The 57671-nt window shown below is 51.3% G+C and carries 47 protein-coding genes, 3 tRNA genes and 3 rRNA genes (1 of these 53 running past the window's edge); 18 read left to right on the top strand and 35 right to left on the bottom strand.

The genetic code is table 11. The features are described from left to right. Together ribF and murJ are read right to left on the bottom strand one after the other, a co-directional pair. Window positions 1-344, bottom strand: the 5' portion of a protein-coding gene (gene ribF / locus A3193_RS18355) for a bifunctional riboflavin kinase/FAD synthetase (protein ID WP_069002798.1). It extends 592 nt beyond the left edge of the window; the window shows 344 of its 936 coding nt (coding positions 1-344); it begins with the start codon at window positions 342-344; its stop codon lies off the left edge, out of view. Window positions 345-553: 209 nt separating this feature from the next. Then, a complete protein-coding gene (gene murJ, locus A3193_RS18350; RefSeq protein ID WP_071933766.1) occupies window positions 554-2095 on the bottom strand; it encodes a murein biosynthesis integral membrane protein MurJ in 1542 nt (513 codons plus the stop codon). Window positions 2096-2253: 158 nt separating this feature from the next. On the opposite strand from murJ, the gene rpsT reads away from it, so the two are divergent. Beyond that, window positions 2254-2514: a 30S ribosomal protein S20 gene (gene rpsT / locus A3193_RS18345; RefSeq protein ID WP_069002795.1), complete on the top strand. Its 261-nt coding sequence runs from the start codon at window positions 2254-2256 to the stop codon at window positions 2512-2514. Between the two features lie 105 nt (window positions 2515-2619). Here the strand turns inward: rpsT and A3193_RS18340 are convergent, their stop codons facing one another. Both A3193_RS18340 and A3193_RS18335 read right to left on the bottom strand, forming a co-directional pair. Then, on the bottom strand, window positions 2620-3468 hold the full coding sequence (locus A3193_RS18340) for a CAP domain-containing protein (RefSeq protein WP_069015459.1): 849 nt from the start codon (window positions 3466-3468) through the stop codon (window positions 2620-2622). 247 nt (window positions 3469-3715) lie between these two features. Further along, window positions 3716-5047 carry a (Fe-S)-binding protein gene (locus A3193_RS18335; protein WP_069015458.1) on the bottom strand — a complete coding sequence of 444 codons (1332 nt, stop codon included), beginning with the start codon at window positions 5045-5047 and terminating at the stop codon, window positions 3716-3718. A 748-nt stretch (window positions 5048-5795) separates the two neighbouring features. Between A3193_RS18335 and A3193_RS18330 the strand changes: the two genes are divergently transcribed. Further along, complete coding sequence (locus A3193_RS18330) at window positions 5796-6713, top strand: substrate-binding periplasmic protein (protein WP_069015457.1); 918 nt, start codon at window positions 5796-5798, stop codon at window positions 6711-6713. Then, window positions 6683-8881 (top strand): putative bifunctional diguanylate cyclase/phosphodiesterase, encoded by a 2199-nt coding sequence (locus A3193_RS18325; protein ID WP_069015456.1) that lies wholly within the window; start codon window positions 6683-6685, stop codon window positions 8879-8881. The genes A3193_RS18330 and A3193_RS18325 overlap by 31 nt, the downstream gene beginning before the upstream one ends. A 210-nt stretch (window positions 8882-9091) precedes the next feature. Here A3193_RS18325 and A3193_RS18320 read toward each other — a convergent pair whose 3' ends face one another. The 11 genes from A3193_RS18320 to A3193_RS18270 form a co-directional block, all read right to left on the bottom strand. Continuing rightward, window positions 9092-10606 carry an alkaline phosphatase PhoX gene (locus tag A3193_RS18320; RefSeq protein ID WP_069002786.1) on the bottom strand — a complete coding sequence of 505 codons (1515 nt, stop codon included), beginning with the start codon at window positions 10604-10606 and terminating at the stop codon, window positions 9092-9094. A gap of 248 nt (window positions 10607-10854) precedes the next feature. Then, window positions 10855-11862, bottom strand: coding sequence for a lipocalin-like domain-containing protein (locus A3193_RS18315; protein WP_083218842.1), 1008 nt, complete (start codon window positions 11860-11862; stop codon window positions 10855-10857). Continuing rightward, window positions 11859-14135 (bottom strand): efflux RND transporter permease subunit, encoded by a 2277-nt coding sequence (locus tag A3193_RS18310; protein ID WP_162273755.1) that lies wholly within the window; start codon window positions 14133-14135, stop codon window positions 11859-11861. The genes A3193_RS18315 and A3193_RS18310 overlap by 4 nt, the downstream gene beginning before the upstream one ends. Before the next feature lie 11 nt (window positions 14136-14146). Then, on the bottom strand, window positions 14147-15058 hold the full coding sequence (locus A3193_RS18305; protein ID WP_069015453.1) for an alpha/beta hydrolase: 912 nt from the start codon (window positions 15056-15058) through the stop codon (window positions 14147-14149). Between the two features lie 2 nt (window positions 15059-15060). Beyond that, on the bottom strand, window positions 15061-15948 hold the full coding sequence (locus tag A3193_RS18300) for a DUF5995 family protein (protein ID WP_141694533.1): 888 nt from the start codon (window positions 15946-15948) through the stop codon (window positions 15061-15063). A 409-nt stretch (window positions 15949-16357) separates the two neighbouring features. Then, window positions 16358-17482, bottom strand: a complete 1125-nt coding sequence (gene proB, locus A3193_RS18295) for a glutamate 5-kinase (RefSeq protein ID WP_069002778.1) — start codon at window positions 17480-17482, stop codon at window positions 16358-16360. 75 nt (window positions 17483-17557) lie between these two features. Next, on the bottom strand, window positions 17558-18628 hold the full coding sequence (gene cgtA / locus A3193_RS18290; protein ID WP_069002777.1) for an Obg family GTPase CgtA: 1071 nt from the start codon (window positions 18626-18628) through the stop codon (window positions 17558-17560). A 63-nt stretch (window positions 18629-18691) separates the two neighbouring features. Next, window positions 18692-18949 carry a 50S ribosomal protein L27 gene (rpmA, locus tag A3193_RS18285; protein WP_069002776.1) on the bottom strand — a complete coding sequence of 86 codons (258 nt, stop codon included), beginning with the start codon at window positions 18947-18949 and terminating at the stop codon, window positions 18692-18694. A 10-nt stretch (window positions 18950-18959) separates the two neighbouring features. Further along, on the bottom strand, window positions 18960-19271 hold the full coding sequence (gene rplU, locus A3193_RS18280; RefSeq protein ID WP_068987474.1) for a 50S ribosomal protein L21: 312 nt from the start codon (window positions 19269-19271) through the stop codon (window positions 18960-18962). A gap of 327 nt (window positions 19272-19598) precedes the next feature. Further along, window positions 19599-21992 carry an EAL domain-containing protein gene (locus tag A3193_RS18275; protein ID WP_162272421.1) on the bottom strand — a complete coding sequence of 798 codons (2394 nt, stop codon included), beginning with the start codon at window positions 21990-21992 and terminating at the stop codon, window positions 19599-19601. An 80-nt stretch (window positions 21993-22072) separates the two neighbouring features. Then, entirely contained in the window at window positions 22073-23707 is a 1635-nt protein-coding gene (locus tag A3193_RS18270) for a FecR domain-containing protein (protein WP_069015451.1), read from the bottom strand. A gap of 659 nt (window positions 23708-24366) precedes the next feature. Between A3193_RS18270 and A3193_RS18265 the strand changes: the two genes are divergently transcribed. From A3193_RS18265 to dksA, 4 genes are all read left to right on the top strand, one after another. Then, window positions 24367-25407 carry a CobW family GTP-binding protein gene (locus tag A3193_RS18265; RefSeq protein WP_141694801.1) on the top strand — a complete coding sequence of 347 codons (1041 nt, stop codon included), beginning with the start codon at window positions 24367-24369 and terminating at the stop codon, window positions 25405-25407. Window positions 25408-25785: 378 nt separating this feature from the next. Further along, the gene (locus A3193_RS18260) at window positions 25786-26493 is read left to right on the top strand and encodes a GTP-binding protein (protein ID WP_083218841.1); all 708 of its coding nucleotides are present in this window, start codon (window positions 25786-25788) and stop codon (window positions 26491-26493) included. Between the two features lie 3 nt (window positions 26494-26496). After that, entirely contained in the window at window positions 26497-26733 is a 237-nt protein-coding gene (locus A3193_RS18255; RefSeq protein ID WP_069002772.1) for a hypothetical protein, read from the top strand. A gap of 87 nt (window positions 26734-26820) precedes the next feature. Then, window positions 26821-27285: an RNA polymerase-binding protein DksA gene (gene dksA / locus A3193_RS18250; protein WP_069002771.1), complete on the top strand. Its 465-nt coding sequence runs from the start codon at window positions 26821-26823 to the stop codon at window positions 27283-27285. Between the two features lie 113 nt (window positions 27286-27398). Here dksA and A3193_RS18245 read toward each other — a convergent pair. From A3193_RS18245 to tyrS, 12 genes are all read right to left on the bottom strand, one after another. Beyond that, window positions 27399-27474, bottom strand: a tRNA-Thr gene (locus A3193_RS18245). A 42-nt stretch (window positions 27475-27516) separates the two neighbouring features. Then, window positions 27517-28341, bottom strand: a complete 825-nt coding sequence (locus A3193_RS18240; protein WP_069015449.1) for a hypothetical protein — start codon at window positions 28339-28341, stop codon at window positions 27517-27519. 3 nt (window positions 28342-28344) lie between these two features. Continuing rightward, window positions 28345-29082 (bottom strand): type III pantothenate kinase, encoded by a 738-nt coding sequence (locus A3193_RS18235; protein ID WP_069002759.1) that lies wholly within the window; start codon window positions 29080-29082, stop codon window positions 28345-28347. Window positions 29083-29085: 3 nt separating this feature from the next. Beyond that, window positions 29086-30081, bottom strand: a complete 996-nt coding sequence (gene birA, locus A3193_RS18230; RefSeq protein WP_069015448.1) for a bifunctional biotin--[acetyl-CoA-carboxylase] ligase/biotin operon repressor BirA — start codon at window positions 30079-30081, stop codon at window positions 29086-29088. Next, a complete protein-coding gene (locus tag A3193_RS18225; RefSeq protein ID WP_069015447.1) occupies window positions 30074-31882 on the bottom strand; it encodes a M61 family metallopeptidase in 1809 nt (602 codons plus the stop codon). Before A3193_RS18225 ends, birA begins: the two co-directional genes overlap by 8 nt. Before the next feature lie 2 nt (window positions 31883-31884). After that, complete coding sequence (locus A3193_RS18220) at window positions 31885-32514, bottom strand: hypothetical protein (RefSeq protein ID WP_069002756.1); 630 nt, start codon at window positions 32512-32514, stop codon at window positions 31885-31887. 120 nt (window positions 32515-32634) lie between these two features. Beyond that, a 5S ribosomal RNA gene (gene rrf / locus A3193_RS18215) occupies window positions 32635-32750 on the bottom strand. Window positions 32751-32855: 105 nt separating this feature from the next. Then, a 23S ribosomal RNA gene (locus A3193_RS18210) occupies window positions 32856-35741 on the bottom strand. 214 nt (window positions 35742-35955) lie between these two features. Continuing rightward, window positions 35956-36031: transfer RNA gene (locus A3193_RS18205), tRNA-Ala, on the bottom strand. Between the two features lie 25 nt (window positions 36032-36056). After that, window positions 36057-36133: transfer RNA gene (locus A3193_RS18200), tRNA-Ile, on the bottom strand. A 107-nt stretch (window positions 36134-36240) separates the two neighbouring features. Beyond that, window positions 36241-37782: ribosomal RNA gene (locus A3193_RS18195) — 16S ribosomal RNA — on the bottom strand. The 16S, 23S and 5S rRNA genes sit together here with 2 tRNA genes alongside, the layout of an rRNA operon. 671 nt (window positions 37783-38453) lie before the next feature. Beyond that, window positions 38454-39653 (bottom strand): tyrosine--tRNA ligase, encoded by a 1200-nt coding sequence (gene tyrS, locus A3193_RS18190; RefSeq protein ID WP_069002755.1) that lies wholly within the window; start codon window positions 39651-39653, stop codon window positions 38454-38456. 185 nt (window positions 39654-39838) lie between these two features. Here tyrS and A3193_RS18185 point away from each other — a divergent pair, with 185 nt between their 5' ends. From A3193_RS18185 to A3193_RS18165, 5 genes are all read left to right on the top strand, one after another. Continuing rightward, window positions 39839-41305 (top strand): peptidoglycan DD-metalloendopeptidase family protein, encoded by a 1467-nt coding sequence (locus A3193_RS18185; protein ID WP_235615036.1) that lies wholly within the window; start codon window positions 39839-39841, stop codon window positions 41303-41305. Between the two features lie 407 nt (window positions 41306-41712). Further along, complete coding sequence (locus A3193_RS18180; protein ID WP_069015445.1) at window positions 41713-42345, top strand: succinate dehydrogenase/fumarate reductase transmembrane subunit; 633 nt, start codon at window positions 41713-41715, stop codon at window positions 42343-42345. Next, window positions 42342-44231, top strand: a complete 1890-nt coding sequence (sdhA, locus tag A3193_RS18175; RefSeq protein WP_069015444.1) for a succinate dehydrogenase (quinone) flavoprotein subunit — start codon at window positions 42342-42344, stop codon at window positions 44229-44231. The genes A3193_RS18180 and sdhA overlap by 4 nt, the downstream gene beginning before the upstream one ends. A gap of 10 nt (window positions 44232-44241) precedes the next feature. After that, a complete protein-coding gene (sdhB, locus tag A3193_RS18170; RefSeq protein ID WP_069002751.1) occupies window positions 44242-44994 on the top strand; it encodes a succinate dehydrogenase iron-sulfur subunit in 753 nt (250 codons plus the stop codon). 128 nt (window positions 44995-45122) lie between these two features. Continuing rightward, entirely contained in the window at window positions 45123-45794 is a 672-nt protein-coding gene (locus A3193_RS18165; protein ID WP_069002750.1) for a YiaD family glycine zipper/OmpA-like lipoprotein, read from the top strand. Window positions 45795-45845: 51 nt separating this feature from the next. On the opposite strand, the gene erpA is transcribed toward A3193_RS18165, so the two are convergent. The 4 genes from erpA to argC form a co-directional block, all read right to left on the bottom strand. Beyond that, on the bottom strand, window positions 45846-46196 hold the full coding sequence (gene erpA / locus A3193_RS18160) for an iron-sulfur cluster insertion protein ErpA (protein ID WP_068987460.1): 351 nt from the start codon (window positions 46194-46196) through the stop codon (window positions 45846-45848). A gap of 116 nt (window positions 46197-46312) precedes the next feature. Next, window positions 46313-46768: a bactofilin family protein gene (locus A3193_RS18155; protein WP_069002749.1), complete on the bottom strand. Its 456-nt coding sequence runs from the start codon at window positions 46766-46768 to the stop codon at window positions 46313-46315. 21 nt (window positions 46769-46789) lie between these two features. Next, the gene (locus A3193_RS18150; protein WP_083218096.1) at window positions 46790-47512 is read right to left on the bottom strand and encodes a DUF6776 family protein; all 723 of its coding nucleotides are present in this window, start codon (window positions 47510-47512) and stop codon (window positions 46790-46792) included. 3 nt (window positions 47513-47515) lie between these two features. Further along, window positions 47516-48547: an N-acetyl-gamma-glutamyl-phosphate reductase gene (argC, locus tag A3193_RS18145; RefSeq protein ID WP_069015443.1), complete on the bottom strand. Its 1032-nt coding sequence runs from the start codon at window positions 48545-48547 to the stop codon at window positions 47516-47518. 313 nt (window positions 48548-48860) lie between these two features. On the opposite strand from argC, the gene A3193_RS18140 reads away from it, so the two are divergent. Further along, entirely contained in the window at window positions 48861-49559 is a 699-nt protein-coding gene (locus A3193_RS18140; RefSeq protein ID WP_069002747.1) for a DUF4126 domain-containing protein, read from the top strand. A gap of 8 nt (window positions 49560-49567) precedes the next feature. On the opposite strand, the gene A3193_RS18135 is transcribed toward A3193_RS18140, so the two are convergent. The 4 genes from A3193_RS18135 to A3193_RS18125 all read right to left on the bottom strand — a co-directional run bounded on the left by A3193_RS18135 (window position 49568) and on the right by A3193_RS18125 (window position 52160). Beyond that, entirely contained in the window at window positions 49568-50767 is a 1200-nt protein-coding gene (locus tag A3193_RS18135; RefSeq protein ID WP_069002746.1) for a protoporphyrinogen/coproporphyrinogen oxidase, read from the bottom strand. Window positions 50768-50853: 86 nt separating this feature from the next. Then, window positions 50854-51000 (bottom strand): hypothetical protein, encoded by a 147-nt coding sequence (locus A3193_RS20610; RefSeq protein WP_155523020.1) that lies wholly within the window; start codon window positions 50998-51000, stop codon window positions 50854-50856. A gap of 204 nt (window positions 51001-51204) precedes the next feature. Continuing rightward, complete coding sequence (locus A3193_RS18130; protein WP_069002745.1) at window positions 51205-51573, bottom strand: HesB/IscA family protein; 369 nt, start codon at window positions 51571-51573, stop codon at window positions 51205-51207. Between the two features lie 110 nt (window positions 51574-51683). Continuing rightward, a complete protein-coding gene (locus tag A3193_RS18125; RefSeq protein ID WP_069002744.1) occupies window positions 51684-52160 on the bottom strand; it encodes a DUF5063 domain-containing protein in 477 nt (158 codons plus the stop codon). Window positions 52161-52492: 332 nt separating this feature from the next. On the opposite strand from A3193_RS18125, the gene thiD reads away from it, so the two are divergent. The 5 genes from thiD to A3193_RS18100 are packed head-to-tail and all read left to right on the top strand — an operon-like array spanning window position 52493 to window position 57467. Then, window positions 52493-53314 (top strand): bifunctional hydroxymethylpyrimidine kinase/phosphomethylpyrimidine kinase, encoded by an 822-nt coding sequence (thiD, locus tag A3193_RS18120; protein ID WP_069015531.1) that lies wholly within the window; start codon window positions 52493-52495, stop codon window positions 53312-53314. Then, window positions 53311-53967, top strand: coding sequence for a thiamine phosphate synthase (gene thiE, locus A3193_RS18115; protein ID WP_069015442.1), 657 nt, complete (start codon window positions 53311-53313; stop codon window positions 53965-53967). Before thiD ends, thiE begins: the two co-directional genes overlap by 4 nt. Then, window positions 53954-55240: a glutamate-1-semialdehyde 2,1-aminomutase gene (gene hemL, locus A3193_RS18110; RefSeq protein ID WP_069015441.1), complete on the top strand. Its 1287-nt coding sequence runs from the start codon at window positions 53954-53956 to the stop codon at window positions 55238-55240. The genes thiE and hemL overlap by 14 nt, the downstream gene beginning before the upstream one ends. Before the next feature lie 2 nt (window positions 55241-55242). Beyond that, window positions 55243-55446 (top strand): hypothetical protein, encoded by a 204-nt coding sequence (locus A3193_RS18105; protein ID WP_069015440.1) that lies wholly within the window; start codon window positions 55243-55245, stop codon window positions 55444-55446. 35 nt (window positions 55447-55481) lie between these two features. Beyond that, window positions 55482-57467: a bifunctional DedA family/phosphatase PAP2 family protein gene (locus tag A3193_RS18100; RefSeq protein ID WP_069015439.1), complete on the top strand. Its 1986-nt coding sequence runs from the start codon at window positions 55482-55484 to the stop codon at window positions 57465-57467. Window positions 57468-57671 lie beyond the last annotated feature (204 nt).

Below are 57671 nucleotides of genomic sequence, written 5' to 3'. Positions count from 1 at the left end.
AATCCCTCGACTAAAAGCTCTTCGACAAATTCATCGGCCGACATGGAGGCCAGACGTCGGTTGAACTCCAATACCACGACCCGCTCAACCCCTGTCTCCTCGATCGCCTGTAACTTCTCCCGCAGACGGGTCAGGCGTGCGGGGGCGTTCTCCCCCTGAAAGAACTCACGGGGCTGAGGCTCAAAGGTCACCACAGTGGTTGGCAGGCCCAGCAACTCGCCCTTCTCCAGCAGATGACTGAAGACCGACTGATGCCCCAGATGTACCCCGTCAAAATTGCCAATAGTGGCAACACAGCCGTGATGATCAGCTCTGAGATTGTGTAGACCGCGAACCAGTTGCATAGGGAAACCACTCTGAACGAAGCGGTCAATTATAGGCCCTGCGGCACGATTGAGCATCCCTATCTATAAAGATTAGGAGGTTTATACCGGATCCTGTGGGAAAAAGGTCTGCCCTGGATAGTAAAAACACCCCTATCCAGGCAGACAACACGCAGCTATACCAAAATCACTGTCGCTATTGAGAATACGTCTGATTGGCCGTAATGGATTCAGTTTTTCAGGGAGCGAAAGTGGCTTAACCGGCCACCAAACAGGAAAAAGATTGAAAAATAGAGCAGCATGGCAATCACGATCAATCCGGCCAGACGCCAGACCCGATCCCAACTACCCACTTCCAGCCAGCCATCGACCGCCCCGGCACCCCACCAAAGCATCAATCCCATGGCCAGGGCGGAGAGAGTGATACGTAAAAGCAGCATCGGCCAGCCGGATTCGGGCCGATAGATCCCCTGCTTGATCAGTGCACGATAGAGAAGGTAGGCATTCAGCCAGGAAGAGAGGGTTGTGGCCAGTGCCAAACCGGCATGGGCCAGAGGAAAGACCAACAAAAGGTTGAGAACCATGTTGGCGACCATCGCAATGATACCGATTCTGACCGGCGTTTTGGTGTCCTGGCGGGCATAAAAACCCGGTGCCAATATCTTGATCAACATAATCGCCATCAGGCCGGGTGTATAGGCCATCAGACTCAACGTCGCCATATCCACATCATGGCGGTTGAAGGCATCGGAGAAAAACAGGGTTGCCAGCATCGGACCGGCAAGCAGAAACAGACCAACCGCAGCCGGCACACCCAGAATCAGGTTGAGACGCAGCGCCCAATCCAGAGTACGGGAAAACTCCGTGGCGGATGCCTCGGCATGTTTTCGTGAGAGGTTGGGCAGAATCACCGTACCCAGCGCCACCCCCAATACCCCGACAGGAAACTCCATCAAGCGGTCTGAATAGTAGAGCCAGGAGATACTGCCACTGACCAGAAAAGAGGCGATCAGGGTATCGAGTAGCAGGTTGAGCTGACTGACGGAAACGCCAAACAGCGCCGGGATCATCAGCCGCATCACCCGCTTCACCCCCGGATCCTTGAACGCCACCCTGGGTCTCGGCAACAGGCGTATCCGTCCAAGAAAGGGCAACTGAAAGAGGAACTGGACAATCCCTGCGATCAACACACCCCAGGCCAATCCTTTGACCGGCTCATCCAGCATCGGCGACAGCCATACAGCACAACCGATCAACGAGAGATTGAGCAGCACCGGGGTGAATGCCGGCACGGAAAAACGGTTGTGAGCATTCAGGATGCTACCGGCAAATGCGGTCAGGGTAATGAAGAACAGATAGGGGAAGGTGAGATAGAGCATCTCTACCGTCAGCTCATATTTACCCTCGGCTTCATTCCAGAAGCCTGGTGCAAAGATCATCACCAGTACCGGTGCAGCAATCACACCGACCAGGGAGACCAGCAGCACGATCAGCCCCAGGGTACCTGCCATATTGTCGACGAACCCACGCAGTTCACCCTCAGGACGCTGTGTACGGTATTCACTGAGTACCGGTACAAAGGCTACGGAAAAGGCTCCCTCCGCAAATAAACGGCGTAGAAAGTTGGGGATCTTGAAGGCGACGAAGAAGGCATCGGTGGCCGCATTTGCACCGAACATCCGTGCAAGCACCAGATCCCGCACAAATCCCAGGATACGCGAGAGCATGGTGTAGCTACCAACTGCAGCGAATGAGCGGAAAAAAGAGGCCAGGATCTGTTCCTTACATCAATCTGGTTGATAAATCGCCATTTCTAGTGATCCGGCGACAATACCAGTAGAAACCGGATAGATCAAAGATGTTGACAGGGAGCATTTTTTTGGAGAGAATTCGCCCCCTTTGAAAAGCTAGTATCGTCCAGGAGAGAACCTTGGCCAATTCAGCCCAAGCTCGCAAACGCGCACGCCAAGCCAACAAGCGCCACAGCCGTAATCAGGCCCAGCGTAGTGAAATGCGTACCCATATCAAGAATGTCGCCAAAGCCATTGCGACCGGATCTAAGGATGCCGCCACGGAAGCCTACAAGCTGGCCGTTCCGGTGATCGACAGCTCTGTCAGCAAAGGTCTGATTCACAAGAACAAGGCTGCTCGGCATAAGAGTCGTCTGAACGTGCAGATCAAAGCACTGTAACAGGCTTTATAGAATCGATAAAAAACCGGCCCTCGGCCGGTTTTTTTCTGCCTCATGCGGGCAGACGGCCCTGTTTCACAGGGTTTCCGATGCGATCACCACTGATCAGACAGACTCCTCCCGCCGACGTCCGACCCAGACCATGCCAAGCAGGCCGGAGCCCAACAGCCAGAAAGCCCCAGGCAGCGGCACTGGAGCTGGCTCCTCTACTGAGTCACCAAAGGCAAAGTGCTGGGTCCAATAGGTGTAGAGAGGATCCAGGAACGTGCCGCTGTCCAACTGTATGGGTGGGATGTCAGCGCCATCCCAGACATAACCCACTCCCAGATCATCAAACACGCCATTCAGAATAGTATTTCGATGGCCGGCGCTTCCCATCCAGCCACCGGAGCCTCCCGTCTCGTCATACCAGGCGTCCCAATGGCTGCCATCGAGCCCAACTCCAAGGGTATCCCAACCTGATGCGCCGAGATCAAATTGTGATGTGAAGAAATCATTGATCTCATTGAAATCCTCTGTGCCGTACATCACATCGCGAGCCGCATCGATGGCCGTCGAAGGCGTGTTATAGAGAGGCGCCGCCCGCCCCTGACCGGCGGCGATGTTTTCGCCCCAACCGTTGTAGTCATACCCCCCGTCACTGATACGGTCAGCCGGAGTTGAGCCGCTGTCGGGACCGGCGAGGGTCGTATGGCTGAAAAAATTGTAGTCCGCCATCGATTGGGAATGTGCCAGTGCGGAATCGTGCAGTCGATCATCCCTCTGCACTGAATCGAGATTATGAAAACTCCGCTGCAGGTTGACCAGATCCACAACCGCCAACTCTTCAGGCAACCAGACAGCGGCCTGCAGACCCATTGGGGCCATCAGTGTGGCACTCAGCACCAGCCCCAGGCTGAATTTCGGTAAGAATGAGAAACGATTGTTCTGCTTATTTTTGTCATGACTGCTCATGATCTGCTTGCTCCTTGCATTGATGCAATTCCAGAATTTTTATTGTTACCTAGACCCTAAGGCAATGGCATATAGTCTGGCATGCCGGGTATCAGGGAATTAAGATCTATGAGCACATATTACGTGACCAGGCAGGCAATTCACGGTTTGCACGTTCGCACTGTTTAATTATGCAACTCCACACAACAACAGTTTCAAATGATCTAGGGCCTGTTAACACTCATCCAATGGGCCCTGAATAAAACCGTCATGCCATGAGTAAGCGGATCAGTTGGGCAAGATGCAGAGCGGGCCTGCCAGCTTGCACCTCGATCTGATGTCGACAGGAGAAACCATTCGCCAAGATCAATGCCTCTGGCCGGGACTCCAGTGCAGGCAGTAAAGCCTGTTGCGCCATCGCCTTCGCAGTTTCATAGTGCTCCGCTTCAAGTCCAAAACTACCGGCCATGCCACAACACGAAGCATCAATCATCTCGAAACTGAGCCCGGGTATCTGTTTCAACACTTTACGCATCGACTTCATCGCCCCAACCGCCTTTTGATGGCAGTGTCCATGCACCAGAACCGGTGATTGTTCTGCTATGGCCTGCTCAGACCATGAGAGATTGAGTTTACCCCCCTTGATCCCCTTGGCCAGGAACTCTTCAAACAACACCGCCTTGCCGGCCACAAGATCAGCCACCTCCCCCAGCCCCAGAGCCCGGTATTCATCTCTCAAGGTGAGTAGACATGAAGGCTCAAGCCCAATTATAGGCACCCCCTTCTGGGCATAAGGTGCAAGCATCTGTAAAAGTTCGCCAGCCTGTTGCCTCGCCTCATCAATACGCCCTTGAGACAGATAGGTACGACCACAACAGTAGCCCGCCTCCTCATCCGCTGCGCCAATCAGACTGACCTGACAGCCCGTCGCCTGCAGCACCTCAACTGCGGCAGCCAGGATGTCAGGGGAGAAGTGTTTGCAAAAAGTATCAGCAAAAAGCACCACTGGCTGTCCATCCTCAATCTCCCTCAGGTTATATTTCCGGGTTAGATCAACAGGTTCCGGTAAAGATAGTTTTCCACTGATACCGAGCAGGCGCTCAGCCAGGGTGGCGATCCAGGGGTGACGATTCCTGATGGCGATCAGTTTGATCAGCCAGTGGCGTTTCGCCAGCAGTTCCGGTAGGTCTGAAAATAATCTGGCTCTGAGAGACAATCCCTTGCTGGCATTCAGTTGGGCCAGATACTCGATCTTGATGCGTGACATATCCACATTGTTTTCACACTCACGCTGACAGCCCTTGCAACTGACACAGAGATCCAGGGCTTCAACCAATTCGGGGCTAAGCAAGCCGCCACTCCCCAATTCACCATTGAGAGCCGCCTTCAGTAAGCGAACACGGGCGCCAGTCGACAGGCCGGGATTTGCATCCAATCTGAAACTGGGACACATCACCCCTTTTGCAAGGCTTTCACAACGACGGCTGTTGATACAGACCGCTACAGCCTTGGCAAAGTCCCCACCTATTTTGGGTATATCCGCATAGGCATCTCCCATGCCGGCATCCCGATATTCCGACCAATCCAGGTATGTCTTCATAACCACCACTCACTAAAGAGAGAAGTGGAAAACCACTGCAAAAGCAATACCATTTCACCTGTTTGAGTTTACCAGTTGCTTATCTGGCAATTATCAGAGCAGGTTACCAAAGCTGCCACCACACATAACTCCCTGGTTTTTATGATGGAATCCAGACCATGCTTACTAGACCATGGATATACAAGAGACAGTTACACTACGTGGAATCGAATTCCACTCCGTAAGCCTTAAAGATTAAGCAGTCTGAATTGTCGTGCTTACAACAACGAAACATGATGATTCCGACAATTTATGCATTTCCATCCATAAATACTATTTGCATATAAAAACCAGATATTTAAGTCAGCCTGCAGTAGTAGAAAGCATTTTCTTATTTCCAAAGCAGGATTGCTTACGCCATCTGAAGGCAGATACAAGCAACTCTTTTCCACAAATAGTTTGTGATGAATAGAGTTTTTTAATGTGAATTAAATTCCATCTTCCGGTCTCTGATAACCTGACAGAATAATATCTGTTGTCACCCAAGGTTTCTTAACAAAGTTAATATTTATACATATTACTGATTCTATGGATATATTTCCTATGCCCGAAATTATCTGGTCGTTGTATCCATACAGACCGCCAAGGGAGTACCTTTTGTCTCACTGAGATTTTTCTCTCATCGGACATTAATAGAGGATCATGTGCTAATGTTCTTAATATGCTGTTAAAAACAAAATAACCGAGTTTCAAGGGATTTTTTGCTTCGATGCGCATCCAGAACAACTCTTTAAACTATCGTGCGCAGCAAACAGAGACCTCAGTCAAGCCGCAATACCAAGCCGACTACAAGGTTAAGATTGCCAGCTTGCTAAAAATCAGATTATTTCTGTTTTTCATTTTGCTACCACTCTCAGCACTCACAGCCCAGTGTGATGAAATCGTTATTCTCGGCAACTATGATAAACCCCCAAAAATCTATCTCGAGAATGGATATCCAAGAGGGTTTCTGATTGAAATCATGCAATACCTAGAGCGGAAACTGCCCTACAATTTTAAATACCAGCTATACCCCTGGCGACGAGCCTATAAAAATGCATTGAACAATGATGGTGGAATTATCGGTCTATCAAAAACAAGCCAACGGGAAACATTATTTGACTACTCTGAAGCAATTTATCTCGATGAAGTCATGTTGGTGGTACTGAAAAGTAATGATCTTGAATTTGACAGCGTGACCGACCTTAAGGGATTGACCATCGGTATTCAGCGGGGTGCCAGTTACGGTGACCTGTTTGATCAGGAAAAGAACAGCCTGTTTCGAATTGAAGAGGATAAGAGTGGACGCCAACGCCTGAAGAAGCTTCTCTCCGGTCGTATCGATGCGGCTTTATTGGGGCCCGGACGGACTGGTGTTGAACATATCATCAACCAGGATCAACATCTGAGGGAACACCGTGATGATTTTAGAATCGTGGCACAACCATTCAAACGGGACCCAAACCACCTTGGTTTCGCCAAGACGATGAACATGACAACTTTTTTACAGCATTTCAATGAAGCTCTATTGGCAGCCAAACAAGCAGGCCAGATCGACAAAATCATATCAAGTTACAGATCACTCTCTACAGCTAAGGGCTGCAGATATTTAAACAAATGCTCACACCAAGAAACTACAAGCAGATAGAGTTTGCAATCTTAATTGTGACCGTGCTGCTATTCGCGGCATTCATACTATTGTGGGAAGAGCACACACAAAACAAAGCGCTAGCCGACCTTACTAAGGTGGCAGAGTTCATTCAGGATGATCTCTGGAACTACGATGACAGCGGCCCCCGCTCCTATCTGGAATTATCAGCAAAAAGCAATGATTACAGTACAATCAAAATCTTTGACCATAGGGGCGATCTGTTCATTAAAGTTGACGGACCTAAACCCCACGCCATCGATCACTTTCTTAATGGATTAGGGTTGATTAGCCATATAGAGCTTAGCAACAATATATACCGGGAAGGGAATAGCATAGGTGTTGTGAATGCAGTCTATCTACACTCCCCTATCTATCTTTATCTGAACCTCTTGTTGGTACTCACACTATTTCTCACGGCGGTGCGTTTTTTCCTTCGGAGTCTACGTGAGCTGTCTGGACGTAAACAGGCGCAAAACGAGTTAAAAGAAGAGCGAGATTTTGCCGACAGCCTGATCAACACAGCTCAAACAATAATTCTGGTGTTGGATACAAAGGGCGCAATCATTCGAATTAATCCTTACCTTGAGGAACTGTGCGGTCACCACTTAACTGATATCAAGGGTAAAAATTGGTTTGACTTGTTTATACCACTACGTGATCGTGAAAAAACAAAAAAAGTTTTCACAAGAACAGTCAACAATGTTAAAACCAGCGGCGTTATAAACAATATCATTACCAGGAATGGTGATGAGAGGTTAATAGAATGGCATAATAAATCGATACGGGATCGCGCTGGTTTTACTTTAGGTGTACTTGCAATAGGACAGGATATTACAGAGCGTGTTCACGCTGAAAAACTCATTGAGCACCAGGCAACCTTCGATGCATTGACAGACCTGCCTAACCGTCGCCTGTTAGTCGATCGTCTCGACTCGGTGTTAGCCTATAACAACCGCCACGGCCTGTATGGGGCCCTGCTCTTTATAGACCTGGACAACTTCAAGCATATTAATGACTCTTTGGGTCATCCAATCGGTGACGGCCTGCTGAAAGAAGTCGCCATACGCCTGAAGAACAGCCTCAGAGATGAGGACTTTTCAGCCCGCCTTGGTGGCGACGAATTTGTAGTCATGTACTCAGATCTGTCAAATAAATCCGAAGATGCTGCAGATCATGCTCGCATCGGTGCCGAGAAACTGCAAAAAATCCTCTCCGAAGCTTATGAGATTGAAAACCACACACTCCGCTTAACACCCAGTATCGGCATCACGTTGATACCCGAAGGAAGTGATGACGCCAATGATCTTTTAAAACATGCGGATACCGCCATGTATCGCGCCAAAGAGTCGGGGCGTAACACGATTCGATTCTATCTTCCAAGCATGCAGATCAATGCGGAAAAACATCTCAAACTACAGAATGAGCTTCTACTTGCTCTAGACAGCCATGACTTCTTTCTCAACTATCAGCCACAAATGGATGCCTCTCAGCATCTAATCGGCGCTGAAGTTCTACTTCGATGGCAACACCCTACCAGAGGAGTAATACTACCTAACGAGTTTATTCCACTTGCTGAAAAAACAGGCAAGATTGACCAGTTGGGATCCTGGGTGCTAGAACAATCACTGTGCAAACTCAAACAGTGGTCGAATAATTCACTACCACCTGAGTTCAATACTCTGGCTATCAACATCAGCCCGAAACAGTTTCAATCAAACAGTTTTTTAGAGGACGTGGAACATATGCTGGCAGACTCCGGAGTAGATCCGAAGCTGCTCACCTTCGAACTCACAGAGAACATCATGATGGACATGTCCAAGAATACTCGGAAGAAGATGGACTACCTGAAAGCACTGGGCATACGGATTTCAATTGATGATTTCGGTACGGGCTACTCTTCCCTCGCCTATCTGCAACGTCTGCCACTCGACGAACTGAAAATTGACAGGACCTTTGTCAGTCATCTGACCAGTAAACGGCAGGATTCCACTCTGGTAGAGACTATTATCAACATGTCACAACACCTAGGACTCGAGGTAATTGCAGAGGGAGTTGAGAACAGAACTCAATTTGAATACTTAATGTTACTCGGCTGCCAAAAGTACCAAGGTCAGTTTTTCAGCATACCACTGAGTGAATCAGAATTTACCTCACTTCTTCATTGAATCAAATACCAATGATTCAGTTAGAATGACCAGGAATCACTTACAAGTCACTTCTTCTAGTCAACCATTTGATGCAGTTTTTGACGGCTTCATACTGAAAACAGGTTGCTGGACGCTACTATTCACTGACTGAAAAAAGGGCCACAAAAGTGGCCCTTTTCTATCTCACACTACTTAAAACACCTGTAACCAGGTGTGAAAAAAGTGCAGTTAATCATCGCTCTTCTTGTTCAGCTTGAAACCTGTGATTACAACGATGTCGTCAGTACCATAATCGTCATAATCTGACATCATGTCATCATTGGAGTGCTGAATGGCTACAACCGCGACTTTGCCATTACCAAAGAACTCAAAACCGGTAGGTTCGGCCGATTGATCTTTGACAGACAGTACACGCACGCAGCCATCGGTTTTGATATCCCGATCAGCGCCATCCGGCAGACAGGCAAACACATCACCGTTTGAGTGATCTTCAATAACGTAAAGATTGCCGGTATGAGGCTGGAACGCCAGGTTATCCAGTGAATTGAAGTCAGCATCCCCTTCAACAAAGCGATTTACGACAATGCTGGCGATTGTCTCGTCGGCAAGCATCGGATCTGAGTCGATACCACAGATCACTTCACCATAGTTCTGCGCAGCTTCACGGCCTGTATTGGCCCAACAGAAACGGACACCTGGACCTGTGTAGGTAGGATCTTTGTGGAGATCTTCAGGTCGATAGTATCCAGTTGCACCATTGTTGTTGGCATCACGGCGTGCATCAGCAGCACTGACACTGATCCAGGAACCGTTACCGATTTCACACCCCTGACCATAATTCACTGTAAAGCTGCTGGAAGTACCTTCTCTGCATGAGGCACGAAAGGCGTAAACCGAACCGGACACAAGCGGAGAGTCTTCAAGCTTATCGATCATTCCACCGATATGCTGGACATCAGGTACAAATTTGAATATTGCACCACCGTCCACATCAGAATCATCTCCACCATCGCCGGCCAGATCCCAATCACCCGGTCGCAACTCATCACCACCGATAACCACACCGTTATCCAGTACGGTCAGACCTTCCCAGGCCATTGTAGGCAGTGCATCCCGTTTCACTACATTCATCGACATTTCATTGTCTGCTGTGACAATAGTGCCAATGGCGCGGTCTGTAACTGTGTGATTCTCCGTATCGAGTGGATTGATGATCTCATAGGCCTGACCGGAACTGGTCTCTTCAGTAGCCAGCACTGAACCCCAGGCTGTGGTGCGAATACCGTCACAACGGTTCATGCCACGCAGAATAGTCGATACACTACCGTCTTCCAGGTCGATCGATTGTACAGATGGATTCATCTTGTCCAGGCCACTGTCGAGGGAACCGATCACCTCGTCACTGCCCTCGATACAAAAGATCAAATGAGTCGGTTCATTCTCATTCGGCCAGAAGCTGAACATATCAGCCTTGTTACCGGCATCACGAGTCAAAATCTTTGCTTTCAGCCCTTTAGCCAGTTCGATCAAATCATAGGCATTCTGTCCAGGCATGCGCGCGACATTACCCTCCGCAGAGTTCGCAAGAGGCTTTTTGATACCAAATAATTTCTTTGACTTGTCGTGCATTTTTTTCTGCACATACATACCAAAATCCATCTCATCATCATCAGCCTGCACAGCAACAGGTACCAGCAGACTGGCGGCAACCAGCGCAGCGCAGCTCTTAAGTTGAAATTTCATCATCGCTCCTCGTAGAGTCAAAATATTCTATGCATAAAAAGAGCGTTCGAGTTTGGACTTGAAAACTTAAGACCGCTTAACACTATCTTGACAAAGCGATGATGCTTTCTTGAACTGAGGGTAACAATCGAGAATTGATATCATGCTTTCAGAAAATTAACAAAACCATAGTACAATCTAAATAATGAACATCCATATCGGTTTCAGATTACATCCTTTCTGTTTTCACAACCTATTGCTGATATGAACTATTCTACAGAATTCCCACAAAACCCATGCAATTCAACATAGGCTTCCCCGCCAACTTGACCAGCAACTGAAGCAGCGCCTTCCCAGTAGATAGGCGTCAACCAGGCCCCAGCCTTTGGCCTGACCTCCTGATCCTTCAGGTAGGGTACAATTGTCAGAATTTGATCATCAACTTCAAGTTGCCAGTTTATTGGGTAGTTACACCCGGATTCGCTACTCTGCCAGTAATCCAACACCTTTAATTCAAACTTGTCCGGTGCATATATTGTTGTATTACCGCCGGCTCCATACTTAACCAGAAGGGTTTCACTTAGCGCCTTCGGCTCTTCAAAATAGAACAACGCCATTTGAGTATTATCAGACAATCTTATTGAAAACCATTGCCATCCTGTATCGATAATCTCTTCAAGATCACCATACTGACGATCAAACCAGGCCTCACCCGTTGCGTTTAATTTTACCCCGTCAACTACAATATGACCGTCAACCTCCATTTTTGGTCTGGAGTAGTAATAGGTATGTCCACCTATTTCATATTCATGAGACCTACCACCATAATGAAACAATGGAGGCTTTGACGCCCTGAGCAATAAATCGTAACTGAAACCCCCTACAACAGCCGCTATTCTATCCACGCCACCACCGCCTTTAGCTGTCAGTGGCTTGATACTTCCTGCTGTAAGGTGAAACCTATCCGCTGATCTTTTCGGGATCATTAACCTGGTAACAGTCTCGTAATGAAACGCTTTATTGGTTATGTCTGTAAGTGATGCGTGGGCCATCAGGAGATTAGGCCGAATTGAAAAAAACACCATCTGAAAGCCAAATCTGTGCCCATTTTCAGCCGTAAGATTGCCATTCCAATACCACCATTGAATATATTGACCATTGATATAGGCATCATCCGCTGGCAGTTCTATTGTTCTAATCGGCTTAGAGCTCTTCGATGCACAAGAGGTCAGCAATATCGATAGAAACAGAACAATCAAGCTTTGCGGCAATCTCACAACTGCTCCTCAACACAATCCTGAACTGAATCCTTTGAACCAGCTGCAATGATCAATGACGGCAATAGCACCAAGTCAGCAAGCAGAGCCATGATGAGCGCCATACAAGAGAGATACCCCATCCTCACGATAACCTCAGTTGAACTGGTTAGCATGGATATGAAACCCGCCAGTAAAATCATCGTTGTCACCAGCAGTACCGGGGCCACAGCTTGAAGAGTACGATGAACTGCCAGGGTGACACTCTTGACCTGCTGAAACTCTTTTTGATACCTCACGATCATATGGATACCGTCATCCACAATGATTCCAAGGCAGATTGTAAACACCATGATTGTTGCATACTGCAACGGCAGCTCATTGACAGCCAGAATTGCAGCAACACTTGCTAATGGCAGTATATTTGGCAGAAAACTGATCAATCCCAATTTGATTGACTTGAGAAACAGGGAGAGAACAAAAAATATAATGGCAACAGCACTCAGAATACTGATCAGCAGGTCCTGAATCATATCAACACTGCCTTTGGCTGCTGCCAGTGCGATTCCCTGCAATTTCAGGCTAAACTGGTCGTTATCACCGTTTAACTGCATCAACTTCTTTTCCAGTTGCTGTATTATTTCCAGCTGCAAAGTCGAGCCATTATCAGGCAGGCGCAGCAATATCACGGCCGTTTCCGACTTTTCATGATAAAACCGTTCCACCAGCTTACTCGGCAAATAGACCAGCCTTGGAAACTGCAGGGAGAGATCTTCAGACGCTCCAGGTATTACCTTTAACAGATCAACCACTGAAATGGAATTACTCAATCCAGACTGTTCAGCAAGCTCTGTTTGGATTCGTTCTATATATTCAAGAGCTTGGGCAGATGCTATCACTCCTCCATTGTTTGGACGAATAACAATATTCAGTGGTTGAATACCATTTAAATGTTGATCCGCCAGCCTCATTGCTTCAGACACTTCATGATCTTTAGGCAGATTTTCCCGAAACTTAAAATCAGTCGTCAACTGTTGTGCCTGATAGACAACGACAGCAGTAAGAATAATACCGACACTAACCAAAATAACGGCATTCTCCCCAATCACAACCAGTACTTTGTTAAAAATCCGGTTATCCGTTAATGTGATATCCAAACGACGTGAGTTAACGACTACATCATCCTCTAAGTAAACTGCAGATGAAGGGATAAAAATCACAACTGCTATAAAAGTCAACAGCACCCCCAAGGAGGCATGCAGGGCTAACTCTTGAATTACAGTTGAATCTGTGACAATCAAAACCGCAAATCCAATCGCAGTCGTTATTGACGTAAGCATACAGGCCAATCCTACATCCTTCACGGCAGCAATTGAGGCAGTGATCCTGGAGTGCCCCTGAATACGGCGGCGCTGGACAGCAAACATAAGATGGATAGCATCGGTAAAGCCGATAACCATCACCAGCGGTGAGATCATCTGATTTATTACATTCAGTTTACTCCCCAGAAAGCCCATGCATCCCAAAGTCCATATCACTCCGATCAACGGTCCAGCAGTAATAATCAGAGAAAGCTTGAATGAGCGGAATAGAAATAGGGTAATCGAAAAGGCCAACAATCCACCAATCGAGTTCAATAAGATCTGGTCACGGGTAGATTGACTCTTCAAAGCAACTCTGATTGCCGCATTACCGGTAACAAAAACCTCCAATACTTCCCCATCACCAGCATCAGCAGTGATCGCATGGATTTGTTCGATTACCTGGCTAATCTGATCATAACTGACCTGATCGTTTTCCAATATACCGATGGCAATGGTTAGCCTGCCATCTTCAGACAACAGCTTGTTTTTCACCATTGGATGAGCAGCAATGGCCAGCATGCTCGCTTCATGATTCATTTCCATGGAATCCATTGACAGCAGCGGCTCAATCTTTCGAATCGAGGAATTCTGTTTTGGAATGGAGAATAGTGAAAACAGAGACTCTATTTCAGGAATGTTTTCTATCTTTTCTACAACATCATGTAATTGCTGAATTGTCGGCTCTGCCAGAATTTTCTGCGACCTGAACAGAATCACCAGCTCCTGATCATCAGCAGGAAATCTGTTCAAAAACTTTTCAAGCTCTTGATACTCGTTCCGATCTGTTTTAAACAGGCTTTTGTAATCATCATTGAATTGAAGCTTACTCACACCCAACAACATTACCAGGGTTACAAGCAACAACCCCACCAGTAACAGCCTGCTTTGGCGTTCAGTCGAAAGGATCTCTTGGAGTGAATTGCCAATCACCAACATGATTCCTATAGCCGCTCGTGCTTCCGATTATCACGACTCGACTTCAGATGAGTTTTGATCAACCGTTCCATAACCTTGTTAAACAACATGGAATCTTCCAAAAAGATAAAATGCTCACTCCAACCAACCGACTCAGCCCGTACATTTGAATTGAGTCGCTTCAGGAGATCCACTCTTGGAGGGTTATATTCCGTATTAAGAATGACGAGATCTCCTTGGAAAACTGACAACGCCGCTGACATGTCCATATTCATAAAATCATTCAACAAACCCAATGAGAGTTCAGCATCTGTGTCGGCCACCGAATCAGCTACCCAATTAATCATTTCAGCTTCGCTACCCGCTGAAAACAGATCACGGGTCATCTGTCTTGCGGTACCCTTGAAGTTATTCCGCAAACTTTTCAACACCCGCCTGTACTGTTTTTTCGGCATAGATACTTTTGTATCAACCATCGATTCTACTGCATAGATGGCTTTTATCTTCTGTTTACCAACCTCTGATACAGCCAGGGAGAGTGCTATGTAGCCGCCAATATCATGTCCAATCACTACAATATGATCTGCTTCGATCTGCTTCACAAACGCCTGTAAACCCACCGCCATACTTGATATGGATGGTTCAGCTTTAACCATTTGAGAATCACCGTGCCCTGGCAAATCCATTGCGTAGACAGCATACTCACTAGAAAAATAGTCCAGCTGACTTGCCCAGAAGAGTGCTCTACCTCCCCATCCATGAATAAACACAAGTGCAACTTCACCTGTTTCTTCCTGGCATATAAAGAGTTGTTGAACCGAACAACTGTAGGATTCCTGTTTCAGGGGTTCTTCGGCAGAGAGAATGAACGCATGACTTAGGAGTACAAGAAAACAAATCCAATTCAAACAGATCGCCAGTGTGGTCTTGATAGACATAGTCACGATTTAAACTGTGTCTGTAAAAGGGTTTTCACAATATTCACATGAATGGACCCGTGTTTGAGTGCACTCATGCGTTTACAACAGAGAACTGCTAACGCTTCGCGACTTAATACACCACGCTGTAATCGATAGCAGTTTAACAGCGCCTCTCTGTGTACATTGGTAAGAACTTTAAAAACCACCCGGGAGAAAAGACCACTCCTGAGAAGATAGCCAACCAGCTGAACACTAAACCCTCCCTTAACCCGTCCACGGCCTCTCATACAAGCCAGAGTCGACTCAATATTTCGTGCAATAACAGGTAATTCCTCAACCAGTAACTCACTTATTTCGTGATACGTTCTTTTATGTTTTGCGTTCGACCAATCATAAATGGAGACACCTGATGATTTGGTTTCCAATAGAACCAGCGGCAGGTCATAACAGACGTGCGCCACCAATCCCAACAGCATTCCATGCAGGGGAGGCAGTTTGGTCACGGATTCAGAGTTCAAAGCCAGAACCCAGGGATTCGGAATCCGCTTCTCCTCTGACGACAATGCAGTCTCATAAGCGGAGAAATAGTAGTAGCTGAAATAACTCGCGATGGATTCGATCAATCGATCATCAAGCTCTGCGTAGCGTGCATGTTCGGGATGATCACTGTTGCGAATCGCTTCAATCAAATATTCACACCGTTTCATACTCACGATGTAGCATGAGAGAAAATAGGCGTGACTATCGCCTGCAAGGCTGTGCTGGTTTTCCAGATACTCCAATCGCTCTCTTATCTGGCACAGCGAGAGTGTTGGTGACCATCTGAAATTGGATTGAATCGGTTGCGAAGCATCTGAATAGCGCCCGTCTTTTACAAGAGAAAGGTCTGAAGCCTCGCAAATATTCATTGCAATACAACTACTTATTTGACCATAAGCGCTTCAGCTACATCCATAGACTCACCGCTTACTACAGGGTAATACAGACAGAGCTTCTGCTGTATTAAGAAGCGAATCACTCCTTGATAGACACCACCATCCGAGAAAGCAATTACTGAACAAGTTCAGCCAGATCGACCTGGGCCAATCCATTCTCACCAAGCCGATCTATGGTGTCAATAACTTGCTGAACATTCGATCAGGATCAGATCTAAACGCCTACTTAACCAACCGTCGTACTCAGTTAAGAATTCAAAACCACAGGAACAGAGCCTGAAGGCAACCACCCAATTAAAATTCAGTGAGAAAAAAACCGGACTTGAAAGGGTAGCTGACTGCAGCCAGGATCAGACTTTTAGGATTGAGCGGATTAAATAGATCAGAGCAGGACAAGGTTATCCCGATGAATCAATTCATCTTCATCGACATAGCCAAGCACCTCTTCGATCCGACTGCTTGGTACACCCATCAAACGCGTAGTCTCCTGAGCGTCATAGTTGACCAGGCCACGCGCAACTTCACTCCCCTGCTTATCGAGACAGACGACAACTTCACCCCGGGCAAAATCACCCTTCACATCGCTAACACCAACTGCCAGCAAACTGCTGCCCTGCTCACGCAACACTCGCACCGCACCATCATCGATGGTCAGACTCCCCCTGGGTTGCAGTTGACCGGCCAACCAGCGTTTTCTGGCGGCCTGGGGTTCCTGTACAGGCACCAGCAGGGTACCCACATCCTCACCACGATAAATCGCATCAACAACCTGTTTCTGTCTCCCCGCCGCAATCACAGTGCCTGTACCTGAGCGGGCCGCCAGCCGCGCTGCCCTCACCTTGGTCACCATACCACCCAGCCCAAGACCACTGGCGCTGCCGCCGGCGACCTGATCAAGCTGGGGGTTATCCACACGAGTTTGGGAGATCAGTTTTGCCTGAGGATTGAACCGGGGATCCGCATCGAACAAACCCTTCTGGTCTGTCAGCAATACCAGCAGATCCGCCTCGATGAGATTGGCGACCAGTGCGGCCAGGGTGTCATTATCACCAAAACGCAGCTCATCGTTGGTGACAGTATCGTTTTCATTGACCACGGGCACCACACCCAATTCAAGTAGCGTACGCAGGGTACTTCTGGCGTTCAGGTATCGGGATCTGTCTTCAAGGTCGTCGCGGGTCAGCAGCACCTGGGCGGTGTGCAGGTCAAACTTCTGAAATCCGGCCTCCCAGGCCTGCACCAATCCCATCTGGCCAATCGCAGCAGCGGCTTGCAGCTCATTCAGATTATGTGGGCGACTCTGCCAGCCCATGCGACTCATGCCTTCCGCCACCGCTCCGGATGAGACCAGTACCACTTGATGCCCGGTATGCCTCAGGGAGGCTATCTGTTCAACCCAGGAACCGAGCAGGTCAGAGGACAGACCCTTACCGTCAGCGGTAAGCAGTGCACTACCGATCTTAATAACCCAACGCTTGGAGCTGGCGATCTTTTCCCGGGAAATCATTTGCTACCTGACATGCTGAATACAATTAGACAACTATCTCATGAGACTTTGAAGCAAGCCAGAAATCGATCTGCCTTACTGCAAAGGATCCCACGCCTCATCATCATCCTGTTCCTCCGGCTCCCGCTCTGACTGCCACAACTGTTCCAGGCGCAGCATCAGTTCCGAGATCAGCTGCTTAGTGCCTTCACCTGATACGGCTGAGATACCATAAACCGGTCCACTCCAGCCCAGGCTTTCGCAAAGCGCCTGACTGCGCTCCTCGAACTCATCGTCCAGCAACAGATCCTTTTTGTTCAATACCAGCCAGCGCTCTTTACCGGCCAGCTCTTCTGAATAGCGGGACATCTCCTGCTCAATCTGGCGTACCTCACTGGCACTCTCCACCGACTCATCCAGCGGTGCGATATCCACCATATGCAACAGCAGGCGGGTACGGGAGAGGTGTTTGAGAAACTGCAGTCCGAGCCCTGCGCCTTCAGCCGCCCCTTCGATCACACCGGGGATATCCGCCACCACGAAACTGTGGTCCTGCCCAAGACTGACCACGCCGAGATTGGGGTAGAGGGTGGTAAAGGGGTAGTCCGCTACCCGTGGCCGGGCACTGGAGATTTTACTGATCAGACTCGATTTTCCCGCGTTGGGCATACCCAGCAGACCGACATCCGCCAGCAGGATCAGCTCCAGGCGTAATTCACGCCGCTCACCCTCGGTACCATGGGTAAACTGACGCGGGGTACGATTGGTACTGCTTTTGAAATGCACATTGCCGATACCGTGCTCACCACCCTGGGCCACCAACAGGGTCTGCTGGTGCTCCAGCAGTTCACCCAGCAGTTCGCCGGTCTCCTCATCGAAGATACGGGTGCCCACAGGAATCCGCACCTGCAGATCCTGCCCTTTTCGCCCGGTACGTTCGCGCCCCATGCCATTCTGGCCACGCTCGGCCTTATGGGTTCGCTGGGTACGGAAATCCACCAGCGTGTTCAGACCGCTGTCGGCAATCAGGTAGACACTGCCACCATCACCGCCATCCCCCCCGTCAGGGCCGCCTTTCGGGATATACTTCTCCCGGCGAAAACTGGCGCAACCGTTACCCCCGTCTCCGGCAATCACCTTGATTTTGGCTTCGTCTACAAATTTCATAGGCCAGAACGCAAAAAGCCTCGTCAACGGACGAGGCTTTTGAGCGTCAACTCCGTAATTGGATTACTCGGCGACAACGCTCACATATTTGCGGTTACGCGGGCCTTTGACTTCAAACTTGACCGTACCATCCGCTTTGGCGAACAGGGTGTGGTCTTTGCCAATGCCTACATTGACGCCGTTATGGAACTGGGTGCCACGCTGACGAACGATGATATTACCGGCTTTCACAGCCTGATCACCGTAGATCTTGACACCAAGACGTTTGGATTCCGAATCGCGGCCGTTACGTGTACTACCGCCTGCCTTTTTATGAGCCATCTCTCTCTCCTCAGCCGCTAATGCCAGTGACTTGCAACTCAGTGAACCACTGACGATGCCCCTGACGTTTCATATGGTGCTTGCGGCGACGAAACTTGATAATTTTCACTTTCTTGCCACGGCCGTGGGATTTCACGGTAGCCGTAACTTTGCCGCCATCGACATAAGGTGTACCGACCTTGACATCATCACCGTTGGTGATCATCAGAACCTTGTCCAGCTCAACAGAGGCGCCCTCATCAGCCGTCAACATCTCGACTTTGATGGTATCGCCTTCAGAAACCCGGTACTGTTTGCCGCCGGTTTGAATTACCGCATACATTGCATTAATCCCCGAAATATCCCGTTATCTTCTCAGCCAGACGTCTGGCGAGGTAAAGAGCCGGAATTCTACCCGTACGGACACGGCGGGTCAACCTGCAGTGAGACTGTTCTACAGACCGCCTGTGAAAGCACACTGATTCAGGCCCAGTATCTCACGGAGCGCCCCGCTATACTCATTACTAACCAGTTGTTTTAATTGAAATAATCGATTTCAATTCACAACGCCAGGCAGATCGCCAGACTCTCAATCCTGCCCCCCTGGCTTGAGCGGCAAACCCAGGTGAGCTCCAACACAGTTTCACTGCAATTGAGTAACGCCCAGGGATTAGCGTTGCTGTTTCGAATCTCCTCCATCAAGAATCACTGTCAACTCCGACGCGGGGACTGGATGACTGTAGTAGTAGCCTTGCAAACCATCACACCCATATTGCTGCAGATGGTCCGCCTGCGCCTCCGTCTCCACCCCTTCAGCGATAACCTTCAGCTTGAGACGTTTTGCCATCTCAATAATCATCAATGTGATCTCTTTGACATTTTCATTCTGCTGAAACTCCCGGGTAAAGGATTGATCAATCTTGATACGATCCAACGGAAAGTGCTGAAGATTACTCAACGATGAGTAACCGGTGCCAAAATCATCAATGGCCAGTTTTACACCTTGCTCTTTCAACAGGCGCATGGCGTTCGTAGCTTCAGCCAGATTCTGCATTACAGCGCTTTCTGTAATCTCCAACTCCAAATAGTCGGGCTCTAAACCACTATCCACAAGGCAACGTCGAACCTCATCAACCAGATTTTTATCGCTGAACTGCAAGGGTGAAAGATTGACTGCCAACTGTATTGGTCCCAAACCCTGACTGTTCCACTGCTGCACCTGCTGACAGGCTGTGCGCAACACCCATAGCCCTATGGTACGTATCAGCCCGGTATGTTCAGCCACAGGAATGAAGGCGCTGGGGTAGACCAGACCGAGCTCAGGGTTATGCCAGCGCAGCAGCGCCTCAACACCGAAGATCCGTCCAGTTTCGGTAATCACCTGAGGCTGGTAGTAGACTTCAAACTCATTACGTTCCAAAGCAAAGATAAGCGCCCGCTCCAACTGCGATCCCTGCTCCACCTCTTTGGCAATCTGTGGTGAATAGCGACAAACTGATTCAGCTCCCTGCATACGCGCTCTGAATACCGCGATCTTTGCATCACGCAACAACGCTTCACCATCCTCACTCTCATCCGGCCATATGCTCATACCTATACACGGTGCGAGAAACATCGAGGCCTCTTCGAAGGCGATGGGTTGCTGCATAATTCCAAGCAGATTCTGAGCAACCACATCCGCCGATTCAATATCATTCAATCCCTGCACCAATACCCCAAAGTCATCACCACCGAGATGACTGACGATGTCATCACTGCGCACCACATCGCGTAACAACCGAGCGATCATTTGCAACAATTGATTGCCGGCTGAACGGCCGATAATGCTACCGGTTGAGTTCAGCCACTTCACATGAATGATAATCAAAGCGGTGATATTGGCCTGTTCCGCATCAGAAGCCGTCAGCTTGCGCAGATACTCTTCCAACGCGTACTGGTTTGGCAGGCCGGTTACGGCATGATGGGTCGCCTGGTCATGCATCCGAACACTCAATTGACGATTGACACTTTTTTCATGCCGATGCAGCCAGACCCCCCATAAGGGAATTCCGATCAACAGAGGCACCATCGAAGCGGCAGGTGCAAACCAGACCTGTGTAACGGAAAGAGTCAAGCCGGCACCAACCGGTATACCGATCACCGCAACGAGAAACAGAACAACCGAAACAGGAAAGCGGGTCGATGAGAGTAGAAACGTTACCAAACCCGTAATCAGCAGAGTCAAATAGAGATGTGTATCCTGATTCATCTCTTTCAGCAGATTACCCCCCAGTAATCCGCTCAATACATGAGCATTCAACTGAACTCCCGGCATCCGTTGGTGATTTTGTGACACCGGTGTCGATATGACATCACCCAAACCGGTTGCCGTTGATCCAACCAACACATATCGTCCGGCAACCTTGTCTGCCGCTTCATCATCGTGGAGTAACTGATAGGCGGAGATCGTTTCAATTCCACCCTGGTTCGCATCGTAGGGAATAAGATAGCGCCCGGACCTAAGCCAACTGACCGACTCCCTATTGACTGTTTTGTTATCACGGCTGAGAGGAATTGAATCACCTGCCACATTGGCCATTGCCAAGGTAAAGGTTGGCCAACGCGCATCATCCATCCCCGCATACAGATAAAAACTGCGACAAAGTCCATCGCTATCGATCTCAAAATCCACATGTCCCAATGCCGCAGCCGACTCTGCCAGTATCGGAAGAGGCAGTACCTCGCCGATATGTTTTCCCGGTAGCGGATTGGTCGGCGCAACGGCAAGTACGGTTACATCACTGCGGGCAATCGCATCCGCGAAAATCCTGTCTGCCAACGGATCTGTGGTCTCCGCTTCGGAAAACAACACATCGAAACCGACGACACGGGCCTTCAATTCAGTCAATCGATCAAGCATTTTCGCGTGGACTTTTCTCGACCAGGGCCAACGCCCCATTGCTTGCAGACTTGAATCATCGATGGCCACGACCACCAGTTCATCGCTAATCCGGTTTTCAAGCAGATTGAGGAAATAGTCGTATAGTAGAAAATCCAGACGCTCTATCGCGGCATGTTTGACCAAAATAAAAGAGCAGGTAACCAGAATGGCTGATAAAACTATCTGACTGATTCTGCTCTTAATCAAAAGACTGCCTTATTCAACTACAAAAACAGCAAACCCATGATTGCGCTGATCGGGACAATCCAAACACTCTTACCCAACAGGGGGTCAACCTTTTGTACTGAGCTCCAAGGCCCATGATAGTCATCCTCATCCACGGCACATACTCTTATGTATCTAAGTTGGCTGTAGATGTGATCGAAGGTTTGCTCATTGGCTGAGATGATCTGGTCAAATTCGAGCTGTTTGAAATCAGCATCATGAGCCAACTGTACATGGTAGCGATAGTTTGAATTCAACGGCTGCCAGTTGCTGACAACATGAGCTTCTGTGGCTGTGACAATGACATTAGGGGATTCCATATCGGCTCTGAGCCGCCATGATCGGACTGCCCCTGACGGACCCACTTCCCCATCCTCGGCTATCGCTGAGACACGCCAAAAGTAGCGTCCAGGCTGTTTGAGTTCAGTCACCTCAAACTGAGTTTTGTCATCGGTTTCCTGCTTAAAGACGATCTCTTCAAATGCCTGATCCGCAGCAACCTCCAACAGGTAACCCCTGACTTTGCTGATCTGTTGCCACTTCAGTTCAACGCCTCCAAAATCGAGCATCTCACCATCCGCAGGGCTCAATGAGGTTGGTGGTTGGGGATGACGATCCAGGAGCAGCGACTGAACAGCGCTGTTCCCTTCAAGACCCACCTCATCGATACCGCGCACTCTGAACCAGTAGTCCCCATCAGCGAGATCCGGCAGCTTCACTTGAGGCTCCTGAACCACGGCCTCCCACTGCAGCACATCAAAATCGGCACTAGAGCTTATCTCCGCACGATAGCTGTTGGCGCCATCCAAAGATTGCCAATTGAGCTGCCATTCCAATGCCCTGAGCGGTTCAGGCAGCTCATGCAAGCCGGGAGAGGGCAGCAGTTTTCGAGGTTCCGTGGGCGCTTTGCCCAGGGCCACCTGTGTACCGAACCCTGCCGATACCAGGGTTTGCTGTTCAGCACCACTGACCACCACATCCCCCTCGAGGACCTCAATACTTGATGAGTCACCGTTCGGGCTGATCGCGGCACGATAGGCCGTCCCTCTGACCGCCGTGATGGCTGAAGGTGTATGAATTTCGAATCGAGAGCCGGGACCGGCCGTCGGCTTTACCTTGGTCTCCATGCGTCCCTGCCCGAGATGCACTCTGGAGTCCACCATGCCGGTCTCACCATAGGCGCTGAGGTGATCAAAACGCATCTCAGTATCACTGTACAGTGTTAAGCTGGAGTTATCCGCAAAGATGACAGAAGCACTGCTGTTCTGTCCGGTATTCAAGGTATCCCCAAGATGGATCAAAACACCTGATTTGAGGCTGTTCTCAGCTGAACCGTCAGCGCGGAGTATTCGAACCTTACCCTCAAGTAGACCGATTCGCGCAGGAACCGCATTACTGCGAATCCATTTCATTGGCACTCGCAACCAGCTGCCCGGTTGCAAACGCTTCGGGTTTTTAATGTTGTTCAGCTTTCGAAGCTGCTCAAAGCGCATTACACTATCCAGGTGCTTGGCGCTGAAATCCCAGAGGTTATCCCCCTCTACGACGGTATATACCCAATCAGCTGCCTGTAGAGGCAGGGAAAACAATAGAATAAGAATGGCGTTCCTCAGGAAAAAAATTCTTTTCGACAATGGAGTTCCCCTGATTTTATCCCTATGTTGCTGTTATAAGTTTCCAGTCTAAGTCATGAGAAATAGAGTGACTGTAAAAAAGAATTACATTATAGGTGTAGGCTAATTCCGCAACCAACAGGGTCTCCTAGACCTGCTTGAATTTAGCTTAAGAGTAAAATCGGCAAAAAGATAGCTCTACAGGAGATTTGGGAGCAATCAAATTACTCTAAAAGAACCCTGGTCAAGTCTCGACAATAACCTATAAAAGGGGATAGGAGACGGTTATCAGTGATGACTGACTACCTAGGTAGAGTTGCTGGAATCGCAACACCCTTCTCGACACGTAGGTTGCAGAATATTCCGAAGACATAGGTTATATAATTGAGCATTTGGGGGTGACCTCAGATGCCTTGTAAAGAGTGAAATCGTCTGGACGAACGTCTTAAATTTGTTACCCGCTTTCTGTAGTGGAAGATAATGTCTGTTGTTTTCCGTGAGTTTGGCATCTACCGAATGAGAGGCTACAAAATATTCAAACACTACAAGGAATTCGTTTTGCGCAGTTATGCGGACTGAACATGAGTAACAATCATAACCAGCCTGTAAATTCAGAGAGCTGAATCGACGATGACCAATTAGACGGTGCTGCCTACTGACTTTGATAATACGATCACACCTTGATATGCCGGGATGATGCGATTACCCTCCTCACCCTCATGTATCGCAACATACCCACCAACCTAATCACTGGATTCCTCGGTACTGGCAAGACCACTACCATCCTGCATCTTCTGTCTCAGGCACCCGTGGGGCAGCGTTGGGCTGTGCTGGTGAACGAGTTCGGGCGTATCGGTGTGGATGGCGACCTGATACAGGCCGAGGCGGTTGATCATGCCGAGATTTTCGTCGAAGAGGTTGCTGGCGGCTGCCTCTGTTGTGTCGGCAGTGCTGGCATGCAGGTGGGTCTGAATCGCCTGATCCAAAGCTCAAAACCAGACCGCATTCTTATCGAACCTACCGGTCTCGGACACCCGGCTCAACTCATCGAGCAACTCACCGGCCCCTATTATGGCGAAGTCCTTGATCTCCGTGCGACCATCGGTTTGGTGGATGCTCGCATGCTTAATGATCCCCGCTATACGTCTCACCCTAACTTCCAGGATCAACTCCATTTGGCCGATGTGCTCATTGGCAATAAGCTGGACTGCTACACTGACGCCGACAGAAGTGCATTCTACAGTCTGGTTAATGCTCAGGGCTCAGCCAAAAAGGCAGCCGCTATGGTAGCTCATGGCAACCTTAAACAGGCCTATCTTGATGAGCCCAGACTGGAGCGCATTGCCTTATTTCCCGAGGCGCACGCGTTCAATACTGATACTCACCATCACCATCATGGACACGAACCTCCCGCTGGCGATTGGCATCGTATTGAAGGTGCTGCCGATGGGTTCTACACGGCTAGTTGGACGCTGCCTACCGATGCCCTATTCGATCCGGCTTGCGTACGACAGATAATGGTTTTCTCAGGTGTGGTGAGAATGAAAGGTTTCCTGCCCTCATCCCATGGTCACATGAGAATCAACGCAACCCAGAGCGAATGGTCTGAAGAGGCTCTAGAGCAACAGATGAACCCAAGAATAGAGATGATCGGTACTGATCCATTGGATTGGCGCGCAATTGAACAGCAATTGCGGGGTTGTGTAGAGAACGCTTGCTAAGTTCTAGGGCCAATTGCAGCGACACGCACCATGCTGAATGAAAAAACACTCCCCGCCGAGCCGATTTGAATCGTGTTAACAGGTCCCAGGCTGATCCAGCACCGACACGGAATTACTCACTCAAATCAGTATCACTTAATCCCAATGCAGCTCTTTTAGTAAACAACCACATAAATGCTGCACTATATTAATGTTATGATATAACATAACATTAATATTCCAAGAATGTTCGCTTGTCATGTATCGAAACGCAACCAATTCTGAGTTGGTACCTCCTGCATCAACACATGCGGTGGACAACCAGCCCGATATTCTGCACCAAATACTCGATTAGACCGCGAACCTCGGCCAACACGGATATCGAAATGGAGAGCTAAAATGCCTTCGACATCTGACATAGACCGCAAGTTACCGGTCACCGTCCTATCCGGTTTTCTGGGTGCCGGCAAGACCACGCTGCTCAACCATATCCTCAACAACCGCGAAGGTCGGCGTGTCGCGGTCCTCTACGCCAGCTTTGGCAAGGTGCCACTGGATCAAGTCATGGGCACCGGACGTTTCGATTTTGCACGAGCGGCACAGTCACCGGGTTGGCTGGCTGAGATCCGCGGTGAACATACGCCTGAGACGGAAGAGTACGGTATCAGCAGCTTTGTCTATCGTGCACGTCGGCCTTTTCACCCAGTCCGCTTCGCCGAGGCATTAAAAACAGACTGGCCAGGGGATATCCTACGCTCTAAGGGTTTTTTCTGGCTAGCCTCACGGCATGATGCGGCGGGCGAACTGTCACAGGCAGGGGGCATCATGCGCCATGGCCCAGCCGGGATCTGGTGGGCAGCAGCGCCGAGCGAGCATTGGCCCCAGGAACCGGAATACCGCGCCCGCATAGAGGCTGAGTTTGACGGTGAGTATGGAGATCGTCGTCAGGAGATTGTGTTCATTGGACAGCACCTCGATCCTGACCAGACCAGAGCGACCCTCGATCAATGCCTGCTCACCGAGACCGAACTGGCAGCAGGCCCTGAGACATGGAAGACGTACGACGATCCTTTTCCGAAGTGGTTCGCCGATCATGAGGAGGCATAACCCATGAACGATGGTACCGAACGCTACGAGAAAGAGTTCTTCCCAAGCAACTATGCTGGCTGGCGCTATTGCATCGAGGTCAAATGCAGTCAGGCGTTGACGCCCGAGTTTGTTAAGGCGCGCATTACCATTCTTGGTGATTCCCAGCATGAGGAATCACGACGTTTTGCAAGCTTGTATGGCCATCCCTGGCGCGAGCAGGTGCTGGCGTGGTTTCAACGTGCGGCGGCAGAGGTATGAAGACGAATTTTGCCTTTTCTCGCCGCGATCCGGCTACAGCAGCTTCTTCCGCTGCGGCTACAGAATTCAACACAGCGACACAGAGATATGGCCAAGAAAATTAGCGAATTGAAACGGCATGTGCAGCCCCACGGCTCCTCAGACAGTGGTCCACCCATCGATGACGACTACATGGGGTCGAGCCAGTTGACCTATTTCAAGCAGAAGCTCCTGAACTGGCGATCAGAGTTACTTGATGAGGTAGATGCGACGCTCGCGGAGCTCCGTCACGACAGCCACCATGAGGTGGGCGATGAAGCAGACCGAGCTACCCGTGAAGCTGCCCAGACGCTGGAGTTGCGCACGCGAGACCGCTACCGCAAGCTACTGGGCAAGATCGACGCTGCCCTCAGCCGGATTGACGATGGAACCTACGGCTGGTGCGAGGACACCGGTGAGCCAATCGGCTTGGCGCGGCTTGAGGCGCGCCCCGTTACGACACTTTGTGTGGAAGCTCAGGAACGACGCGAACTACGCGAGCGGCTAACCGGAGTGGATCTCGGCAGAAAATGAGCCTGGCCTCTAACCGATGAAAGCACAGAATGACAACCGGGTGGAACCGGCTCCTGATCCTTTCGCCCCGGAGAAAGTGTTAACTATGTCTCCGGAATAGACCCCTATGAGAATGGAGCCGGCGAGAGGATTCGAACCCCCGACCAGCTGATTACAAATCAGCTGCTCTACCAACTGAGCTACGCCGGCTAAGGAGTGCGAATTCTAAGCGTTTCTTTGCCTCCTGGCAAACTATTGGCACTCAATCTCTTTTCTGACCAGTTCAGGAAAATCCTTGACCAGCCCCGCCCAGTCCCGATCGCTTAGCACTGCGCTGTTGCCCGTTTTGTAACTCAACCAGTAATTGGTCTTTTCCCGATATCTGGGCTGGATCACCGAATTAAAGCCAAGCGCGTCGATTTCACGCTTCCGGTCCCCCGCACGAATCTCATCTCTGAAAAGCCCCAGGGAGATGGCATGAACCAGCTTGCCACTGGTAAAGCGCCAAAGATCAGAAACACCTGATTCTTCAAGCTTTTTTGCTATATTTACCGCTTCTCTTCGGGTTGACTGCTGGGGGATGAGCACCCAATAGCCCGCCTGCTCGTTTCTCGACTCCGACTGCAATTCAGGCTTGAACCCCAGGGCTCTCATCCTGACTGAAATCTCTTCAGCTGCAGAGCGTGTGTCCACATACCCCAACATGGCGCATCGTACCGATACTTCCTCCGGGGACTCCTCCTGTGGGGGAGGGGGTGGTGTTTCAGCGACGATCTCCTCGGCTGGTGGTTCCTCGGGTAGTGCTGTTTGCTGAGTTTGCTGTTGCTCTGCAGGTCTATCTTTGAGCGGCGGCTCCTCCAGCTCCGGTTTGGTCGTCTCATCAGCCTCCACCATCAGCTCTTCAGTTGCGACAGCCCCAGGCTCATCATTCGCAGCTGCGGATTCCTGCTCACCGGCCAGCTTCAGTTCTCCGACATCGGCTAACAGTGAGGATCGCTCAGCAACCTGTTGCTGCGGATAGATCAGCATAAACAGGCCAAGATTAATCAGCAATAGTGTTAAAAAAAGCCATTTCATAAGTCATTCTGCTTGAGCTGATTGTAATGCCAATCCCTGAAGAACAAGATCTGGTATCACCTGGTGAGTCGCTGACAGATGAGCTGACAAGCTATCTGCGTTCCCTCCAGTAATAATACACTCTGCAGTTTTTCCACATCGCTGCTCTAAATCCTGAAGTAACCTTTCTACCACGCAGAGATGTGCCAGCATAGCGCCAGATTGAATCCCTGCTGCGGTATCAGTCGCAAAACTGTTCAAATTCAAACCACTCTCACCAAAAGAGAGGTCCGTATTCAGTTCCAGGCACTTGCCGATGAGCTGCAGACCCGGCAGTATCAGCCCACCAAGGTGCCGACCCGATTCATCCACGCCATCAACTGTGGTGGCTGAACCGCAATCTACAACAAGTTTCGGTCCACCACCAATATGGTAGGCTGCCAACAGGGCCAACCACCGATCAACACCCAGTTGGGATGGTGTGGTATACCCAGTGGTTACCCCCAGCTCCTGCTGGGCTGTTGTCGAAAATCGGACCTCGGCCTGCCAGTGTTGAGCGATCCAGTGATTGAGGCGTTGAGAAATCCGTGTGGTTCTGACAGAGGCGATATGCACCTCAGATGGCACCTCCATATCGATCCAGGCCCGATCGATCGATTCCGGGATCTGATGAGAACTTGCCCTGTGTACGACCTTTGATTGCAGCTCACGCTCATTCGCCCATTTGATAGCCGTATTGCCAATATCTACAAAGAGTTTCATAGCCTAGGATCTGCTGACATCGTTCTGATTTCCCCTAAGACTCACTTCACCAGCGTGAAAGGTTCGAATCCCCCCTTCAGTCTCAATCCTGATACCACCGGTTTCATCGATCCCCATATGTATTCCTGTGTGCATGTTACTGGCACTGCTGATCACAACCTGTTTGCCTAGATAGAGGTCATACTCATGCCACTCATCGGTAAACCCTGCGAGTCCTTGCTGCAGATACTGTTCGGCAACATCTCTTAAATGCGCGGTCAGTCTGGCTGCCAGCTCATTCCGATTAAAAGGTTGAACATGCGGAATCTGTCTTAAATCGGCCCAAGGCTGATCAATCCCCTCACCATACTGACCCATACCCAGGTTGAGCCCGACACCAATCACGACCTGGGACGGACCGCTTGATTCACCCGCTACCTGCAACAGCAATCCTGCCAGTTTTCTCCCTTGCCAAAGCACATCATTCGGCCACTTAAGTCCGGCCTGATGACAATTCATCTGACGCAACAGACGCAGCACTGCAATGGCGGAAGTCAGGCTCAATCCGGCAACCTGGGCTGGAGCGAGATCGAATCGTAACAACATCGAGTAGTAGAGGTTTCTGCCAAACGGGGAGACCCATTGTCTGCCATGGCGACCCTTTCCCCCAGTTTGCTGCTCTGCAAGACAAACGGTACCGGACTTGATACCCAAGGCTGCCTTCTGCATCAACCAGGCATTGGTGGAATCGATGGTTGTATGGAGTTCAACGGGCGGCGGCTCTATACCAAGCTGACTAAACACCTTTTCGATCGAGTCCCTGTCGAGCAGATCCAAGGGCCCCTGCAATCGATATCCCCGGCCCTTGACGGCATCAACCTGAAGACCGTATTTATCTTTTATCTTCTGCAGTTTCTTCCAGACACCGGCACGACTGATGCCGAGCATCTCACCCAGCTCCTGACCGGAATGAAACCGGCCATCAGCCATTTTATTGATCAGCAGGATCTCTTCAGCCATGGCCCATCAACCAGTCTGACTGACGTTGTTTGACCTCTTCATCAGAAGGTTCGGTCAGATCGAAGTAACAGGTATCGAAAGCTGCCAGCTGCGGTTGCAACAACAAATTCATCAAGTGCCCCCGACGAAACAGATGTACCTCGATATCACTACCCGCTTCGCTATCGAGAATGTAGTTTTCAAACTGCTTTGCATTCATTCTGAGCCCATCCACGGCGACAATCTCATCACCAGCAGAGATACCCGCTTTCTGTGCAGCCCCATCATCAAACACCTGTTGCACTTTGATGCCGCTATTTTTGTTGGTCCACTTTGCACCAATACCCGTAAACGGTTGCTGCTCGCGCTCCTTGTCACCAACTACCCCACCGCGGTCATCAAAGGATTTAGCCGGTAACAATTTCATTTCAACACCGAATTCCGAAAAACACTCTGCGAGGGGAAGTTCCTCGGTGGAGCGCAGACCAAGATCAAACAGTGATTGAAGATCGAGTGAAGTCACGTCAGCCACAACCGTTTCGAGACCATTTTCCGGTACGCCTTTACCCGGCTTGCCATAGCGTAACCACATTTCACGCATAACCTGATCGAGTGAAAACCTACCCTTACTTTGAAGACGTATCGTCAAATCCAGCAGCAGCGCGAACAGGGCGCCCTTCGCATAGTAACTGACAATGGCGTTGGGTGCGTTCTCATCCTGTTTGTAGAATTTTGTCCAGACATCAAAGCTCGACTCTTCGAGTGTCTGTTTATGTCGCCCACTACCTCTCATCACCCGGGTGACAGTTTCGGCGAGCATTTCAAAATAGTCCTGTTTACTGATAACACCACTGCGCACAAGGATTAATTCGTCATAGTATGAAGTGATACCTTCAAAAACCCATAACTGACGGGTGTACACCTCCTGCTGTGTATTCTGTTGTAGAAAAGCTTTTGGGGTTATGCGCTTCACATTCCATAAGTGAAAATACTCATGACTGCACAAAGCCAGCAACCTACGATATCCCGAGGATATCTTACGATCACGCTGTGCCGGTAAATCGTCCCTTGGAAAGATCAGGCTGGTAGAATTCTTATGCTCAAGTCCGCCATAACCATCTTCAACCACACGCAACAGAAACAGGTAATCCTGAACCGGCAAATCACCAAACAACTCAACCTGCTTTTCACAAATCCTTGCTAAATGTAAACATAAATTCTCATGATCGAATCTTTTAACACCACTTACTACAAATCGGTGGTTACATCCCGCCACTTCAAACTGACTCTCGGAATAGTCTCCGATCTCACCCGGGCAATCAATTAAAGCTTCGTAATCATCGGCCTGGTAAGTTCCGAAGCCCTGATCATCGATACTTTCCGGTTTCATTGAAAAGGCAACCCGCCACTGCTTCAACGGCATGATTTGTGGAGCAAGGATCTCCAACCTGCACGGCATCAACTCCTGCCCACGGACTGCTAGAAACAGAGCCGGTCCATTGAAATAGGCGTGGGTATTGTCGAAATGAGCCGATCTGACGGTAAGCTCCCAGGCATAAACCTGATAGTTGAGTGTGAGCGGTTGGTTAACCGGTTCGATCTGCCAACTCTGTTTGTCCAGTTTATTGAGGGTGAGTTGTTGCCCATTGGCATTGGCTTCAATCAAAACGATATGTCTGGCGTAATCCCGTATCAGATAACTGCCTCTTATCCAGGCTGGCAGATAGACGACCTGTCCATCTGGATCAGGATTCTGAATGGTCAGTTCAACTTCGAATAGATGGCTTTGTGGGGATAGTAGATTTAGTCTGTAGTCGATCATTCTCATTTCCAGTTATTGACTGCACTACGCCCCTGGTTGTTTATTGGTCTGGCAATCAGGCCAGAGTGGGTTGCACTGACAAGGTAACGGGCACCGGACTGTATCGGCATGTAGACCGAACTGCCATACATGGTATCCAGAACACCGAACTTATCCGTAAGATATGAGAACAGTTCATCTGTGTTGATGGAAGTATCAGACAACTGGTATATCTGATTTGCCGCTGGACTGTTTCGGTAATTTCGCCCACTGATGGTTTCAAGTCTGACAATCGGCTCCTTACCGAACAGGGTGAACCAGGGTTTCCACTTAATGAACCGGGCATCCAGTCGCCACTCATCCGCAGCGATCAGGTGAGTTGACGTCCTGCCATCATAGGTTAACGTCAACTCAGCTCCAGTTTCAGAAAAATCTGCAACCTCAACCTCTACCAGATCTATCTCCCGGGTGAGTTGCACATAGGTCTGAACATTCATCAGCAAGAGGGTGAAGATCGTAGCGATAAGCAGGGTAAATGTTCCGAACACACCGCTGAATGTGGCACTCAGCACTCTCCTTTTGAAAAGGAGCTGTCGCAAAGAGAGCGTGATCAGTATCAAACCTGTTATCAGCAGTGCAATGGAAATAGCCATCTAGTAGGGCCTGTTAAAACAAATCCAGACATCGAAGAGAAACTTTTTAAAAAAAAGATTCTACGCCTTTGGACAAAAAAAAACCCCGTATCGTTTCCGATACGGGGTTTTTGTGTAAAAACCTGGCAGTGTCCTACTTTAACATGGGGAAACCCCACACTATCATCGGCGCTATGTCGTTTCACTTCCGAGTTCGAGATGGGATCGGGTGGTACCAACACGCTATAGCCGCCAGGCAAACTGGTGGAGTTGCTCAACTTGAACAACTCTGCATTCGGTTAGATCGCTAGAGTATTGGGTGTGCGTTTGTTTGAACCAAACCCAAAATGTTTGGGTGTTATATGGTCAAGTCTCACGGGCAATTAGTACTGGTTAGCTTCATACATTACTGTACTTCCACACCCAGCCTATCAACGTTGTAGTCTTCAACGGCCCTTCAGTGTCTTCAAGAGACAAGTGAGATCTAATCTTGGGAGGGGCTTCCCGCTTAGATGCTTTCAGCGGTTATCCTGTCCGTATATAGCTACCCGGCAATGCCACTGGCGTGACAACCGGAACACCAGAGATACGTCCACTCCGGTCCTCTCGTACTAGGAGCAGCTTCCCTCAAATCTCAAACGCCCACGGCAGATAGGGACCGAACTGTCTCACGACGTTCTAAACCCAGCTCGCGTACCACTTTAAATGGCGAACAGCCATACCCTTGGGACCGACTTCAGCCCCAGGATGTGATGAGCCGACATCGAGGTGCCAAACACCGCCGTCGATATGAACTCTTGGGCGGTATCAGCCTGTTATCCCCGGAGTACCTTTTATCCGTTGAGCGATGGCCCTTCCATACAGAACCACCGGATCACTAAGACCTACTTTCGTACCTGCTCGACTTGTCTGTCTCGCAGTCAAGCACCCTTATGCCTTTGCACTCGTTGCGCGATGTCCGACCGCGCTGAGGGTACCTTCGTGCTCCTCCGTTACTCTTTGGGAGGAGACCGCCCCAGTCAAACTACCCACCATACACTGTCCCTAACCCGGATAACGGGTCGAGGTTAGAACTCCAAATATGTCAGGGTGGTATTTCAAGGTTGGCTCCACGTAAACTGGCGTCTACGTTTCAAAGCCTCCCACCTATCCTACACAAACATATTCAAAGTCCAGTGCAAAGCTGTAGTAAAGGTTCACGGGGTCTTTCCGTCTAGCCGCGGGTACACTGCATCTTAACAGCGATTTCAATTTCACTGAGTCTCTGGTGGAGACAGCGTGGCCATCGTTACGCCATTCGTGCAGGTCGGAACTTACCCGACAAGGAATTTCGCTACCTTAGGACCGTTATAGTTACGGCCGCCGTTTACCGGGGCTTCGATCAAGAGCTTCGTCCGAAGACTAACCCCATCAATTAACCTTCCGGCACCGGGCAGGCGTCACACCCTATACTTCCTCTTTCGAGTTTGCAGAGTGCTATGTTTTTAATAAACAGTCGCAGCCACCTGGTCACTGCAACCCTCTTCTGCTAGGAGAGCAAGTCTCTTCACATACCAAGGGCGTACCTTCTCCCGAAGTTACGGTACTATTTTGCCTAGTTCCTTCACCAGAGTTCTCTCAAGCGCCTTGGGATTCTCACCCTACCCACCTGTGTCGGTTTAGAGTACGGTTACTTATTACCTGAAGCTTAGAGGTTTTTCCTGGAAGTATGGCATCAATCACTTCGCTTCACATGGAAGCTCGTCATCACGTCTCAGAATTGTCCGTCCGGATTTGCCTAAACAGACTCCCTACACGTTTAAACCGGGTAAACCAACACCCGGATGATCTAGCCTTCTCCGTCACCCCATCGCAGTAATAAGTAGTTCCGGAATATTAACCGGATTCCCATCGACTACGCATTTCTGCCTCGCCTTAGGGGCCGACTAACCCTGCGCCGATTAGCGTTGCGCAGGAAACCTTGGGTTTTCGGCGAGGGGGCCTCTCACCCCCTTTATCGTTACTCATGTCAGCATTCGCACTTCTGATACCTCCAGCATGCTTTACAACACACCTTCGCAGGCTTACAGAACGCTCCTCTACCATACGTGTAAACACGTATCCGCAGCTTCGGTACATGGCTTAAGCCCCGTTAAATCTTCCGCGCAGGCCGACTCGACTAGTGAGCTATTACGCTTTCTTTAAAGGATGGCTGCTTCTAAGCCAACCTCCTAGCTGTCTATGCCTTCCCACATCGTTTCCCACTGAGCCATGATTTTGGGACCTTAGCTGGCGGTCTGGGTTGTTTCCCTTTCCACGACGGACGTTAGCACCCGCCGTGTGTCTCCCGCGATTGCACTTCCAAGTATTCGGAGTTTGCATCGGTTTGGTAAGCCGGGATGGCCCCCTAGCCGAAACAGTGCTCTACCCCCTGGAGTGAGACGCGAGGCGCTACCTAAATAGCTTTCGAGGAGAACCAGCTATCTCCGGGCTTGATTAGCCTTTCACTCCTAGCCACAGCTCATCCCCCCATTTTTCAACATAGGTGGGTTCGGGCCTCCAGCGCGTGTTACCGCACCTTCACCCTGGCCATGGCTAGATCGCCCGGTTTCGGGTCTACTCCCAGCGACTGAACGCCCTATTAAGACTCGGTTTCCCTACGCCTCCCCTATACGGTTAAGCTTGCCACTGAGAAGTAAGTCGCTGACCCATTATACAAAAGGTACGCAGTCACCCCCGAAGGGGCTCCCACTGCTTGTACGCATACGGTTTCAGGTTCTATTTCACTCCCCTCTACGGGGTTCTTTTCGCCTTTCCCTCACGGTACTGGTTCACTATCGGTCGGTAGAGAGTATTTAGCCTTGGAGGATGGTCCCCCCATCTTCAGTCAGAATATCACGTGTTCCGACCTACTTAATACGTCAATCATTCATTTCGTGTACGGGGCTATCACCCTGTATCGCTGGACTTTCCAGACCATTTCACTATGAATTTCATGTTCGGCTGGTCCCCGTTCGCTCGCCGCTACTGAGGGAATCTCAATTGATTTCTTTTCCTCCGGGTACTTAGATGTTTCAGTTCCCCGGGTTTGCCTCTTACACCTATGAATTCAGTGCAAGATACCTGTCTTACGACAGGTGGGTTTTCCCATTCGGAAATCTCCGGATCAAAGCCTGTTTGCTGGCTCCCCGAAGCTTATCGCAAGCTACAACGTCCTTCATCGCCTTCTACCGCCTAGGCATCCACCGTATGCGCTTAATCACTTGACCATATAACCCCAAAAATTCTGGAGTCTGGTCGCTCGTACAAATGCAACATACCCAAATAACTAAGTTTTTGAGAACTTAGATACTCATTTAGATATTATGGATGTCTCACGACATCCGCCTATCTGCGATCTAACCTAATTTTTAAAGAGCAGTACTTCGAAAATACGAAGTGGCTAGCGTTTACTTCGCTAGACACTTAACACTTTCACCAGTTTGGTGGAGCCAGGGAGGATCGAACTCCCGACCTCCTGCGTGCAAGGCAGGCGCTCTCCCAGCTGAGCTATGGCCCCTGAAGAGTCATTGATTCTGAACATTTGGTGGGTCTGGGAGGATTTGAACCTCCGACCTCACCCTTATCAGGGGTGCGCTCTAACCAACTGAGCTACAGACCCAAGTACTCAGTGCAGTACAGCTGCTTAGCTGTTCGACAGGTCTGTATCTGCTTCAACATCGGTTAGGTAACTTGTGTGGATGCTCCGAAGATCCGGGCAACTTTTTTAAAGGAGGTGATCCAGCCGCAGGTTCCCCTACGGCTACCTTGTTACGACTTCACCCCAGTCATGAATCACAAAGTGGTGAGCGCCCTCCCGAAGGTTAAGCTACCCACTTCTTTTGCAACCCACTCCCATGGTGTGACGGGCGGTGTGTACAAGGCCCGGGAACGTATTCACCGCAGCATTCTGATCTGCGATTACTAGCGATTCCGACTTCATGGAGTCGAGTTGCAGACTCCAATCCGGACTACGACCGGTTTTCTGAGATTTGCTTCCCCTCGCGGGTTCGCGGCTCTCTGTACCGGCCATTGTAGCACGTGTGTAGCCCAGCCCATAAGGGCCATGATGACTTGACGTCATCCCCACCTTCCTCCGGTTTGTCACCGGCAGTCTCCCTAGAGTTCCCACCATTATGTGCTGGCAACTAGGGACAAGGGTTGCGCTCGTTACGGGACTTAACCCAACATCTCACGACACGAGCTGACGACAGCCATGCAGCACCTGTCACTGGATTCCCGAAGGCACCAAACTATCTCTAGTAAGTTTCCAGGATGTCAAGGGCTGGTAAGGTTCTTCGCGTTGCATCGAATTAAACCACATGCTCCACCGCTTGTGCGGGCCCCCGTCAATTCCTTTGAGTTTTAACCTTGCGGCCGTACTCCCCAGGCGGTCAACTTATCGCGTTAGCTGCGCCACTAAACCCTTAAATGAGTCCAACGGCTAGTTGACATCGTTTACAGCGTGGACTACCAGGGTATCTAATCCTGTTTGCTACCCACGCTTTCGCACCTCAGTGTCAGTATTGGTCCAGGAAGCCGCCTTCGCCACTGATGTTCCTCCGGATATCTACGCATTTCACCGCTACACCCGGAATTCCGCTTCCCTCTACCATACTCTAGCCAAGCAGTTTCAAATGCAGTTCCCAGGTTGAGCCCAGGGCTTTCACATCTGACTTACTTGACCACCTACGCGCGCTTTACGCCCAGTAATTCCGATTAACGCTTGCACCCTCCGTATTACCGCGGCTGCTGGCACGGAGTTAGCCGGTGCTTCTTCTAAAGTTAACGTCAAGACCCAAGGTTATTAACCCTAGGCTTTTCTTCACAATTGAAAGTGCTTTACAACCCGCAGGCCTTCTTCACACACGCGGTATTGCTGGATCAGGGTTGCCCCCATTGTCCAATATTCCCCACTGCTGCCTCCCGTAGGAGTCTGGGCCGTGTCTCAGTCCCAGTGTGGCTGATCGTCCTCTCAGACCAGCTATGGATCGTCGCCTTGGTAGGCCATTACCCTACCAACAAGCTAATCCAACGCAGGCTCATCTAATAGCGCGAGGTCCGAAGATCCCCCGCTTTCCCCCGTAGGGCGTATGCGGTATTAGCTCGAGTTTCCCCGAGTTGTCCCCCACTACTAGGCAGATTCCTACGCGTTACTCACCCGTCCGCCACTCGTCAGCCGAGAGCAAGCTCTCGCTGTTACCGTTCGACTTGCATGTGTTAAGCATACCGCCAGCGTTCAATCTGAGCCAGGATCAAACTCTTCAGTTTAAGTTTGATAGCTGCTTATGGCAGCCAATCTTTTTGACTCGAGATTCATCGGATAGAATTACTATCTTTTTGAATGCTCTTCGTCGATCTTTGGTTACCCAAAATCAACGGAGCACCCACACAAATTACCTAACCTAATTGTTAAAGAGCTTCTCAAAATTTTCGTTTGAGAAAGACCGCCTATTCTACAGTGCCGGTTGCTTGTGTCAAGAAGAATCTCAACTTTTTTCAAGCTGGTCGGTCATGTCCGGCCTGTTCGAGAGCGCGTATTCTACAGTCCGAAAAGTCATTGTCAACAACTATTTGAACTATTTATTACATCGCTCTTTCTATCGTATTACCGTCGCCGGCAAAGCCGATAGAGGAGGCGCATTATACGTCGATCTTTCCAATCGTCAACTAAAATTCGAAAGGAATTTTAACGACCTATTTTTGCCTCTCCCCAGCCCCTGAATCAGCCGTTTTTCAGCTGCCATCAAGCTAAGGAGTGGCGCATTATAAGGGCCAATTTTGGCAGGTCAAGAATAATTTACCAGGGAATACAATATTGTCCCGATTACTCTATTTATATGGATAGGGGATTAGCCCGGCACTCCTTCAAGAGTCTATTCAGCAGCCGGGCCATCAATCGGGTAGCCAACTAGGGCCTGTTAACACGAATCCAATAGGCCCTAGCTCACAGTGATTCTGGCGAAGCGCCGCTTACCCACCTGAAATACCCCGGTGGTGCCCGCCTCGATCGTCAGGGATGCATGCTCCACGCGGTCACCATCGATACGCACAGCCCCCTGCTTTATCATTCGCATCGCCTCAGAGGTACTCTTCACCAGACCACCATCTTTCAGCAGATTGGCAATCGGGTAGCTACCGGATTCCGATTTCAGTTCACACTCAGGCATTTCGTCCGGTATCTGACCTTTCTGAAATCTGGCAATAAAAGCCTGATGGGCCTTCTCCGCCATCTCTTTCGAGTGGAAACGCTCCACCAACTCTTCAGCCAGGTGCACTTTGATATCCCTGGGATTGGCTCCACCGTCGACCTCCGCCTTCCAGGCTTCGATCTCATCCATCGGCCTGAAGCTGAGCAACTCATAGTAGCGCCACATCAGATCATCGGAGATCGACATCACTTTACCGAACATCTCCTCCGGCTGATCGGTGATACCGATATAGTTGTTGAGTGATTTGGACATCTTCTGCACGCCGTCCAGCCCTTCGAGAATCGGCAGGGTAATCACTACCTGCGGCTCCTGCTGATGGGCCTCCTGCAACTGCCTTCCGACCAACAGATTGAACTTCTGATCGGTCCCGCCGAGCTCCACATCGGCTTTCAGGGCCACAGAATCGTAGCCTTGCACCAACGGATAGAGGAATTCATGAATGGCGATGGGCTGACCGCTGGTGTAGCGCTTATTGAAGTCATCCCGCTCCAACATCCTGGCGACAGTGTGCTTCGCTGCCAGCTGAATCAGGTCAACGGCCGACATCTCACCCATCCAGCTGGAGTTGAACAGCACTGTTGTCTTGGTTGGATCGAGGATCTTGAAGATCTGATGCTCATAGGTCTTGGCATTTTCCAGCACCTCTTCCCGCGTCAGCGGAGGACGGGTGGCGCTCTTCCCCGTAGGATCACCGATCATGCCGGTGAAATCACCGATCAGAAAAATCACCTCATGACCTAACTCCTGGAATTGCCTGAGTTTATTGATCAAAACGGTGTGTCCTAGATGCAAATCGGGGGCTGTAGGATCAAAACCCGCCTTGATTTTCAGAGGCTCACCCCTTTTGAGCTTCTTTATCAGCAGCTCTTCTGGTAAAACCTCTTCCGTACCGCGTTTAATTAAATTTAGGGATCCTGTGACATCGATCATTTATCAAATCTCAAAAATTAAGACAATGGTTGCACACTCTACTAGAAGCATCTGATAAAATTAACCATTGGGTGTTGTGATTCTTAACTTCTATCCTAAGATTCATAACTGGGTTCCATCTACGTGGAATTGGGCCGCCATACTTGACTGCTATAGGCACTATGCAAGATTTTAAATCGTACACATTGGACAGAAGACCAGCCAGAGGCCAGCTTATCAAACGCCTGCTGCTCTCTGTCATTTTTCTGCTGATCCTTGCAGCCGGCTTTCTGTTCCTGATTTCCAACCCAACGGAAGAGTCCCAACCAGCCAACAGTCCAGACCCGGACGCCGAGTCACAACCGGAACAGCAGAGAAAGCTGATATTACCCCTCTCCCTTCCCGGTCAGTCTCAACAGAGCGGTGAAAATCCAACTCCAATCAAACAGAATTCAAAAGGGTTTCTCAGTCAGGCATTTGCTGCAGAACCCGTTGAAACCGCCAAAGCTGAAATTGCACCTGAGGTTATACCGGCTACTACGTCAGCGCCACAACCGACAGTCGCAGAAGAGAGTCGAAAAACCGTTTACAAAATTCGCAGCGGCGACTCGATGGCCTCGATCTTCAAGAAAAACAAATTGAGTCCTTCGCTGCTCCATCAGATTGTGAATTCCAGCAAAACAGCCAAGCAGCTGACCGACATCCGTCCGGGGGAGACGCTGCATATGGCGTTTGACTCGGATGACAATCTGCTCAGCCTGCGCCTGGAGCACAGCAAGGTCGACAGCCTTGAGATCCTGGCCACCGCTGAAGGCTTCACGGCCACGGAAAAAAGCAGAGCGGTGGATACGAGAAACACCCATTTGAGTGGTGTAATCGAAAACTCGCTCTATGTTTCAGCCAAAAAGTCCGGGCTCTCCGATCAGTTGATCATGCAACTGGCCGATATTTTTGGCTGGGATATCGATTTTGCCCTGGAGATACGCTCCGGTGATCGTTTCACTGTGATCTTTGAAGAGGACTATCTGGACGGGGAGAAATTGAGGGACGGCCCGATCCTCGCCGCAGAGTTCATCAATCAGGGAAAAACCTATCAAGCCCTCCGCTATGTAGATGATACAGGCCGTGCAGACTACTACACACCGGAAGGTCGAAGCATGCGGAAAGCCTTCCTCAGAGCACCGGTGGATTTCAGGCGCATCTCATCCAGATTCACCCGTGAACGCTACCATCCGGTACTGGGTAAAAAACGTCCACACCGTGGCGTGGATTACGCCGCCAAAACCGGCACCCCGATCAGAGCCTCAGGAGATGGTAAGGTTATCTTCCGAGGCAAAAAAGGCGGCTACGGCAAGACGGTGATCATTCAGCATGGCCAGACCTACACAACCCTCTACGCACATCTCTCCCGGTATAACAAGAAATCCCGGAAAGGCACACGGGTCAAACAGGGGCAGGTAATCGGCTATGTGGGTAAAACCGGCCTGGCTACCGGCCCTCATCTGCACTATGAGTTCCGCGTCAACGGTGTCCACCGCAACCCCCTGACCGTCAAGCTGCCCGCAGCCAAGCCGATTGCAAAGAAGTATCGGGATGATTTCATGATCAAGATACAGCCACTCATTTCAAAGCTGGATCTGATCAGTCGCACCCTGGTTGCCGACGCCCAATAAACCGATCATCGATCGCAGCGTGACAAGGCCGACAAGCATAAGCTCTTCGCTCCAAAGCTTGGGTCCATCAACCCCATTACACAGCAACAGGCAGGATCGTTTTGCCATCCGTAGGGTGATCGGGCTCTAGCCAGAATAAGCTCGCTAGCCCTTTCGCCTGACCCTTCCAATGCTGAATGTTGTTAACGATACAGTTCTGAGCAGAACTCTGCCGCATGAGAACCCACCGGATCAAAATTCGGTTTGCTCAGTAAAACTATCCAGCACCAGCAGGAATTTCCTTCTTAACCATCCGCTTTTTTCAGGTTCTCTTTAGAAAACTGAATTTTCACTGCCCTGGGTCAGTGCGGCAGATAATCATTATAAAATAATATTGTTATAGTACGAGATCCCGGGTGAGCTGATTGATGAAAGCCTCTATCCACGATACTCATTTTGTGTTCCGCCGTTTACACTCATTACTGGGCCTGCTCCCGGTAGGTGGCTTCCTGATCTTTCATCTTTGGGAAAACTCCCAATCCAGATTCGGTCAGGCGCACTACAATGATCAGGTCGTAGGCTGGCTTCAACAGCTCAACTATCTCACCCTGCTGGAGATATTCCTGATCGCTTTGCCACTGCTGTTTCATGGGCTGTACGGCCTGGTGATTCTCTATAGCGGTAAAGGCAATCTTTCCGTCTACCCATGGCAAGGTAACATTCGCTATACCCTGCAGCGCTTCTCCGGCATCGCCATTCTGCTGTTTCTGCTGTTGCATGTGGGATGGACACGTATCTGGGCGATCTGGGAACCTGCCATTAAGGCTGATCTATTTGCTCATATGCAAGGTTTACTCATCCAACCCTCTGTTTTTACACTCTATTTGGCCGGCTTGCTGCTTTCAGTTTTTCACTTGACCAACGGTCTCTGGAGCATGGCAATCAGTTGGGGTGTGACCACCTCACCCCGGGCACAATCCATCTGGCTGGGGGTTTGTGGATTTCTCGCCCTCCTGCTTTCCGCCATGGGGGTGCATGGCATGTTGGGATTTCTACCATGAGCAGACCAAGAAAGGTGATTGTGGTTGGTGGGGGACTGGGCGGCTTATGGGCTGCTCTAAGGGTTGCCGAGGCCGGTTTTCAAGTCGAGATCTTCTCACTCTTCGAAGTCAAACGTTCCCATTCGGTCTGCGCTCAGGGGGGCATCAACGCCTGCTTCGACAGCAAGGGGGAGCGGGACACTATCTGGCAACATATCGTCGATACACTCAAAGGTGGCGCCTACCTGGCCAACCAGCCGCCGGTAAAATCGATGTGTGAAGACGCTCCTGGATTGATACAGACCTTTGAACGGATGGGGGTTACCTTCTCCAGGACCGCCGAGGGTCTGTTGGACCTACGTCTGTTCGGTGGCGTAAAACACCGTCGTACCCTGTTCGCCGGGGCCAGCACAGGCCAGCAACTGCTGTATGGTGTCGACCAGGAGGTACGTCGACAGGAGTCCCTGGGACGACTGCAGAAGCTCGAATGGTGGGAATTTCTCTCACTGGGCTTGAATCAACAGGGAGCCTGCCAGGGTATCATCGCCATGAACCTGCGCACCATGGAGATCAAGGCCTTTCCCAGCGATGCCGTAATTCTTGCCACTGGCGGTATGGGGCAGGTGTATGGACACCGCTCAACCAACTCAACCAATTCCACCGGAGCCGCCGCCTGCCGGGTCTACCAACAGGGTGCCTGGTTCGCCAATACGGAGTTTTTCCAATTTCACCCCACCGCTATGCTGGGTGACGATAAAACGCGCTTGATGAGCGAGGCGGCACGAGGCGAAGGGGGCAGGATATGGGTACCCAGAGACGTCGATGACCGACGTCGACCCGGTCAGATCCCAGAGCAGGATCGATTCTATTTTCTTGAGGAGTGGTACCCGAGTTATGGCAATACCGTCCCCCGTGACCTGGCCTCCCGCGCCATTTGGGAAGTCGTGCATAAGCTAGGCCTTGGGGTGGGTGGTGAAGCCAAGGTCTACCTGGATCTGACCCATCTCAACCCAGGATTCATTGAACAGCGGCTGCATGCGATCCTCGATATCTACCGTAAATTTCATGGCACCGATCCAATTCATGAACCGATGGAGATCTACCCGTCGGCTCACTATGCGATGGGTGGACTCTGGGTCGATTTTGAACGAGACGATACGACCGGCGGCATCAAGCATGGCAGCCCACGAAACCATGCCACCAATATCCCCGGCCTGTATGCCTGCGGTGAGTGTGATTACGGCTATCACGGCGCCAATCGACTGGGCGCCAACTCGCTGCTGTCTGCCTCCTACAGCGGTCGGGTCGCCGGTGAATCGGTAGCCAACTATCTGCAAGGGCTGCAACAGGGACACCCCAGCCCGGAAGATCCCATCTACAGCAAGGAGATCAATCATCAACAGGAACTCAACCGCCAGCTGATCAACGATCAGGGGGAGGAGAATCCCTACCAGCTTCACCGTGAACTGGGGGAGCTGATGTCCAGCCAGGTCGGTGTGGTCAGGGATAATAAAACGCTTAACAATGCCATTGAATCACTGCGCACACTCCAGCAACGCAGTCGCAATATCAATCTGCAGGAGCACAACAGCTGGAGCAACCAGGGTCTGACTTATGCCCGCCAGCTGCAGGAGATGATACGACTTGGCGAGGTGATTGCGGTGAGTGCGTTAAACAGAGACGAGTGCCGCGGGGCTCACTACAAACCTGAATTCGAATTGAAGCTGCCGGAAAATGCCTCAGCGGGGGATCCGGCCTTCGAAGCCTATCGCAACCAATGGAAAGCACAGAATCAAAACTGGCTTAAAACCACCATCGCCAAACAGACCGATTGGGGTCCGCAGGTTGACTACCAGGCTGTGGACCTGAGTGTTCTGGCGCCTGAAGAGCCGCGCGATTATCGCTGAGGATTCAATCATGTCAGAGAAGATTCAATTCCGCATTCGCCGACAGGATACCCCCTACAGCCCATCCTATTGGCAGACCTTCCTGGTGCCCTTTCGAGAGGGACTGAATGTGGTATCCGCACTGATGATGATTCGGCAAAACCCGGTCACGGCCGATGGCCTGAAGGTCGATCCGGTCGCCTGGGAGTTCAACTGCATGGAAGAGGTGTGCGGCGCCTGCACCATGCTGATCAACCACCGACCCATGCCGGCCTGCTCAACCCTGGTGAACACTCTGCAACAACCGATCACACTGGAGCCTCTGAGCAAGTTTCCGGTGATCCGCGATCTGATGGTGGACCGGAGTCGCCTGTTCGCCGATCTGAAACGGGTTCGTGCCTGGATCGAGATCGATGGCGCCTGGGATATTCACCAGGGAGCGCCACGCATCTCTCCAGAAGCGTGGCAGGAGAACTATCTCTATAGCCGCTGCATGAGTTGTGGCAGCTGCCTGGAGGCCTGCCCCCAATACGGTAAGGATCTCCCCTTCGTTGGTGCGGCTGCCCTGGCAGCGGTCAGATTGATGAACAACCACCCCACCGGACAATACCAGCGCAAGCAGCGACTCCATGCGATCATGGGAGAGGGGGGGTTGAGTGACTGCGGCAATACGCAGAATTGTGTGCAGGTCTGTCCTAAAGAGATCCCGCTGACCACAGCCATCGGTGAGCTCGGCAGGCAGACCACCAGGCAGCTGCTGAAAGACCTCTTCGGATCGGGTTAATGGGTAGCCTCCATGTCACAATGTGTCACAGTATGCTGCTTCAAGCAGGTTTATGATGAACTCTTGATGCCCGTTACTATTCCAAGCATTCAAACAAGAATCCTGCTTAGATATCCGAGGTAGACTCAATGACCAATAAAATCGTGATCAGCTGCTTGCTGGCTGCACTCATTATCCTTCAGGCCTGTACCACCGTTGATCCCTATTCCAAAGAGGAGAAAACCTCAAAGGCCACGACCGGTGCGGTGATCGGCGCGGTTGCCGGTGCGGTGATCGGCATCGCCACATCCAAGGACAAGAAGAAACGCAAGGAGCGGGCACTGAAAGGGGCCGGTATCGGCGCCATAGCCGGTGGTGGTGTCGGCTACTACATGGATGTCCAGGAAGCCAAACTGAGACAACGGCTGGAAAACACCGGCGTCAGTGTCACCCGGGAAGGGGACAATATCATCCTCAATCTCCCAGGCAACATCACCTTCGAGGTGGATAAAACCGATGTGAAAGCGGATTTCGTGGAGATTCTCGATTCGGTGGCCCTGGTACTCAACGAGTACAAATCCACCATGATCGAGGTGGCAGGCCATACCGACAGCACAGGATCCGAATCCTACAACCAAAGACTCTCACAACAGCGCGCCCAATCCGTATCGGAGATTCTCAACCGCAACGGGGTTGCCGGGGTACGGATCGATACCGTGGGTTACGGAGAGAGTCAGCCCATCGCCAGCAACGGCAGTGCAGCCGGGCGACAGCAGAACCGCAGGGTGGAGTTGACCCTGTTGCCCTATGTGGAAAGTTAGAAAATATCCCACAGTGGCACTCCTGTGCCTCTGTGGGTGTCTTTTGTGAGATCAGACAGAAAAGGAAGATCCACAACCACAGGTGGTGGTTGCATTTGGATTTCGAATCACAAACTGTGCACCCTGCAGGCCTTCGGTGTAATCAACCTCCGCACCCATCAGATACTGCATGCTCATCGGATCCACCAGCAGTGTGACACCACTGGTAACCACTTTGGTATCACCCTCGGTTTCGTTCTCGTCAAAGGTGAAGCCGTACTGAAAGCCGGAACAGCCACCACCCTGAATGTAGACACGCAACATCAGTTCCGGATTACCCTCTTCCTCAATCAGGGAGGCCACTTTGTTGGCCGCTGCTTCAGTAAAAAGGATGGAATCGCTGGTTGTTTCTAAGCCGCTCATAGTTAAATCCTGCTCAATTCAGCCTATCTATAGGAGGCCAGGGGTCGTTTGATTGTCTTGTAGTATGCAATTACCGAGGAAAACAGTCAAGTATTACTCAACTGCCAATCCTGGGGTTATTGCTTTGCGGGCTCGGATGGTACCGTCTCAACCGGCTCTTCACCACTCTCCTTTTTCCCATCATAAGCGAGCTGCAGGGGATCCTGCTCGGTGGCATGGATCAGTTTGCCATTCACCTCAGCCCCCATCGCCATCTCCAGCATGGCGTAGGTCAGGGTCCCTGTAATACGGGCTTTGGGTGCCAATTCAACCCGATTCGCCGCAACCACATCGCCAACCACAGTACCGTTCAGCATCACATTACCGACTTTGACATTACCGTCGATGGTACCCTGCTCACTGAGCGTCAGGGTGGCTGCGTTATCATCCGGATCCGAGAAGACGTTACCCTTGATGACGCCATCCACATGTAATCCGTTCTTGAAGGTGATATCCCCTTCAATCTCAGTGCCCGATCCGATCACCGTGGTGATTCTGGGAGAACGGAATTTTTTCTTACTGTTACCAAACATGGTTTTTTCCTAATCTAAACTTCAGGAGACCGGCGACCATTCGAAAGCCGCGTCCACAGGTGCCAGTTTAGAACCTGTAGGCTTGACTTCAATCTTGACTTTGGCCGGTTGGAAATCGGTTGGGATGCGCAGCTTTCCTTCAACATTCTGAAAATAGCGAAAGCGCATTTTGTGGCTCTCGAGTTTTTCCTCGGAGAGTTGTTTCAATTGCAGATTGACCGTCTTCTCCCCTTTCAATCCGGTGATGGTCATTTCGATCTTTCCCTTCACCACAGAGCCGCTGTTGATCACCTGGCTAACGGTATATTTATAGACGTACTGTTGCGCTTCAAGGCCTTGCTGTAACTTAAAATTCTGGATCCGTAATACCTGTTTTTTAGAGGAGGTGGAGACGATACCCCGGAGAAATGCCAGCTCCTCTTCCATCTTGAGTCGTTCGCTCTGCATGGTTTTGATCTGATCCTTGATCGCCAGCAGGGCTTCCCGGTCCACCTCGGCCGCCTGCCTGACCATCTCCAGTTCCCGCTTCAACTCGTTTCGCTCCATCTCAAGATCGGTCACCCTGTCCTTGCCACCGGACTGCAGGCGGGCCAACCCTTCCGCTATGCCGTTGCCACCCTGCTGGTAGGCCAGGCCGGCCACACCACCAAGAACCAGCAACAGCAGACCGACCCGCAGCCAAACCGGCGTTCGCTGGTGGGCTGCAACGATCTTTGGGACACGATATTTCTTATCGATACTCATTGTTTAGGGCAGCAGGGCTACCTGTTCCAATCCACAGTTTTCCGCCAAACCGAACATCAGGTTCATATTCTGAACAGCTTGTCCGGCGGCTCCCTTGACCAGATTGTCAATCACCGAGCTGACCACCACCACCTCCCCATCCAGCGGACGATGGATGGCGATTCGACAGTGATTCGAACCACGTACACTGCGGGTCTCCGGATGAGATCCAGCCTGCAGCACATCCACGAACGGCTCGTCGGCATAACGGCTCTCGTAGAGCGCCTGCAGATCGGTCTCCGTCACTTTGAGGCGGGCATACAGGGTGGCTTCGATACCCCGGATCATCGGCACCAAATGGGGCACAAAGGTGAACTGAACGGGCTTGTCGGCCAGTTGCTTCAGCGTCTGACTGATCTCGGGTTGATGCCGATGACCGGGAATGGCATAGGCTTTGAAGCTCTCCCCCACCTCACCCATCAGGGTCCCCACATTGGCTGTACGGCCGGCACCGCTCACGCCTGATTTGGCATCAGCAATCAGATGATCGATATCCACCAAGCCATTCTCAATGAGTGGCAGAAAGCCCAATAGCACAGCGGTCGGGTAGCATCCGGGATTGGCTACCAGCGAGGCGGATCTGATCGCCTCCCGATGTAACTCAGGCAGGCCATAGACCGCCGATTCCAGCTGCTCCGGGCAGGCATGGGACATTCCGTACCAGTGCTCCCATGTCGGCTGATCCTTGATTCGAAAATCCGCGGCCAGATCGATAATCCGGATTCCCCGCTGCAACAGCTCAGGTACCTGTTTCATAGCCACCCCGTTCGGGGTCGCGAAAAACACCAGATCGCACTCGTCGAAATAGGCCGGATCCGGTTCCACATAGGCCAGTTCGGTATGACCACGCAGATTGGGGAACAGATCAGCGACCGCACGTCCCGCTTCCGAGCGGGAGGTAATAACTTTCAGTTGCGCCTGTGGATGGGCGCTCAGCAGCCTGAGAAGCTCCACGCCGGTATAGCCTGTTCCGCCAATTATTCCTACTTTAATCATACTCTTACCTAGAAACCGAAATCATCCGGCTAAAAACACAATCAGTTGAATATCCGCATCCTGACTCAACAGGATAGTTGATTACCAGAAGCGCAATCATAAGCTCTGAGTAAACAAAGAAAAAGTAAAGCGGGGCAAAATCCTAAACATTTGTGAACTTGGGGTGAAAACGATGTACAAAACGCCACCCGGGTGTGGAAAATCACACCATTAGGTATCACATTATATCTAGGGCCTGTTAACACGAATCCAATTGGCCGATTGGATTCGTGTTAACAGGCCCCTAGTACGCAACGACCGAGATTATCGAGTTATGGAAACCATCGACACCCTGGCACTCGTGCTTGGTGCCAGCTGGGCAGCCGGCATCAATCTGTATGCAGCCATCCTTGTCCTGGGCTACCTCAGCCTGACTGGGCATGTTGTGCTGCCTCCCGGACTGGAAGCTCTCAGTGACCCGCTGGTTCTGGGTGTGGCGGGGATGATGTATTTCATCGAGTTTTTTGCCGACAAGACTCCTGGTGTGGACAGTGGCTGGGATGCCATCCATACCTTCATCCGCATCCCTGCCGGCGCCCTGCTGGCAGCCGGCGCTGCCAGTGGTATCGATGTCAGCCAGAGCGCAGAACTGGCCGCCGCCCTGGTAGGTGGAACCGTTGCCGCAGGCAGTCACTTCACCAAGTCCGGCTCAAGACTGCTGATCAATACCTCACCTGAACCGGTCACCAACTGGACCGCTTCGATTGCAGAAGACCTGGCTGTGATCGGTGCACTCTGGGCGGCACTCAACTATCCGCTGGCATTCCTGGCGATGTTCATCGTTTTCGTCGCCCTGTTGATCTGGCTGATGCCCAAGTTGTGGCGCGCCTTGAAGAGCCTCTACCAACGGATCAGCGCTTTCTTCAATGGGACAGAGAAAAGCACTCAGACGAATATGACCGAAGGCCGCTCAGAAACCCTGAAATCCCTGTTCCATGCGGCCAGCAGCGCCGATAACGGTAGCCATAAGTAGGCTCAGCCTCAATAGTTTTTACAGAGTCTCTGACACTCGTCGTTCGAGCGGATCAGAGTGTCTTCAATCGACACGCCACTAAACCAGTTGCCGGTCAAAGCCAGGGTATGCCCTTTCAGCTGCTGATCGATCAAACTGATTCGCTCGTAGTGGCCCAAGCGAAGCGAAGGCAGGCGATTACGGTAGCTGGCACTCTCGATGATGTCAGCCGGTTCGATCCCCAGCACCCGGGCAATGCAGCCAAGGCGTCCCACTTCATCCAGAGCATCGGGTTTGAAATGAAATGTAAAGGCACGATAGTTGTCATCCGGCACCGGATCCCTGGAAACCACTGAGTAGAAATCATCCTGTTGGGCGATGATCCCGGCCAGCGGTTCGAGCTCAAACGAGTCGGATTTGATCAGTACGGCCTGACTGTCGATCTCAGCCATCTCGATCTCGGCCAGATGGCAGGCGAGCTCAGGCATCAGTGCGGCCAATAAACCGGAGGCGATATCCGGTGCGACAGCCAATGCCAATCGATCAGCCTGTACCGGCTCACCGCCCTCCACCTCAACCAGATAGCGATCACTCATTCTTTCGATCCGGGTTACAGGGGATTGGGTACGAATTTCGAGTCCCGATGATACGGCATCGATGAAGGACTGTAGGCCACTGGCCCCCGTATAGCTGCGGATCACCTCTTTGCGTCTCGGTTTTTTACGAAACAGGGATTCCGCCGGAAAATCACTGGACGGTTGACAGACCACAGCATCCAGCGCCGGGCCAAGCACCTGGCGATAGTTGCGACTGCCGATGATACCTCCGAAATAGTCCTTTACGGATTTACCGGCCTTATGACTTACCCACAGACGGGGCAGAACCCCGAGCAGCTCAAAGAGATTGAGCTGAGAGGGAATCGAATGGAGACGATCCCCCACCAGCATGCGGTAGGGCAATTTGAGCTTGGGTACCAGACTGTCCAACTGGCCCGCCTCTTCCAACAGCTGAAGCAGATTGCCATAGCTGTTGTAGCAGGTGTGTCCACCCAGCTCTGCCCAGTAATCACCATCCTCGGTTTGAAAATAGTGTGAGTTTATCGCCCCGCCGATATGGCTGCCGGCTTCCAGAACCAAGGATTTCAAGCCATATCTTCTGGCCATCTGTGCCAGACCCAAACCACCAATACCGGCCCCGATGATCAACAGATCGACTGCTCCAGGTTTCATGACTCCACACTTACCTCGGTTATGCCACCCGGCACCTCAGTAACCCGGCGATCAAATGTTTACTTTCAGCCATACAGGGCCTGTCTTTAATTCAGATCGATATGGGCTTCAAGTATGCCCTTGTCCGACGTTGCGGCCTTTGAGAAGGCAACACCGCTCACTGCAAGCCCTGACAGGATCGAGAGACGATCCGCAGCCCCGATCATGGGCAACTGGGTTACACGATTAATCATAACTGGAATATCAGGCAAAAAGCCTTTGGCAGCCAATTACTCATTGATTTAATTGAGCAAGATGTAATTGTCTGTTGTATCAATTCTGCCTGATTACACCATTAAAAACAGAGCAAGCATACCAGCGGGGCCGGAAATGGGGCAAAAAAATACCGCGCCCGGATGCTCATCCGGGCGCGGTATTTTCATAAAATCCAGTGCGGTTTAGCCGCAGCCACCGCCACTGGATGAACCACAGGTGCCACAACCACCGCCAACTGGCTGCAGATTGTTGAATACGAAGCTGGCATTGCCATCGCCCTGATCGACAAAATCGATCTCAACACCCTTCAGGTACTGCATGGTGCCGTCATCGACGATGACTTTGAAACCATCACAATCCAATACTCCGTCATTGTCGTTGATCTCATCGCTGAAAGTCATGCCGAAGCTGATTCCGCTGCAGCCACCCGGGGTAGCAAATACGCGCACTCCCTGAATATTGTCGTCAACCTGTTGAAAAAGCTCACCCATTTTGCTCTGAGCCGTTCCGGTCAGGGTCAAATCACTCTCTGTCAGGGCATTTGAACTCATGCCATATCTCCTGGAAATTCGGTCTGTATAGGGAGCATATTACCAAGAAAACCAGCTCCATTGCTAATTAACTTAGAATATAAGTTGGTTTTTACCGGCCTGGCGCAGATCTACATCGCAAGCTGGTTTCTTGCGTTCAACTCAAACAGATGACGCTCCGCGTCCAACAGGTGCTGCCCCCAGTGCAGGTGAAAACCCTTATGCCATCCCTCAACCGCCTGTTCCGGCTCACCATCGAGCAGATTCAGTCCGCTCTTGAGCTCACAGTAGATATCGGTCAGATCATCGGCCAGACTGCCACTCATGCTCTGCCCGTCACCGGCCACGTCAAATTCCATCCAATAGCCGTCTCTCTCTCCCAACAGGGTTCTTAGGAATGTGTAGAGTTCAAACCGGGCATCCAGATCGGCAGCCGTATAGTGGGTGTTTCGGGGTGTTGGCAGATTCAACGCGTTCACCGCCTCATGCAGACGGGGTAATAGACCGGCTACCTCCTGTAACCATTCAGTATTGCCGTCATTCAACGATTCGACCAACTCACAATATCGCCTAGCCAACGTTTCGAGTTTTTGTATATTTGGACTCATAGTCTCTTCCTCACAGCTATTCTTGCTACATCTTCCTTGTTTGTACCTGGAGATCTTTTCCTGATCTCTTTGAGAGACAGCTGCATGGTACTTTGGTATGTCGCACATACCAGATTCTAGCAGTGATCACGATCAATCCTAGGAAAAACCCTTAATCTCCCTGGGCAGTTTGATAAATAAAATATATAGGCTGCCTTTCAGCAAAACTGCCAAGCCTGACTCAGAATTGCTGGATTCACGTAAAACGGAGCGCAATCTACCTGGCTAATGGGCAAATGGCAATCTTCCGGGATAAGTGCCTGTTTCTGGAAAAAAAGGGATACAATAGTCGAATGCATAGCAAGACCGAACATCGTCCGGTGGTACTGGCCATCGGTGGACACGACCCGGGTGGAGGTGCCGGCATTCAGGCGGACATTGAAGCGATTGGCGCCAATGGCTGTCATCCGGCAACCGCTATAACCTGTCTGACCGTACAGGACAGCTGCAATGTCAGCCAGTTGATTCCATTGGCCGCAGAGCACCTCACAGCTCAGTGTAAGGCCGTATTGGATGATTGTTCGGTCTCAGCCATCAAGATCGGCCTGCTCGGCAGCTCCCAGGCCGCCGATGGGGTAATCAGACTGCTCAAGGCCTCTCCTCAGATCCCTGTGATCCTCGATCCGGTATTGGCAGCAGGTGGCGGTAGTGAGCTCGCCAGTGAGCAACTGCTTGACAAGATCCGTGAGGAGCTACTGCCATTATGCCGGCTGATCACTCCCAATACGGTGGAAGCCGCCCGCCTCTCCGCCGGCGGCAGTTCGGCCGGCCTGGATCAGCATGCAGAGATACTGCTGCAACTGGGTTGCGGCTCGGTGTTGATTACGGGAACCCATGATGAGAGTGATCCGAACCGGGTCATCAATCGTCTTTATCGAGCTGACAAGCAGACCATGATCAGGCAATATCCCCGCCTGCCCGGTGAGTATCATGGATCCGGCTGCACTCTGGCGGCTGCACTGGCGGCCAGTATCGGTCGTGGTCAGTCCCTCGAAAATGCCACCCAGACTGCACTCGACTACAGCTGGAACTGCCTGCAGAAGGGTTATCGCACCGGCCGCTGTCAATCCATACCAAACCGCTGGTTTGAAACCCTTTCAAATAACAGCCGATGAGCGAAACAGACAGATACCGCGGACTCTACGCCATTACCGATCGCCAGCTCTGCCCACCAGAGCGAATTCTTCAACAGGTGGAAGCGGCGCTGACAGGTGGGGCGCGGATCATCCAGTACCGAGACAAACGCCAGCAGCGGACCGGCTGTGAAATGCAGGTTCGCGAAATTCTCAAGCTGTGCGAACGAGCCAATGCCCTGTTGATCATCAACGATGACATTGAACTGGCCCTGGCCAGCAAAGCCCATGGGGTCCATCTCGGACGTGAGGATGCCACCCTGTCAGAAGCCAGAGCGCGCCTTGGCCCAACAGCGGTAATCGGTGTCTCATGCTACAACCGTCTGGAACTGGCCAGTGAAGCGGCAGAGAAGGGTGCCGATTACGTCGCCTTCGGACGCTTCTTTCCATCCCGGACCAAACCCGATGCCGTATCGGCGGATCCCGAGCTGTTGGCATCTGCAAGAGAGACAATTCGCAAACCACTGGTTGCCATCGGCGGCATTACCCATGAGAATGGCGCCCAACTGATCGCTGCAGGCGCCGATATGCTGGCCGTCATCGAGGCTGTCTTCGGACAACCGGATATCGAGGCAGCAAGCCGTCGCCTGAGTGCCCTATTTTCGCCGCAGGAGAATAATAATGAGTCGTTCTGAGGAACTCTTTGGTCGTGCAAAACAACATATCCCGGGAGGCGTGAACTCCCCGGTCAGAGCCTTTAACGGGGTTGGTGGAGACCCGGTATTCGTCGACTGCGCGGCAGGTCCCTATCTCTACGATCCGGAAGGAAAACGTTACATCGACTACGTGGGTTCCTGGGGGCCGATGATTCTGGGCCACTCCCACCACGAGGTGATTGAAGCGGTCTCCTCAGTGATCAACAAGGGGCTCAGCTTCGGCGCACCAACCGAGCTGGAAACAGAGATGGCCGACCGGGTCTGTGAGCTGGTCCCCAGCATGGAGCTGGTGCGCATGGTCAGCTCAGGCACCGAAGCCACCATGTCCGCCATACGCCTGGCCCGAGGATTTACCGGCCGCGACAAAATCGTCAAATTCGAGGGTTGCTACCACGGCCACTCCGACTCCCTGCTGGTCAAGGCCGGCTCCGGTATGCTGACCCTGGGTGAACCCTCATCACCCGGCGTCCCCGCAAGTCTGGCGGAGCACACCCTGACCCTGACCTATAACAGCAGCGAACAGGTGAGGGACGCCTTCAAGCAGTATGGTGAGCAGATTGCTGCAATCATTGTGGAACCGGTGGCCGGCAATATGAACTGCATCCCTCCGCAAGCCGGCTTCCTGCCAACCCTGCGGGAGGTGTGTGACGAATATGGCGCAGTACTGATCTTCGATGAGGTGATGACCGGCTTTCGGGTAGCCCTCGGCGGCGCCCAGGCGGTATACGGCATCAAACCGGACCTGACCACCCTTGGCAAAGTCATCGGCGGCGGTATGCCGGTCGGTGCCTTCGGTGGCAGACTCGATATCATGCAGCAGATCGCACCGCTGGGTCCGGTCTATCAGGCCGGCACCCTGTCCGGTAACCCGGTAGCCATGACCGCGGGCCTGAAAACCCTGGAACTGATCTCTGAGTCGGGATTTTATGATCGTCTCTCAGCCAAGGTTGAGGCGCTGGTATCCGGTATCATGGCGGAAGCCAAATCCGCCGGTATCCCACTGGCGGAAAACCACGTGGGCGGGATGTTCGGCCTGTTTTTCACCGACCAGGAAAAGGTCGATGATTTCCAGGGCGCCATGGCCTGCGACCAGAACCGTTTCAAAGCCTTTTACCATGCCATACTCGATCGGGGTATCTACCTGGCGCCATCCGCGTTCGAGGCCGGTTTCGTCTCCGAGGCCCATACTGATGAGGATCTGAAAGCTACCATCGAGGCGGCCGCTGGCGCGTTCCAAAGCCTTGCCGGATAACCATGGTCCGTCTGCTGCTCGTATTGACCCTGATCCAGCTCGGCGGCTGCTCCACAGAGCGTGCGAAACTGGTAACTTACGAGGCGCTGGAATCCCAACGCCATCGGCAGTGTATGGAGCAGCTGGACAGCCGGGCCTGTGACGAGCAAAAGCAGAGTTACCAGGAGTATCAGAAGGAGCGTGAACAGCATCTGCAGAGTGAATAGCCAGCGACCGAACCACCAGCCGGACCTGCAGTGCGATGGGTGAGCTGTTCAGCACCCTGCTGGCCTGGATCGCTGAGAATCCCTTTTGGGCCGGCCTGACGGTTTTTTTAGTGGCCTTTTCGGAATCTGTGGCCATCGTCGGCCTGCTGGTCCCCGGCGTGATCGCCATGTTCGGCTTTGGCGCACTCATCGCGACCGGCACGCTGCAGTTTTGGCCGGTTTTCTGGTGGGCGGTGGCTGGTGCAGTCGCCGGTGACAGTCTCAGTTTCTGGCTCGGCCGACACTACCAGGATGGCCTGCGGCAGATATGGCCGTTCAGCCGACACCCCGAAACCCTCCACCGAGGCATCAGATTCTTCGAGAAGTATGGCGGCAAGAGCGTTGCCATTGGGCGCTTCTTCGGGCCGGTTAGAGCGATCATTCCGCTGGTTGCGGGGATGATGGGCATGTCGCCGATGCGCTTTCTGCTCGCCAATCTCAGCTCGGCACTGGTCTGGGCGCCAGCCTATCTGCTGCCTGGAATTGTTTTCGGCGCCTCCCTTGAACTCGCCTCCGAGGTTACCTTCCGGCTGGTGATTCTGCTGTTGCTGATGCTGGTGTTGGCCTGGGGGCTTTTCAAGCTGGCTCACACCCTGTTCCGCCTGCTGCAGCCCCATGCCAGGGATATCGTCCAGTGGGGTTTCGACTGGGGACAGCGCCACCGGGGATTCCGCTCAATCTCTGCAGCATTAGCAGATCCCAATCACCCTGAAGCCAAAGGCCTGGCCTTTCTCGCGACCTTGCTGTTGCTGGCCGCACTGCTGTTCATGTTACTGCTCGGTGCGATGGTCGGCGGCACACTGATGCAATCCGCCAATGAGATCATCCACAACGGTCTGCAGAGTCTGCGTACCCCCTGGGGCGATCAGTTTCTCTACCTGCTGACCAGCCTGGGAGACCTCTCCACCATCATCATTATTGGTGTTGTGTCAGCCATCCTGTTGATCCTGCAAGGACACTACCGCACCCTCAATTACCTGCTCGCCGCCATCGGCTTCGGCATGCTTGCACCGCTGCTGCTGAAGTACGGGTTGCAAATCCCCAGGCCGGAATCCGCCCCTTCAACCCTGGGGCCCTGGTCGTTTCCCAGCGCCCATGTGTTACGCAGTGTCACACTGTATGGCTTTCTCTCGATCATGGTTGCCAGAGGATTGAGTCACGACTGGCGCTGGCTGCCCTACAGCATCGCCGCCGCCCTGGTTGGTGCGGTTGCCCTGTCAAGACTCTATCTGGGGGTTCACTGGATAACCGACGTCTTCGGCAGCATAACCCTGGGACTGGCCTGGCTTGCCCTGCTTGGTATCGCCTATGCCCGCCATGTGAGCGTGGAGTCCCGCCACATCGCGATTGTTGTCGCCAGCTTGACAACCCTGGCCCTCTACCTCACTTTCCAGACATGGCAGTTACCGGAAAAGCTGAAACCCTATCAGCAACAAGCCACAACGAATCAGACGGTATCTCAACAACTCTGGCTATCAGGCCAGCTGGATATCCCGACCCACCGGCACGACATACGGGGTGAAGGCAACCATCCGTTGAATCTGCAATATGCCGGTGATCTGCAGATCATGCAGCAACAGCTTCAGCGCCAGGGCTGGCAATCAGCTGAAATGCTCGACTGGAGCAACGCGTTAAAACTCCTCTCCCCCAGCACTCCGCTCACCGGACTTCCGCTGCTGCCCCATGTACACGATGCCAGACATGAGGTGTTGGTGATGGTGAAAAACCTTGCCAGCGACAGACGTTTGGTGATGCGCTTATGGAGCACCCCGATTTCTATCGACTCCCCAGACAAGCCGCTGTATGTGGGAAATGTATCGAGTCAACAGGCCGATATCTCTTTCGGTATACTGGTGGTTCCCAGAACAGAAGCGGATTTCCAACTGGCGAGATCCCGATTTCTGAATGATCAGAAATCAGCTGACGGACTAAGCCACTATTCAGATTCTGCTCTGGGTACTTTGTTACTGTTTGTCAATTAGCAGACTTCAGATCACCCGAGAACGCCATGGCCATTTAACTGCAACCATATGAATTTAAAGAATTTCACAATCTCAAACCAAGCAACCCCCTCTACCCCGGTGATTAAAGCCAGCTGCAGAGCTGCCGCTTAAGTAGAGAGTCCGGAAGAACTATAATTCAATTAAAGATTGTTGAGCGTAGGCAATAGTGTGATCCCTGCTTTA

The sequence above is a fragment of the Candidatus Thiodiazotropha endoloripes genome (assembly GCF_001708965.1).
GTDB classification, from domain to species: Bacteria; Pseudomonadota; Gammaproteobacteria; order Chromatiales; family Chromatiaceae; genus Thiodiazotropha; species Thiodiazotropha endoloripes.
This window is presented reverse-complemented; position numbering and strand designations above follow the sequence as displayed.

Coding starts and splice junctions, on each gene's coding strand:
- A3193_RS18340 (WP_069015459.1), bottom strand. CDS start 3,468: ATGAGCAGTCATGACAAAAATAAGCAGAACAATCGTTTCTCATTCTTA.
- A3193_RS18335 (WP_069015458.1), bottom strand. CDS start 5,047: ATGAAGACATACCTGGATTGGTCGGAATATCGGGATGCCGGCATGGGA.
- A3193_RS18330 (WP_069015457.1), top strand. CDS start 5,796: ATGCGCATCCAGAACAACTCTTTAAACTATCGTGCGCAGCAAACAGAG.
- A3193_RS18325 (WP_069015456.1), top strand. CDS start 6,683: ATGCTCACACCAAGAAACTACAAGCAGATAGAGTTTGCAATCTTAATT.
- A3193_RS18320 (WP_069002786.1), bottom strand. CDS start 10,606: ATGAAATTTCAACTTAAGAGCTGCGCTGCGCTGGTTGCCGCCAGTCTG.
- A3193_RS18305 (WP_069015453.1), bottom strand. CDS start 15,058: ATGTCTATCAAGACCACACTGGCGATCTGTTTGAATTGGATTTGTTTT.
- A3193_RS18300 (WP_141694533.1), bottom strand. CDS start 15,948: ATGAATATTTGCGAGGCTTCAGACCTTTCTCTTGTAAAAGACGGGCGC.
- proB (WP_069002778.1), bottom strand. CDS start 17,482: ATGATTTCCCGGGAAAAGATCGCCAGCTCCAAGCGTTGGGTTATTAAG.
- cgtA (WP_069002777.1), bottom strand. CDS start 18,628: ATGAAATTTGTAGACGAAGCCAAAATCAAGGTGATTGCCGGAGACGGG.
- rpmA (WP_069002776.1), bottom strand. CDS start 18,949: ATGGCTCATAAAAAGGCAGGCGGTAGTACACGTAACGGCCGCGATTCG.
- rplU (WP_068987474.1), bottom strand. CDS start 19,271: ATGTATGCGGTAATTCAAACCGGCGGCAAACAGTACCGGGTTTCTGAA.
- A3193_RS18260 (WP_083218841.1), top strand. CDS start 25,786: ATGCCTTCGACATCTGACATAGACCGCAAGTTACCGGTCACCGTCCTA.
- A3193_RS18255 (WP_069002772.1), top strand. CDS start 26,497: ATGAACGATGGTACCGAACGCTACGAGAAAGAGTTCTTCCCAAGCAAC.
- dksA (WP_069002771.1), top strand. CDS start 26,821: ATGGCCAAGAAAATTAGCGAATTGAAACGGCATGTGCAGCCCCACGGC.
- A3193_RS18240 (WP_069015449.1), bottom strand. CDS start 28,341: ATGAAATGGCTTTTTTTAACACTATTGCTGATTAATCTTGGCCTGTTT.
- A3193_RS18235 (WP_069002759.1), bottom strand. CDS start 29,082: ATGAAACTCTTTGTAGATATTGGCAATACGGCTATCAAATGGGCGAAT.
- birA (WP_069015448.1), bottom strand. CDS start 30,081: ATGGCTGAAGAGATCCTGCTGATCAATAAAATGGCTGATGGCCGGTTT.
- A3193_RS18225 (WP_069015447.1), bottom strand. CDS start 31,882: ATGATCGACTACAGACTAAATCTACTATCCCCACAAAGCCATCTATTC.
- A3193_RS18220 (WP_069002756.1), bottom strand. CDS start 32,514: ATGGCTATTTCCATTGCACTGCTGATAACAGGTTTGATACTGATCACG.
- tyrS (WP_069002755.1), bottom strand. CDS start 39,653: ATGATCGATGTCACAGGATCCCTAAATTTAATTAAACGCGGTACGGAA.
- A3193_RS18180 (WP_069015445.1), top strand. CDS start 41,713: ATGAAAGCCTCTATCCACGATACTCATTTTGTGTTCCGCCGTTTACAC.
- sdhA (WP_069015444.1), top strand. CDS start 42,342: ATGAGCAGACCAAGAAAGGTGATTGTGGTTGGTGGGGGACTGGGCGGC.
- sdhB (WP_069002751.1), top strand. CDS start 44,242: ATGTCAGAGAAGATTCAATTCCGCATTCGCCGACAGGATACCCCCTAC.
- A3193_RS18165 (WP_069002750.1), top strand. CDS start 45,123: ATGACCAATAAAATCGTGATCAGCTGCTTGCTGGCTGCACTCATTATC.
- erpA (WP_068987460.1), bottom strand. CDS start 46,196: ATGAGCGGCTTAGAAACAACCAGCGATTCCATCCTTTTTACTGAAGCA.
- A3193_RS18155 (WP_069002749.1), bottom strand. CDS start 46,768: ATGTTTGGTAACAGTAAGAAAAAATTCCGTTCTCCCAGAATCACCACG.
- A3193_RS18150 (WP_083218096.1), bottom strand. CDS start 47,512: ATGAGTATCGATAAGAAATATCGTGTCCCAAAGATCGTTGCAGCCCAC.
- argC (WP_069015443.1), bottom strand. CDS start 48,547: ATGATTAAAGTAGGAATAATTGGCGGAACAGGCTATACCGGCGTGGAG.
- A3193_RS18140 (WP_069002747.1), top strand. CDS start 48,861: ATGGAAACCATCGACACCCTGGCACTCGTGCTTGGTGCCAGCTGGGCA.
- A3193_RS18135 (WP_069002746.1), bottom strand. CDS start 50,767: ATGAAACCTGGAGCAGTCGATCTGTTGATCATCGGGGCCGGTATTGGT.
- A3193_RS20610 (WP_155523020.1), bottom strand. CDS start 51,000: ATGATTAATCGTGTAACCCAGTTGCCCATGATCGGGGCTGCGGATCGT.
- A3193_RS18130 (WP_069002745.1), bottom strand. CDS start 51,573: ATGAGTTCAAATGCCCTGACAGAGAGTGATTTGACCCTGACCGGAACG.
- A3193_RS18125 (WP_069002744.1), bottom strand. CDS start 52,160: ATGAGTCCAAATATACAAAAACTCGAAACGTTGGCTAGGCGATATTGT.
- thiD (WP_069015531.1), top strand. CDS start 52,493: ATGCATAGCAAGACCGAACATCGTCCGGTGGTACTGGCCATCGGTGGA.
- thiE (WP_069015442.1), top strand. CDS start 53,311: ATGAGCGAAACAGACAGATACCGCGGACTCTACGCCATTACCGATCGC.
- hemL (WP_069015441.1), top strand. CDS start 53,954: ATGAGTCGTTCTGAGGAACTCTTTGGTCGTGCAAAACAACATATCCCG.
- A3193_RS18105 (WP_069015440.1), top strand. CDS start 55,243: ATGGTCCGTCTGCTGCTCGTATTGACCCTGATCCAGCTCGGCGGCTGC.
- A3193_RS18100 (WP_069015439.1), top strand. CDS start 55,482: ATGGGTGAGCTGTTCAGCACCCTGCTGGCCTGGATCGCTGAGAATCCC.